48 protein-coding genes and 2 pseudogenes (2 of these 50 cut by a window edge) are annotated in these 57671 nt (G+C 51.7%); 14 read left to right on the top strand and 36 right to left on the bottom strand.

The window, feature by feature from the left end:
• Window positions 1-193, bottom strand: the start of a protein-coding gene (locus AC6RNO_RS14640; protein ID WP_474681784.1) for an outer spore coat protein CotE. 374 nt of this gene lie to the left of the window's left edge; the window shows 193 of its 567 coding nt (coding positions 1-193); it begins with the start codon at window positions 191-193; its stop codon lies beyond the left edge, outside the window.
• Window positions 194-621: 428 nt separating this feature from the next.
• Window positions 622-1380, bottom strand: a complete 759-nt coding sequence (locus AC6RNO_RS14635) for an SDR family oxidoreductase (protein WP_474681785.1) — start codon at window positions 1378-1380, stop codon at window positions 622-624.
• Window positions 1381-1602: 222 nt separating this feature from the next.
• On the opposite strand from AC6RNO_RS14635, the gene AC6RNO_RS14630 reads away from it, so the two are divergent.
• The gene (locus tag AC6RNO_RS14630) at window positions 1603-2211 is read left to right on the top strand and encodes a TetR/AcrR family transcriptional regulator C-terminal domain-containing protein (RefSeq protein WP_497105850.1); all 609 of its coding nucleotides are present in this window, start codon (window positions 1603-1605) and stop codon (window positions 2209-2211) included.
• Window positions 2212-2456: 245 nt separating this feature from the next.
• Here AC6RNO_RS14630 and AC6RNO_RS14625 read toward each other — a convergent pair whose 3' ends face one another.
• From AC6RNO_RS14625 to AC6RNO_RS14595, 7 genes are all read right to left on the bottom strand, one after another.
• A complete protein-coding gene (locus AC6RNO_RS14625; protein WP_474681787.1) occupies window positions 2457-2618 on the bottom strand; it encodes a hypothetical protein in 162 nt (53 codons plus the stop codon).
• Window positions 2608-3252 (bottom strand): AAA family ATPase, encoded by a 645-nt coding sequence (locus tag AC6RNO_RS14620; protein WP_497105917.1) that lies wholly within the window; start codon window positions 3250-3252, stop codon window positions 2608-2610. Before AC6RNO_RS14620 ends, AC6RNO_RS14625 begins: the two co-directional genes overlap by 11 nt.
• A gap of 912 nt (window positions 3253-4164) precedes the next feature.
• Window positions 4165-4797 carry a DUF4352 domain-containing protein gene (locus tag AC6RNO_RS14615; protein WP_497105916.1) on the bottom strand — a complete coding sequence of 211 codons (633 nt, stop codon included), beginning with the start codon at window positions 4795-4797 and terminating at the stop codon, window positions 4165-4167.
• Window positions 4798-4949: 152 nt separating this feature from the next.
• On the bottom strand, window positions 4950-5912 hold the full coding sequence (locus tag AC6RNO_RS14610; protein ID WP_474681791.1) for an aromatic acid exporter family protein: 963 nt from the start codon (window positions 5910-5912) through the stop codon (window positions 4950-4952).
• Window positions 5913-5978: 66 nt separating this feature from the next.
• On the bottom strand, window positions 5979-6824 hold the full coding sequence (locus AC6RNO_RS14605; RefSeq protein ID WP_474681792.1) for an ABC transporter permease: 846 nt from the start codon (window positions 6822-6824) through the stop codon (window positions 5979-5981).
• Window positions 6814-7605 (bottom strand): ATP-binding cassette domain-containing protein, encoded by a 792-nt coding sequence (locus tag AC6RNO_RS14600; protein ID WP_497105849.1) that lies wholly within the window; start codon window positions 7603-7605, stop codon window positions 6814-6816. Before AC6RNO_RS14600 ends, AC6RNO_RS14605 begins: the two co-directional genes overlap by 11 nt.
• 57 nt (window positions 7606-7662) lie before the next feature.
• Entirely contained in the window at window positions 7663-8670 is a 1008-nt protein-coding gene (locus tag AC6RNO_RS14595) for an ABC transporter substrate-binding protein (RefSeq protein ID WP_497105848.1), read from the bottom strand.
• A gap of 170 nt (window positions 8671-8840) precedes the next feature.
• Here AC6RNO_RS14595 and AC6RNO_RS14590 point away from each other — a divergent pair, with 170 nt between their 5' ends.
• The 4 genes from AC6RNO_RS14590 to AC6RNO_RS14575 are packed head-to-tail and all read left to right on the top strand — an operon-like array spanning window position 8841 to window position 12995.
• Window positions 8841-10424 (top strand): spore germination protein, encoded by a 1584-nt coding sequence (locus AC6RNO_RS14590; RefSeq protein WP_497105847.1) that lies wholly within the window; start codon window positions 8841-8843, stop codon window positions 10422-10424.
• Window positions 10421-11593 (top strand): Ger(x)C family spore germination protein, encoded by a 1173-nt coding sequence (locus AC6RNO_RS14585; RefSeq protein WP_474681796.1) that lies wholly within the window; start codon window positions 10421-10423, stop codon window positions 11591-11593. The genes AC6RNO_RS14590 and AC6RNO_RS14585 overlap by 4 nt, the downstream gene beginning before the upstream one ends.
• A gap of 2 nt (window positions 11594-11595) precedes the next feature.
• A complete protein-coding gene (locus tag AC6RNO_RS14580; protein ID WP_497105846.1) occupies window positions 11596-11838 on the top strand; it encodes a hypothetical protein in 243 nt (80 codons plus the stop codon).
• A gap of 38 nt (window positions 11839-11876) precedes the next feature.
• Window positions 11877-12995, top strand: a complete 1119-nt coding sequence (locus tag AC6RNO_RS14575) for an endospore germination permease (RefSeq protein WP_497105845.1) — start codon at window positions 11877-11879, stop codon at window positions 12993-12995.
• Between the two features lie 229 nt (window positions 12996-13224).
• Here the strand turns inward: AC6RNO_RS14575 and aspA are convergent, their stop codons facing one another.
• Both aspA and AC6RNO_RS14565 read right to left on the bottom strand, forming a co-directional pair.
• Complete coding sequence (gene aspA, locus AC6RNO_RS14570) at window positions 13225-14649, bottom strand: aspartate ammonia-lyase (RefSeq protein WP_497105844.1); 1425 nt, start codon at window positions 14647-14649, stop codon at window positions 13225-13227.
• 44 nt (window positions 14650-14693) lie between these two features.
• A complete protein-coding gene (locus AC6RNO_RS14565) occupies window positions 14694-15968 on the bottom strand; it encodes a cation:dicarboxylate symporter family transporter (protein WP_497105843.1) in 1275 nt (424 codons plus the stop codon).
• 194 nt (window positions 15969-16162) lie between these two features.
• Here AC6RNO_RS14565 and AC6RNO_RS14560 point away from each other — a divergent pair, with 194 nt between their 5' ends.
• Window positions 16163-17446, top strand: a complete 1284-nt coding sequence (locus AC6RNO_RS14560; protein WP_497105842.1) for an ATP-binding protein — start codon at window positions 16163-16165, stop codon at window positions 17444-17446.
• Between the two features lie 5 nt (window positions 17447-17451).
• Entirely contained in the window at window positions 17452-18375 is a 924-nt protein-coding gene (locus AC6RNO_RS14555; protein ID WP_497105841.1) for a DNA-binding domain-containing protein, read from the top strand.
• Between the two features lie 764 nt (window positions 18376-19139).
• Here AC6RNO_RS14555 and AC6RNO_RS14550 read toward each other — a convergent pair.
• Entirely contained in the window at window positions 19140-20660 is a 1521-nt protein-coding gene (locus tag AC6RNO_RS14550; protein ID WP_497105840.1) for a carboxypeptidase M32, read from the bottom strand.
• A 109-nt stretch (window positions 20661-20769) separates the two neighbouring features.
• On the opposite strand from AC6RNO_RS14550, the gene AC6RNO_RS14545 reads away from it, so the two are divergent.
• Both AC6RNO_RS14545 and AC6RNO_RS14540 read left to right on the top strand, forming a co-directional pair.
• Window positions 20770-21093 (top strand): iron-sulfur cluster biosynthesis family protein, encoded by a 324-nt coding sequence (locus AC6RNO_RS14545; RefSeq protein ID WP_474681807.1) that lies wholly within the window; start codon window positions 20770-20772, stop codon window positions 21091-21093.
• A 54-nt stretch (window positions 21094-21147) separates the two neighbouring features.
• Window positions 21148-21723, top strand: a complete 576-nt coding sequence (locus AC6RNO_RS14540) for a beta-class carbonic anhydrase (protein WP_474681808.1) — start codon at window positions 21148-21150, stop codon at window positions 21721-21723.
• A gap of 64 nt (window positions 21724-21787) precedes the next feature.
• Here AC6RNO_RS14540 and AC6RNO_RS14535 read toward each other — a convergent pair whose 3' ends face one another.
• The 4 genes from AC6RNO_RS14535 to AC6RNO_RS14520 all read right to left on the bottom strand — a co-directional run bounded on the left by AC6RNO_RS14535 (window position 21788) and on the right by AC6RNO_RS14520 (window position 25215).
• Window positions 21788-22363 (bottom strand): hypothetical protein, encoded by a 576-nt coding sequence (locus AC6RNO_RS14535; protein WP_497105839.1) that lies wholly within the window; start codon window positions 22361-22363, stop codon window positions 21788-21790.
• 140 nt (window positions 22364-22503) lie between these two features.
• Complete coding sequence (locus tag AC6RNO_RS14530; protein WP_497105838.1) at window positions 22504-23964, bottom strand: ATP-binding protein; 1461 nt, start codon at window positions 23962-23964, stop codon at window positions 22504-22506.
• Window positions 23957-24685, bottom strand: a complete 729-nt coding sequence (locus tag AC6RNO_RS14525; RefSeq protein ID WP_474681811.1) for a response regulator transcription factor — start codon at window positions 24683-24685, stop codon at window positions 23957-23959. The genes AC6RNO_RS14530 and AC6RNO_RS14525 overlap by 8 nt, the downstream gene beginning before the upstream one ends.
• 5 nt (window positions 24686-24690) lie before the next feature.
• Complete coding sequence (locus AC6RNO_RS14520) at window positions 24691-25215, bottom strand: DUF309 domain-containing protein (RefSeq protein WP_474681812.1); 525 nt, start codon at window positions 25213-25215, stop codon at window positions 24691-24693.
• Between the two features lie 165 nt (window positions 25216-25380).
• On the opposite strand from AC6RNO_RS14520, the gene AC6RNO_RS14515 reads away from it, so the two are divergent.
• Window positions 25381-27291 carry a glycosyl hydrolase family 18 protein gene (locus AC6RNO_RS14515; protein ID WP_497105837.1) on the top strand — a complete coding sequence of 637 codons (1911 nt, stop codon included), beginning with the start codon at window positions 25381-25383 and terminating at the stop codon, window positions 27289-27291.
• A 56-nt stretch (window positions 27292-27347) separates the two neighbouring features.
• Here the strand turns inward: AC6RNO_RS14515 and AC6RNO_RS14510 are convergent, their stop codons facing one another.
• The 5 genes from AC6RNO_RS14510 to AC6RNO_RS14490 form a co-directional block, all read right to left on the bottom strand.
• Window positions 27348-27563, bottom strand: coding sequence for a double zinc ribbon domain-containing protein (locus AC6RNO_RS14510; protein ID WP_474681814.1), 216 nt, complete (start codon window positions 27561-27563; stop codon window positions 27348-27350).
• Window positions 27564-28156: 593 nt separating this feature from the next.
• Window positions 28157-29548: a DUF4179 domain-containing protein gene (locus AC6RNO_RS14505; protein ID WP_497105836.1), complete on the bottom strand. Its 1392-nt coding sequence runs from the start codon at window positions 29546-29548 to the stop codon at window positions 28157-28159.
• A gap of 6 nt (window positions 29549-29554) precedes the next feature.
• A complete protein-coding gene (locus tag AC6RNO_RS14500) occupies window positions 29555-30076 on the bottom strand; it encodes an RNA polymerase sigma factor (RefSeq protein ID WP_488436155.1) in 522 nt (173 codons plus the stop codon).
• Between the two features lie 169 nt (window positions 30077-30245).
• A complete protein-coding gene (locus AC6RNO_RS14495) occupies window positions 30246-31487 on the bottom strand; it encodes an MFS transporter (protein WP_497105835.1) in 1242 nt (413 codons plus the stop codon).
• A 39-nt stretch (window positions 31488-31526) separates the two neighbouring features.
• A complete protein-coding gene (locus AC6RNO_RS14490) occupies window positions 31527-31982 on the bottom strand; it encodes a CBS domain-containing protein (protein WP_474681817.1) in 456 nt (151 codons plus the stop codon).
• A 194-nt stretch (window positions 31983-32176) separates the two neighbouring features.
• Here AC6RNO_RS14490 and AC6RNO_RS14485 point away from each other — a divergent pair, with 194 nt between their 5' ends.
• Window positions 32177-32590, top strand: a complete 414-nt coding sequence (locus tag AC6RNO_RS14485) for a MarR family winged helix-turn-helix transcriptional regulator (protein ID WP_474681818.1) — start codon at window positions 32177-32179, stop codon at window positions 32588-32590.
• A 242-nt stretch (window positions 32591-32832) separates the two neighbouring features.
• Here the strand turns inward: AC6RNO_RS14485 and AC6RNO_RS14480 are convergent, their stop codons facing one another.
• From AC6RNO_RS14480 to AC6RNO_RS14460, 5 genes are read right to left on the bottom strand one after another with little or no spacing between them, the layout of a single operon-like run.
• Window positions 32833-33555, bottom strand: a complete 723-nt coding sequence (locus tag AC6RNO_RS14480) for a UTRA domain-containing protein (RefSeq protein ID WP_497105834.1) — start codon at window positions 33553-33555, stop codon at window positions 32833-32835.
• Between the two features lie 10 nt (window positions 33556-33565).
• The gene (locus tag AC6RNO_RS14475; RefSeq protein WP_488436158.1) at window positions 33566-34579 is read right to left on the bottom strand and encodes a sugar kinase; all 1014 of its coding nucleotides are present in this window, start codon (window positions 34577-34579) and stop codon (window positions 33566-33568) included.
• Entirely contained in the window at window positions 34572-35327 is a 756-nt protein-coding gene (dagF, locus tag AC6RNO_RS14470; RefSeq protein WP_497105833.1) for a 2-dehydro-3-deoxy-phosphogluconate aldolase, read from the bottom strand. Before dagF ends, AC6RNO_RS14475 begins: the two co-directional genes overlap by 8 nt.
• Entirely contained in the window at window positions 35320-36432 is a 1113-nt protein-coding gene (locus tag AC6RNO_RS14465; protein WP_497105832.1) for a DgaE family pyridoxal phosphate-dependent ammonia lyase, read from the bottom strand. Before AC6RNO_RS14465 ends, dagF begins: the two co-directional genes overlap by 8 nt.
• Window positions 36410-37510 (bottom strand): amidohydrolase/deacetylase family metallohydrolase, encoded by a 1101-nt coding sequence (locus tag AC6RNO_RS14460; RefSeq protein WP_488436161.1) that lies wholly within the window; start codon window positions 37508-37510, stop codon window positions 36410-36412. Before AC6RNO_RS14460 ends, AC6RNO_RS14465 begins: the two co-directional genes overlap by 23 nt.
• Window positions 37511-37661: 151 nt before the next feature.
• On the opposite strand from AC6RNO_RS14460, the gene AC6RNO_RS14455 reads away from it, so the two are divergent.
• Window positions 37662-39995 carry a helix-turn-helix domain-containing protein gene (locus AC6RNO_RS14455; protein ID WP_497105831.1) on the top strand — a complete coding sequence of 778 codons (2334 nt, stop codon included), beginning with the start codon at window positions 37662-37664 and terminating at the stop codon, window positions 39993-39995.
• Window positions 39996-40058: 63 nt separating this feature from the next.
• On the opposite strand, the gene AC6RNO_RS14450 is transcribed toward AC6RNO_RS14455, so the two are convergent.
• The 6 genes and pseudogenes from AC6RNO_RS14450 to AC6RNO_RS14425 form a co-directional block, all read right to left on the bottom strand.
• Window positions 40059-41078 carry a glycoside hydrolase family 130 protein gene (locus AC6RNO_RS14450; protein WP_488436163.1) on the bottom strand — a complete coding sequence of 340 codons (1020 nt, stop codon included), beginning with the start codon at window positions 41076-41078 and terminating at the stop codon, window positions 40059-40061.
• A 76-nt stretch (window positions 41079-41154) separates the two neighbouring features.
• On the bottom strand, window positions 41155-44337 hold the full coding sequence (locus tag AC6RNO_RS14445) for a glycoside hydrolase family 38 N-terminal domain-containing protein (RefSeq protein ID WP_497105830.1): 3183 nt from the start codon (window positions 44335-44337) through the stop codon (window positions 41155-41157).
• Window positions 44334-46588, bottom strand: a pseudogene (locus AC6RNO_RS14440) (glycoside hydrolase family 3 N-terminal domain-containing protein). The gene AC6RNO_RS14445 and the pseudogene AC6RNO_RS14440 overlap by 4 nt, the downstream one beginning before the upstream one ends.
• 206 nt (window positions 46589-46794) lie before the next feature.
• Entirely contained in the window at window positions 46795-48384 is a 1590-nt protein-coding gene (locus AC6RNO_RS14435; RefSeq protein WP_497105829.1) for a type 2 periplasmic-binding domain-containing protein, read from the bottom strand.
• 122 nt (window positions 48385-48506) lie between these two features.
• A complete protein-coding gene (locus AC6RNO_RS14430) occupies window positions 48507-49418 on the bottom strand; it encodes an ABC transporter permease subunit (RefSeq protein WP_497105828.1) in 912 nt (303 codons plus the stop codon).
• Window positions 49419-49437: 19 nt separating this feature from the next.
• The gene (locus tag AC6RNO_RS14425) at window positions 49438-50391 is read right to left on the bottom strand and encodes an ABC transporter permease (RefSeq protein ID WP_474681829.1); all 954 of its coding nucleotides are present in this window, start codon (window positions 50389-50391) and stop codon (window positions 49438-49440) included.
• 308 nt (window positions 50392-50699) lie between these two features.
• Between AC6RNO_RS14425 and AC6RNO_RS14420 the strand changes: the two genes are divergently transcribed.
• The gene (locus tag AC6RNO_RS14420) at window positions 50700-51980 is read left to right on the top strand and encodes a glycoside hydrolase family 125 protein (RefSeq protein WP_497105827.1); all 1281 of its coding nucleotides are present in this window, start codon (window positions 50700-50702) and stop codon (window positions 51978-51980) included.
• Window positions 51981-52350: 370 nt separating this feature from the next.
• Window positions 52351-52809, top strand: a complete 459-nt coding sequence (locus AC6RNO_RS14415; protein WP_474681831.1) for a nucleoside deaminase — start codon at window positions 52351-52353, stop codon at window positions 52807-52809.
• A 205-nt stretch (window positions 52810-53014) separates the two neighbouring features.
• On the opposite strand, the pseudogene AC6RNO_RS14410 reads toward AC6RNO_RS14415, so the two are convergent.
• From AC6RNO_RS14410 to AC6RNO_RS14395, 4 genes and pseudogenes are all read right to left on the bottom strand, one after another.
• A pseudogene (locus tag AC6RNO_RS14410) lies at window positions 53015-54472 on the bottom strand (ABC transporter ATP-binding protein).
• Window positions 54453-54809 carry a hypothetical protein gene (locus tag AC6RNO_RS14405; RefSeq protein ID WP_497105915.1) on the bottom strand — a complete coding sequence of 119 codons (357 nt, stop codon included), beginning with the start codon at window positions 54807-54809 and terminating at the stop codon, window positions 54453-54455. The pseudogene AC6RNO_RS14410 and the gene AC6RNO_RS14405 overlap by 20 nt, the downstream one beginning before the upstream one ends.
• Window positions 54791-55765 carry an ABC transporter ATP-binding protein gene (locus tag AC6RNO_RS14400; protein WP_497105826.1) on the bottom strand — a complete coding sequence of 325 codons (975 nt, stop codon included), beginning with the start codon at window positions 55763-55765 and terminating at the stop codon, window positions 54791-54793. Before AC6RNO_RS14400 ends, AC6RNO_RS14405 begins: the two co-directional genes overlap by 19 nt.
• Window positions 55766-55870: 105 nt before the next feature.
• A protein-coding gene (locus tag AC6RNO_RS14395) for an amino acid adenylation domain-containing protein (RefSeq protein ID WP_497105825.1) crosses the window boundary here: on the bottom strand, window positions 55871-57671 show its final stretch. It continues 8021 nt past the right edge of the window; only the last 1801 of its 9822 coding nucleotides appear in the window; its start codon lies beyond the right edge, outside the window — the gene reads right to left on this strand; it ends in the stop codon at window positions 55871-55873.

Raw genomic sequence — 57671 nt, 5'->3', positions numbered from 1 at the left:
AAGTACCAACTACCTCTACGCCATCTCCGGATTGGATCGCTTCATATTGGTTGTTAATGATCCAAGCGCCCAATATACTGGTCGGAGAAAAGGGCGGAGTCACGGTATGACTTACGTGCGAGAATTTGCGGCCTTTGCCGCAGACAGCTTTGGTAATGATCTCTCTGCACTGCAAATCTTTATCTATTGACATCCTTTCAACCTCCTCCATACAATCATTCATTACAAGTGTATGCGGGACATAGGCAAATGTTGATTAAATGGATGCGAACAAATAAATATTATTATCGAATCGCCTATATAATGCCGATAAAAGTAAATGATTTGCAGTCAAAAAAGCGGCCGCAGCATCAAGCGCCGGCGACGCACGGCTTCTCTGTTATTCGTGTGATTTTACTACATTTTATTTCGTTTTGCGCTCGTTAATTCCACAAATTCCAAATTGCTTTCTCTATGGAAATGAACCGGCCAAATTCGCGCAGCCAAAAATTTCTCTGAATCTAGCGTTTCATTCCAAAAGTTCTTTCGCAATATAATGTGTCATCAAAATTCAGCTGCCTGAAATACGGCAAAACCGCCAGCCCCAAGACGGACTGACGGTTTAGCATAGGATCTGTAAGGTTAATAAGCAGTCCAGCCCGCATCGGCCGTTACAACCGTGCCGTTAACGAAGCTAGCATCGTCGGAAGCAAGGAACAACGCCACTTTCGCGATATCTTCCGGCTCCCCTGTGCGCGGGTTGAGGTTTATGCCGGCCATCGCTCTTTCGATACCGAACGGGTTCGGGGTCGTAAGGGATGCGCTGATGTTTGTATTGACGCCGCCCGGCGCGATGGCATTACAGCGGATGCCTTTAGGCGCATATTGGAATCCGACGTTCTTCGTCAGGCCGACGACGGCGTGCTTCGAAGCCGTATAAGCCGCGCCGGCGCGGGAACCCATCAAGCCCCCCGCGGATGCAATGTTGACTATGACTCCGCCTTGTTTCTCCAGAAAAATCGGAATCACTTTGCGGATCGTTCTCATTGGTCCTGTCGTATTGATGGCGAAGACGCGGTCCCACAGCTCGTCCGTCAAGTCTCCGGCCGGGACGAAGTTGTCCATAATGCCGGCGTTGTTGACGAGAATGTCTACGGTACCGTATTGCTCGACGGTTGTATCGATAAGCGCCTGCACGTCTTCTTCTTTTGCGACGTTAGCGGCAATAGCGAAGGCGGCGCCGCCTCTGGAGACAATCCCGTCAACAACGGCTTGCGCGGCTTCAACACGAAGGTCTGATACGGCAACTTTCGCCCCTTCCGCAGCGTACAATTCTGCGATGGCTCTTCCCATGCCCGAAGCAGCCCCAGTAACAACAGCTACTTTTCCGGATAATCTCATGACGAAATTCCTCCATTTATCTTTATTATTTTATATCTTCGAACAAACAATGCCGGCTGTCCCCAAGAAATAACGAACACATGTTCAATAGAGAACATCCGTTACTTCAAGTATAATGAGGGATATAAGTGATTACAATCAGTAAAAACAGCGCGTTTGTCAGATAACGAACAACTCGGCCGATTTTGTTCAATATGTTTAACAGGAAGGATCGCATAGACAATGACCGACAATGGCAAAAAAATAGACCGCCGCATCGTTCGCAGCCGGGCCGCGTTACGCCAAGCGCTGCTGACGCTAATGGCGGACAAGCCGTTCACGGCGGTATCCATTACGGAAATCGTGGAGCTTGCGAATTATAACCGCGGGACCTTCTATTCCAATTATGAAAGCAAGGAGGCGCTACTTGAAGATATCATTCTCGACCTAGTCGATAAATTACTACTTTCCTTCCGCGCGCCTTACGAGAAGGTGGAGTTCTTCCACATCGACCAGCTGCCGGCGCATTCCGTTATGCTTTTCGCGCACATTTACGAGCATTCCGCGATTTATACCGTTCTTATGAAAAGCGATGTACTGCCGGCGCTCCGGGAGAAAATGTTCACCGCGCTCAAGCGGATTTCTATGGAGGAGCTTGTCTCTACGAAAAACGACATCGATGAAGAACTGCTGGCCACCTATTCGATCCACGCGCTGTTAGGTCTTGTGTTCCACTGGGTGGAGAGCGGTTTCAATCATTCGCCGGCCTATATGCAGGAGCAACTGGTGAAGATCATCAACTATCGTCCGACCGTTGCGAAGACGTCGATCAAAGGATCGGCCAGGCAGTGATCTCTTTATACTCCCGGCAATCCGCAGCCCTCTGCAAGCATCATAAACAAGAAGACCAGAGAGGCGGCCCTTAACTTGAGCCGCCTTTCTGGTCTATCCTATGCTACAGCTTATTCGTATCGCTCTCTGGTCTTTCAGCTGCGGGCGGCTGCTCCCGGTCCTTAACATTACAAGCTATTTCTTAGCGGCAGAATTCCCATTATCAAAATATGAAGTGTCCAAAATTCTGGCATAAATATAAGGGTTCAAATTGGGACTTTGTTATACAGCGAAAATTCCACCTCGTGTTCTCCGGGGTCGACGACAGCGGCATCTAGAACGAGCCGCTTGAATTTGCGGTCAAGCGTAAAAGTAACGTCTCCGTATTGGTCGATCTTTAACACTTCCTGGAACTGTTTATTTTTCACCAACGTATCTGCTGAGTCCCTTGACAAAACCGCATAAACGTTGTCGATGTCCATTGGCATAGCAAAAATCGGCGTTCTTTCTCCGGACTTGTATGGGGTTTGGCTGCGGCAGGTCGGGGTATCGTTCCAACAGCTCCGGCAGCAATCGCGCCAACTCAGACAGCCAAACCGGACTGAGCTGCGGTACGGCGAGACGCCTAAGCCATACTGTTACCGGACGGTAGGACTGGGAGCTTGCTGAAGGGTAACAGCCGGCAATTGCTGTTTGTTCCCCCTGGCTTTCTACCATCGATTTAAATTCCTGCGCCAGTCTCGTTTTGCCTATGCCCGCCTCCCCTTTCAATATCAACATCGCGCTTTTGCCTGCCGCTGCCTGCTTCCAAGCTTTCAGAAGATGCCCCCATTCGGCGGATCTGCCGATCAGCTCGTTCTGCGCGGTCGACGAAGGTTCGACGCCGTTCTGCGTAAGCCTTTCAATCAGGTACACGGTTTCTTCTGCCGGGCCTATCCCCAGTTCGTCTTGCCATTTACTCAGCATTTGCCGGTAAATTCGAGTAGCGCCCGCCATATCTTTATTCAAGGCGTACAGCCGCATCAACGTGCGGTACGTTTCCTCTCTTAATGGATTCTGGATCAGCAGCTAGTTCGCGAAAACGATAGCCGGCGAGTATTCCCGCTGACCTTCCAGCATTCCCGCAGGTCGTGAAGTAGTTTCCGCAAATTGGAAAGGGCTTGTTTCTCGGTGGAACCCGGCCAGAAATCAAAGGCAATTTGTTTCCTGCTTATTGTCCTGTCAAAAGTTATTATCAAGTATGCCAGCAGTTTGACCTTGCTTCCGGAAAAAAACGTCGTTAACTCCTTGTCGTCTATAGTAATTTTTAACCTGCCTAACAGTTGAATACTGCTGTTTGTCAAACCGGCCACCCCCATCTCAAACCCGATTCTAATTAGCTTATTCTCCCATTGTAATATATGAATTTGTAATGTGAAAATGTTTTAAAGGACACAGAAAAAGTGACATTCCGCCCTTTTAAACGGCTGTCCACATAAGATGCACCCAAAACTGCAAAAGTCGGGCTATGGTGAAACCTACCGCCAGATCCGGTCACACAATTTGCCTGGTTGCACGAAAAAACCTGCAAAAGTACATTTTTTTCTCGATGGATATGCCGGCCACGAAATATTCCTGCAATTGTGCAGGTTTTTCGCCGCAAACATAGGCTCAGATTCATTTTTACAGAAAATTCCTGCACAATCGCAGGCTTTTCACCAAAATGAGCCACTTTTACGAAAAAAACCTCCCACTTTTGCAGGTTTTCCCCCTCTTCCCCGCCCTCTACCGATGTTTCGCATCGCTCGGGTCCACACCCGAAGCACCGACGAGGCGCTTCGCTCGTGCTTACTCGCGCCCGCGCGCAGTCCCAGCTTGCGGTGCTGCGCTGCATGGCGGCGGTCGGTCGACCGCACGAAGCCAGGCCGGCGCTCCGGCGCCCATGAAAAAAGGGACGAAGCCACGTCCTGTGCTTCGTCCCGAAGATTTGATCAGCTACTCTACTTTAAGCTTGATTTTTTTGCCCATCATGCCGCCTTGCGCTTGCAGATAAAATCCTTTTGCATCTTTCGGGACGTCGAAAGCGACGTAGCCGGTAAGGCTTAATCCAGGATTAAGACTTTTCAGGAAAAACGATTTGTCCATGCCAACCGCCGTCATGGCGTCCGAAGAGCTCGAAAATTCTCTTTTTTGATCGTCGATTAATTTGTAGCTGGCTTGATCGACGGTGATCTTATCTTTTTGGTTGTTGACAACCGTCAGTTTAATGATTTTGAAAACGCCTTGCGCCTTGGCCTTCAAGAATTCGTTGTCGCCGGCCTCTTCTTTTGTTTCCACGCTTTCGACGGTGATTTTCACATCGGAAGATACGCCCTCTTTGGAAAGTTCGGCCGGTGTCGGCGCTGGAGTCGGTGTTGGCGTCGATTTGGCCGTAGCCGCAGCCGCCGGCGATGCTTTTTTGGTGTCGGCCTGCTCCTGCTTTTGCTCCACTTTGACAGGGGCGCTCACTTCTTTTTTCGCCGTAGCCATTTTCAAGCTGCCGATCACATAAAGTCCGGCAATAACAGCCCAGAAGACCCCAAAAATTTTACCTGCGACCCGCAAATTTTTCCATGATACAAAGATCATGACGTAAGGCACGAAAATCCATCCCAATACTTTTAGAAATGCCACTTCAACAGCCCCCAATAAATAGTATAATTTTCCTATTTATCGATTATACATAGTATTTAAGGCTCAGTCTACTAAAATTTGTATTAAGATTCGACGGCATTCGCCTCTTATTCATTGTTTCCGGGCTTTTGCTTCTTTTGTTTCTTGGCGACGGACAAGTACTGTATCAGTTCTCTATGCAGCTGAAAAATGGCGGAACGCACCTCGAATTCCTCTCTGTTCGCCGGCAAGGGCATCTCTTTGAAGCGCTGCTCCAGCAGCTGCAATTCCCGCTCCGTATGACCTATGTAATAGTCCGCTTTGACGTGCTCGCTCAAGCCTTCGAATATAGCGGCGACAAGTTCGCCCTGCGGCAATGTCTGATATACCCGGGCGACGAGATCGGTCATTCGGTTGATCAGATCCAGCTGTTCGCCGCGCATGTAGAAATAGACCCTCCAGTAAGGATCGCCTCCGAATAGGAGCGCGTTGTCCAGCGACCGTTTGGCCAAAAGCGCGCCGCGCTCAATCGCTTCCCCGGCATCCAGCAGTTCCTTGCCGTCCCAAACGGTGGAATTGTCCCGCAGATGAGCCGCAATATGTTTGAAAATGTCGGAAAATAGCTGCTCGACCCGCTCCTTCTGTGCGGTGATCTCCCGGTCTGCCCTGGGCATGTAGGCGATGTTGATCAATGTCGCCGTGCCCAAACCGACCAGCAGCAAATACACTTCATTCAGAATCGCCGGTAGGCTCACCGTTTCGTAAGCGTACAGATGGAACATCGAGACCGCACCTGTCACGGTTCCTTCGCTGATTCGCAAGCGGTGCAAAATCGGAAAAACAGCAAGCACAAACAACCCGACGACCCACGCATGAAAACCGAACATCAGGAACAGCAAGGAGCCGAACAATAGCCCCATCAAGGAAGCTGCAAGCCGCTGCAGGGCGCTTTGCAGCCCTTTTTTCTTCGTCACCTCGACGCCGAGAATCGCGAGCAGGCCCGCTGCCGCAGGCGATTTCAGCCCCAGCAGCCCGGCGGCGCACATTGCGATTACGACGGCAATCGCCGTTTTTAGCACTCGAAAGCCCATAGCTTTCACCTCTTTCGCGGTTCGTCTATGGGCTCATTATTTCATTTCAGGCCGCATGTGGCAAGCTTACCGGTGTTTGGTCAGCCGCTTTTCGAGGTAGGCAACGGCCTGATACATCAGCGTCGCGACGAGTGCGATGACGATCAGCGTGCTCATGACCAGCGTGAAGTTGAACACCTGGAAGCCGTAAATAATTAAATAGCCGAGGCCGATTTGCGAGACGAGAAATTCGCCGACGATCACGCCGACCCACGCCAGACCGACGTTCGCTTTCAAGGTCGAAATGATCGCCGGAAAGGAGGCCGGCAAGATGACTTTTTGCAGCACTTTTCGCTTGCTGCCGCCAAAAATGTGAACGACTTTGACGTAGTTCGCATCGACTTCTTTAAAGCTGCCGTACACGACAAGCGTCGTGATGATAACGGTTATCGACAACGTTGTCGCAATGATTGCAAGCAGCCCGGGGCCGAGGCCGACGATGAACAGCGGGCCGAGCGCGACCTTCGGCATGCTGTTCAGCACGACGATGTAAGGATCGAGCACCCGGGACAAAAACGGCGACCACCAGATGATGACGGCGAGCGCCGTACCGAACAGCGTGCCGAGGGCAAAACCGGCAAACGTTTCAAAGACGGTGGCTCCCACATGCGGCAAAAGCGAGCCGTCGAGCAGCTTCTCCCAGAGCAGACCGAACACCTTGCTCGGGTAGCTGAACAGCAGCACATCGATCCATTTCATCCGGCCGGCCAGCTCCCATAGCGCGAAGAAGGCGATCAGGATGGCGAGCTGGGTTAGCCGAACGCAGACGGTTTCCTTGTTTCTTGCGGCGATATACTGCCGCCGCACTTCGTGCGTGAGCCGCCGCGCAGTAACCATGGACGGCTCGGCAGGCCGGATCTCTTCATTTTGCATCGGTATCCTCTCCTGTCTCCGGCGCTTCGAATTCCTGCCAAACGGACTTGAACAATCCGTTGAAATCGGGAAGCTCCCTCGCCAAGAACGGCAGCGCCAGGCGAATCTCCTCGGGTATAACAAACTCACGGCGAATGCGTCCGGGATTCGGCTCCAGCACGATAATCCGGTCGCTCATGGCAATCGCTTCGGAAATGTCGTGCGTGACGAGCACCGCGGTCTTGTTTTTGGCGCGCAGCGTCCCGGCGACCAAGTCTTCAAGCTGCAGCTTGGTCTGGTAATCGAGCGCGGAGAACGGTTCGTCCAACAGCATAATTTCCGGCTCCGTCGCCAAAGTGCGCACGAGCGCGACCCGCTGGCGCATCCCTCCGGAAAGCTGTGCCGGATAGTAATCCTTGTAGCGTGCAAGCCCCATTTCGTCGAGCAGGTGAAGCACGTACTCCCGCTTCTCCGCGGTCAAATTGCCCTGCAGCTCCAGTCCGATCGCCGCGTTATGAAAAATCGTGCGCCAAGGAAACAAATAATCCTGCTGCAGCATGTACCCGATCTTGGAAGACGGCCCGCTGACCGCTTCTCCCGCTACGGTGACGACGCCGGCTGTCGGCGCGATCAGCCCGGCGACGATCGACAAGACGGTCGTTTTTCCGCATCCGCTGGGACCGATGAGACTGACGAATTCGCCGCGCCGGACGGTCAAGCTTACATTTTGCAAGGCTAGCGTAGCCCGCTGCTGCGTGACATAAATTTGCGTAACTTCAGCAATGGATACAGCCGTGTCCATGTTCCTCCCCCCTCTTGCCCTCATGTGTCGCGTGCGCCGTTCCGCTGTGCTCTTTCACTATTTCACGCTGTTTTTGGCTTTCTCGGCAAACGTATTGTCGACCAGCTTGCTCCACTCCACTTTCTGCTTCAACTCGCCTGCCGTCGTCATCACGTCGAGCAGGTTGTTCCATTCCTTCTCGTCGACGATCGGGTCCGATGCATACGAGCCTTGATCTTTGTAGCGTTTGATGACGCTTTTGACGATTTCCGGGTCCGTGTCTTTAAAAAAGGGCAGAACCGCCTGCGCGATTTCGTCTACGCTTTTGGCATTGACCCAATTTTGCGCGCGCTGCACGGCATTCGTAAACTTCTGGATCGTGCCCGGATTTTTGTCGATGAAGCTTTTTTTGCTCATAAAGACAGTGTAAGGTAGGTGTCCGCTTTCCACGCCGAAAGAAGCGATGACGTAGCCTTTGCCCTCTTTTTCAACGATCGAAGCCTGGGGCTCGAAGAGCTGGACATATTCGCCGGTGCCCGAGGAATAGGCGGACGTAATGTTGGCGAAATCGATATTTTGAATCAGCTCGAGATCTTTTTTCGGGTCGATGCCGTGCTTTTTCAAAGTAAATTCTCCGGCCATTTGCGGCATGCCGCCTTTTCTTTGTCCCAGAAAGACGGAGCCCTTGAGCGAGTTCCAGTCGAACGGATCGACTTTTTTGCGGGATACGAGAAAAGTACCGTCCGTTTGCGTAAGCTGGGCAAAATTAATGACCGGGTCATCCGAGCCCTGCTGCGCAACGTAGATCGACGTTTCCGAACCGACCAGCGCCACATCGATCCCGCCTGAAAGCAGAGCGGTCATCGTCTTGTCTCCGCCCGGCGTCGTTGTCAGCTCCGCCTCGAGCCCTTCCTCTTTGAAAAATCCTTGCGACAATGCGACGTACTGCGGGGCATAAAATAAAGATCGCGTCACTTCCCCGATCCGGACTTTCGCCGTTTCCTCCGCTTTTTTGCCGCACGCCGGTAAAATGATGCCGAGCAGCAGCACCGCTGTCAGCCCACATACCAAGCCTATACGTTTCATGGATGTTCCCTCCATTGGATTGTTGTACTGTATCGTATGCAAATGCCCAGAGGTCGGTTAACGGCGGCTTGGAACATATCCTTCTGTGCGGATGCGAATATTGCCCCCATGGATGAGGAACGATAAGCCATACAGATTCCAATAGATTCCCGACAAGGAAAGTGCAGACAATGTGGAGACAGCTATTTTTCAAAAATCGCCCGCCCGCCGCAAAGCCGCCCCAGCCTGCCGAGGAACAGCCCGGGCAGACGGACCAGGGCAGCGCCTGCATTCCGGCCTGTTTGGCCGACAGTCTGGAGCGGATCCGGACGACGTTCAGCAACTGCAAAGATCTCGTCATCCTTCCCTGGAGCTATGGCCCGGAGCTCGGGCAAACGGCATTCTCCGTCTATTTCGATACGCTCGTCCAAAACAAAAAAGTGAACTATATGAAGGAAACGCTGCAGGATCTGGTGACGCACGAAATCGGACCGGCAGAGGATGTTACGCCCGAACAGATAGCCGGCTTTTTTTCCGGTAACGGGGTGTCCGCCCAGTCGGCCAAAATGTTGGACGCCTTCCCGCAAGCCGTGCAGCACATTTTGGACGGGAATCTGGTTATCTTTTTCAACCAATGGGACAAGGCGCTTGCCTACAGTGCGCTCGACGTCAAACACCGCCAGCTGAACGAGCCGATTACCGAGCCGGTCGTGCAGGGACCGCACGTCAGCATGATCGAGGATCTCGCCACCAACATCGGCATCATCCGCAGCCTGCTGAAGTCGCCAAGGCTCAAGTTCGAATTTTTGCGGGCGGGAGAGGAAAGCCAGCGCAGCATCACGTTCGGTTATTTGGACGGAACCGTCAATCCGGAGACGCTAACCGAATTCAGGCGGCGCCTTGCGGATATCGACAAGGAAGAAATTTTGGAAACTTCGTATTTGGAAGAATGGCTGGGCGAATCCTCCTTGTCGCCGTTTCCTCAGGTGCGATATACGGAACGTCCGGACACGGCGATCGCCGCGCTGCTCGACGGTAAAATTATCGTAATGGTAGACGGAACGCCGACGATCGTCATTTGTCCGGCGCATTTTCTCGAGTTTTTCTCCACCAGCGAGGATTATTATCAAAGAACGGTTTTCACTTCGTTAATCCGGCTGCTCCGAATTGGCGCATTCCTGATGGCGCTGCTGCTTCCGAGCACCTATATCGCCCTCTCGACCTTCCATTCCGAGCTGCTGCCGACCGTGCTGCTGTTGGCGATCCTGGACACGCGCGAAGGCATTCCGTTCCCGGCGTTCGTGGAAGCGCTCATTATGGAATTTTTTTTCGAATTGCTGCGCGAAGCCGGCATTCGACTGCCGCGGCCGGTCGGCTCCGCGGTCAGCATCGTCGGCGCGCTCGTCATCGGCCAGGCTGCGATCCAGGCCAAAATCGCTTCCCCGGTTATGGTCATCGTCGTTTCGCTGACCGGAATCGCCTCCTTCGCGCTGCCGCAGTACAGCATGTCCATCGCGGTGCGGATTTTGCGGTTCCCGCTAATGGTACTCGCCGCCACGTTCGGGGGTCTCGGCATCATGATCGGATGCCTGCTTGTATTCCTGCATCTCACGACATTGCGTTCGCTTGGCCAGCCGTATATGTCGCCCTTGGCCCCTCTGGACATCAAGCAATTCCGCGACGTCATCATCATTTTCGCGCGCAAAATTTTGCTTCATTCGCCCCGTAACCGGCATTTGCACAAAAAGACGGGAGAAAGGAAAAAGGTGTCATGAAACCGTTCGTTCGCATCGCCCTGGCTGCACTGGCCTTAGTCCCGCTCGCCGGCTGTTGGGATAAGGCGGAATTGACCGAATTCGGGTATGTCCAGGCGGTCGCGATCGATCAGAACGAAGAAGGAAAAATCGCGCTCACCACCCATTTTTACAATCCTTCGGGAGGAACCAGCATGGGCGAAACCGCCAAGCAGGGAAAAAAAGGGCTGAACATTAAAACCGAAGCGGATACCGTCTTCGACGCGGTGCGGGATATCACGATTCATTTGGGGCGGAAGGCAAAATGGGACCATATGCGCATCATCGTCATCGGCGAACAATTGGCCCGAAAGCAGCATATCGGGGAAGTACTCGATTTTTTCTCAAGAGATCATGAACCGAGGGGTACCGTCCTGCTCTTGATCGCGGAAGGCAAGGCGGGCGACTACCTGTACGTCAAGCCGTTCATCGAAAACACCATTGGCGAACAGCTCCGAAGCATCGAGGAAACGGCGCAAACATACACGTCCAAAACGTCCAAAGTGCCGCTGCTCGAACTCGCGATTCAGCTAAAAAGCGAAACGAACGTCGGCATTGTTCCTTTCATCTATAAAGACAAATCTTCACATGCGTTGTCCGTAGCCGGAAGCGCAGTCATCCAAAAAGGATATATGACCGACCTTGCGGTATCGCCGTCCGATACCCAGGCTTTGGCGATGCTGTACGACAAGTACGACCACGGGATCGTCGAATTTCCCTGCATCGGCTCGACATCCAAATCGAAAATGTCCAAAGAATCGTACCAAGTGACCACGCTGCAGACAAAAATGACGCCCATCATCAAGGGAAACGACATTAGCGTCGATGTCTCGACCCAAATAACCGGGAGTGTCGGCGAGCTTCGCTGTTCCATTTTGAAGACCAAGGATGAAGGGAAACAATTCGAGCGCATGATCGGCAAACAAGTCGAGCAAAATATGCGGAAAATAATTACTAAATCCCAGGCCAAAAAAATCGATATTCTCGGCATCGGAAATCGCATATACAGAAAAAACCCGGCGCTGTGGAAGCGGTTGAAGCCGGATTGGAACGAGCGTTTCGCCGATGTGCGGTTCCATATCGATGTCCAGGTCAAATTGCTCGATACCGGGCTCAACCTTGGCACGCCTTTCCGGAAAAGAGGTGAATAGCCGTGCTCGCCAAATTCGCGGTTCTCCTCCTTCTTTGTGTGGGAATGCTGGCCGGCGACGCCTCGAAATGGAAGCAGGCCGGCAGGCGGGAGCGGATCATTTATGGAATGTTTGCGATTCCGATTCTGTATCTCGGCCTCCTTTTTGTGACGAATAAGCAATGGGCGAATCTGAATGATCTCATGGAGTACTTCTTTGAGAAACCGGCAAAACGCATTGTCGAGATGATCAAGCTTCCGGACTGAAGCCGGCCGGGATCGATGCGATCGATAAAAGGATGGTTATGATGAACAAGCAAGAAAGCATCTCTTCTTTCCAAATGGCTATGCTGTTTCTTGCCGGCATGACCGGCTCGTCCATCGTATTGATTCCGTCGCCGCTCGCGGGCGCCGCCAAAAACGGGGCATGGCTTTCGCTTATCATCGCTTTTGCCATGGGGCTGCTTATACTGGCCTGCATCCTCTATTTGCACAGAGCGAATCCGGGGGCGGCTTTTTTTGAACAGAGCCGGCAGGCGCTCGGGAAATGGCTGACGATTCTGCTCACCGTGCCGTATGTTTGCGCCTTGTTCTGGCAAGTATCGGCCATTGTGATTGAAATCGGCGGCTTCTTCAAAAGCACGATGATGAAGGAAACGCCTGTCTCCGCCATTCATCTTTTATTTTTCGTTACGATTGCGCTGACGGTCCGCCAAGGCATTGAAGTCATAGCCCGGATGGCCGTTGTTCTGCTGACTTTGATGTTCGCATTTATACTTATGATTTGGGCGATGGCTTCGCCTTACTATCACGCGGAATTTTTGCTGCCGTTCATGCCGGACGGGATCAAGCCGATCCTTCACGGCGCTTACATCGCATACGGGTTCCCTTATGCCGAAGTTGCGCTGTACGCGATGATCCTCCCGTATGTCCGCAATGACGAAAAGCCCAAGCTCGGAAAAATGATGACGATTGCGATCACCGTTAACGGTATAACGCTGCTTGTGTCCATCATCTGTTCCATTATGGCTTTGGGCCCTTTGGCCGGCGAACTGAAATATTCCTTATATCAGCTTGCCCGCTTAATATTTATTCAGGAAATCATTGAAAGAATCGAATCGGTGGTCGGTTTCTCGCTGATCGTCGGCTCTTATATGAAAGCTTCCATCGTCTTGTTCATATTAATCAAAGTCTTGGCGCAACTGCTGAAATTGCCGGATTCCAACATGCTCGTTTTCCCCGTTGCCCTGGTCTGCCTGCTGTTAGCCAGCACCATGTATGCCGAGGAGCTGAAATTTACCGAAGACGGTTACATCATCTGGCCCCTCATGGATACTGCCGCATACATTGCGCCGCTCCTTCTGGTCGCCCTGGTAACCTGGCTTCGACGAAAAAAACAGCATTCCCGGGAGCCTGTCCGATGAACTCGGCAGCCGCTCTTCCCCGACCTGCGCCTCTCCTGCATAGGTTACGAAGCTGAAGTGAGGAGGCAAGGCGGCTTGGCAAGGAAAAAAACCTGCATGAGTCTATATATTTGGTGAAAAGCCTGCACTTTTGCAGGCATTGTTCGTGGACAGCGATCAAGGACGCAAATTCATGTATGTTTGCAGGTTTTCTTCGTGCTACCAAGGGAATGCGCCGTACAGGTCAGAATCATTCCCTCTCCAGCAGCGACGCTCCTGCAATGCCGGGATTCGTCATTTCATACGGATCCAGAATAAGATCCAGTTCTTCTTCGGTAAGCACGTTGTACAAAAGACATAGCTCCCGTACGGAGCGGCCGGTTTCAATCGCTTCGCGGGCGATTCTGGCGACCACCTCGTAGCCGAGATGCGGATTAAGCGCCGTAATGACCCCTACGCTCCGGTCTACGTAGGCTTTGCACTGCTCCACGTTAGCCTGGATACCCTCAAGGCAGTAGGTGCGGAACGCCTTGAACACCTGATTCATCATGCTTAACGATTGCAGCAGATTGAATACAAGCACCGGCTCCATCACGTTCAGCTCAAGCTGGCCGGCCTCCGAAGCCAGGCAAATCGTATGATCGTTGCCGATGACCTGGAAGGCGACCTGGTTGACGACCTCGCACATGACCGGATTCACTTTGCCCGGCATGATCGAGGAGCCCGGCTGCCGGGGCGGCAGGCTGATCTCGCCGAGTCCGGCGCGCGGCCCGGATGCGAGCAGCCGCAGGTCGTTGGCGATTTTGGACATGTTGATCATGCACACTTTCAAAGCGGCCGAAACTTCGGTGTAAGCGTCCGTGTTTTGCGTGGCATCGACCAGATGCTCGGCGCCTGTGAGCGGAAACCCGCTGATCGCCGCCAACCGCTCCACGACTTCGGCAATATAGCGCGGGGATGCGTTCAGCCCTGTGCCGACCGCGGTCGCGCCCATGTTCACTTCGTACAGGCAGGCGCGCGTCCCGCCGATCCGCCGGATATCCCGGGCCAGCGCCCGGCTGTACGCCTCGAATTCCTGGCCGAGGCGAATGGGCACGCCGTCCTGCAAATGCGTGCGCCCCATTTTGATCACGCCGTCGAATTCTTTTGCCTTGATTTGAAAAGCGTCATGCAGTTGGCCGAGCGTCGCCAGCAGCTGGTCAAGCAGCGAAAGAGCGGCGATATGAATGGCCGTAGGAAACGCGTCATTCGTCGATTGCGCCATGTTGACATGGCTGTTCGGACTTAGAGCGGAGTAGTCCCCCTTCGCGTTGCCGAGCAGTTCGAGCGCACGGTTGGCGATCACTTCATTCGCGTTCATATTGATTGAAGTTCCGGCTCCGCCCTGGATCGGGTCCACGATGAACTGGTCGTGCCATTGCCCGCCGATAATTTCCTCCGCGGCCTGCACGATCGCTTCGCCCAGACGCGGATTCAGCTGCCTCGCCGACATGTTGGCCTGCGCGGCCGCCTTCTTGACGATCGCCATCGCAATGATCAGTTCTTCATGAATGCGGTAGCCCGTAATCGGAAAATTTTCCATCGCCCGCAGCGTCTGAATACCGTAATATGCTTCGGCAGGGACTTCTTTCGATCCCAGAAAGTCTTTTTCCAACCGTACGTTTCCATTCGACATGTTCTCTCGCTCCAATCGCTGTTTTGTCCATCTCAAGTCATATGCTATGCCGCTTTGTTTACTTCGTCAATGGAATTCAAATATTGCTTCGCCTGCGCCTTGTCATATTGTCCCTCCAGCTTGGACATTACGATGGCCGCCAGTCCGTTGCCGAGCACGTTCACGACGGTGCGGGCCATGTCGAGAATGCGGTCGATGCCGGCAATAATCGCCAGTCCTTCTACCGGTATGCCGACCGACCCCAGCGTCGCCAGCAGCACGACGAAGGAAACGCCGGGCACGCCGGCAATGCCTTTGGACGTAACCATCAGCACGAGCACAAGCGTAAGCTGTGTCGTTATCGGCAAATGAATGCCGTACATTTGCGCAATAAACAGCGCCGCTATCGCCTGATACAGTGTAGAGCCGTCAAGATTAAACGAGTACCCGGTAGGAATGACGAAAGAGGTAATCGCTTTGGAGCATCCGAAGTTTTCCATTTTTTGCATCAATTTAGGTAAAACCGTTTCCGAGCTTGCCGTGGAATAAGCGAGCACGATTTCGTCTTTCAAAATTTTGATGATGGAAATGATGCTCGTTCCGGCCATTTTGGCGATCAGTCCGAATACTACGAAAATAAAGAATAACATGCCTCCGTAGACGGTAAAAATGAGTTTCCCAAGCGGCAAAAGCGAGGAAATGCCGAACTTCGATACTGTCACGCCGATCAGGGCGAATACGCCGAACGGAGCGAATTTCATAATTTGATTCGTAACCCAGAACATCGACTCCGAGACGCCCTGGAAGAAAGCGATGACCGGCTTGCCCTTCTCGCCAATCGCCGCGACACCCAGCGCGAACATGACGGAGAAAAAGATGACCGCCAGCATGTTGCCGCTGCCCAGCGATTCAAAAATGTTGCTCGGCACGATGTTGACGAACGTATCGGCAAAGCTGTGGCTCTGCACCTTCTCTGTCGTGGCGATGTAGCTGGCGATGTCGGTTTTGGCCAGATGCCCCATGTCGACGCCTGCGCCGGGCTGCACGATGTTCGCCGCCAGCAGGCCGACGATGATCGCGGCGGTCGTCACCAACTCGAAATAGAGCAGCGTTTTCCCGCCCAGCTTTCCGAGCTTCTTGATGTCGCCCACTCCGGCTACGCCGACAATGAGCGATGAAATGACAATAGGAACGACAATCATTTTAATCAAACGGATAAAAATATCACCAATCGGCTGCAAATAGGTGGCTACCGCCGGGTTGCCGTAAAAGACGGCCCCGACGATAATACCGATCGCCAGTCCAATGAATACCTGCAGGGCCAAACCGAATTTTTTCATTAGTTCCACCTCGATTTCAGTTTTTGAAGCGCTTTCTTTTTGTTTGATTACGCTGCAAATAGATTGTATAATCACTCCTACCGGATTCTATAAAAAACTACACAACCGCTCGAAAAAATTTTGAAAGATGTGTGAACGGCGGCAAATTGCGTTATAGTAATGAGATAAACCACAACGAGGAAGGGTTCGTTTGCTTGAAACAAAAACTATTTTTCTTAGGTTTGACGGCGATCGTCGTATCTTTGTCCGGGGAATTCAAATTTTACCCGTTTAACGATGATTTTCGCGTCAGTATGGGTACTGCGGCGTTTTTCTTCCTATTATTGTGGAACAGCCGCATTCACATGCTGGCGCTCGGCCTGACGGGGTCTCTGGCGGTCCCCTTGTTTCGCATAGCCGAGGACGTATACGTTTACCCTACCCTTCATTTTGCCGAAGCGTTCAACCAGCATTATCCCGCCTTTTTTTACTACTTCACGTACACGCTCATTTTTTATTTGCTGCGGATCGGCCGCTACGGAGACCGCCCGTACAAAATGGGTCTGCTGGCGGCGGCGGCCGACAGTGCAGCTAATACCGTAGAGCTGCTCGTCCGCTCCCCATGGACTTTGGAACATTTGTCGGCAACCTCGGTTAATGAAATTTTGCTGATCGCCTTTTTCCGCAGCTTCTCCGTCGTCGGCTTGTTCGTCTTTCTGAAACACCGGGAGCAGCAAACGGCCCAGCGGCAGCAGCGCAAACAGTACGAACAGATGCTCATTCTGGTCTCCCAGCTGTACGAGGAATCGATTCAACTGAAAAAAACGCTCCAGGACGCGGAGCGGATTACGCGGGACAGCTATGGGCTCTATCAGCGGCTGATGAACGAAGCGCCGGCACCGGACCGCAGCGAGCTTGCGCGGGCCGCCCTGCAAATCGCCGGGCAGGTGCACGAGATCAAAAAAGACAATCAGCGCATATACGCCGGCATTGCGGACATTATTTCAAGCGAAAGCGGAGCCGATTCGATGCTTGTTCAGGAGCTGTGCGAGGTCGTCGTCAAGACGAACCGGAACTATGCGCACATGCTGGGCAAAACGGTCGATTTCCGGATTCATACGGATGGATCGCATCCGCCTTATCCGGTTTATACGTTGCTGTCGCTGCTGAATAATCTGGTCGCAAATGCCGTCGAAGCGATGGCGTTCTCGGGAACCGTCGTCATTTCCGCGCAGCGCGACGAAAATTGGCTGCTGCTTGAGGTCAGCGACAACGGCCCGGGCATACCTCCGAAAATCCGCAATGCTTTGTTCGAACCCGGATTTACGACGAAATACGACGCTTCAGGCAATCCTTCGACAGGCATCGGACTGTACTATGTGAAAGCGCTCGCCGGCAGCCTGCAAGGCGAAGTCGGCTTTCGCAGCAGTGATACCGGAAAGACGGGGACGACCTTCACGCTTCGGCTCCCGATCGACAACCTAATTAGTAAAGGATGACGTGCATGCGTTTTTTTATAACGGACGACGATCCGGCCATTCGCTCCATGCTGGCGCAAATTATCGAGGACGAGGACCTGGGTGAAGTGGCCGGCGAAGCCGTGGACGGCATTTATGTGGACAGCCGGCTGCTGGCGGCCAAAGAAGTCGATATTTTGCTGATCGACCTGCTCATGCCGCTTCGCGACGGCATTGAAACGGTCCGCCAACTGGCCGGAACGTTCCGCGGCAAAACGGTGATGATCTCCCAGGTGGAATCCAAAGACATGATCGGCGGCGCCTACTCGCTCGGCATCGAGTATTACATTACGAAGCCGATCAACCGTCTGGAAGTGATCGGGGTCATTCAAAAAGTGATCGAACGGATGAAGCTGCAAAATTCGATTCACGAAATTCAGCGGTCGTTGTCCGGTCTCGGCATCCATCCGGGAAAAGAGCCGGAGCCTCCGGCGTCTGCGGCAAAAAGCATCGCCGCTTCGGGCAATTATTTATTGTCCGAGCTGGGCATGATCGGCGAGGCCGGCTGCAAGGACCTGCTGGACTTGCTGGAGGAACTGCGCGAGTTGGACTCGGCGAACGCCCTTGAGCAAGGCTTCCCCTCGCTTCAAATGCTGTTTGAGCGGGCGGCTATCAAAAAGCTCGGGACAGCCGCGCCTCCGACCGCGCTGCGCAAAGAAATGAAAGCGGCCGAGCAGCGGGTGCGCCGCGTCATTTTTCAGGCATTGAATCATTTGGCCTCGCTGGGCTTGACCGATTATTCCAACGCCAAATTTGAAAACTACGCCGCGAAGTTTTTCGATTTCACGGAAGTCCGCAAAAAAATGCGGGAAATTGAAAGCGAAACCGATCCGAGACAGTCCGCGGTTCGCCTGAATACGAAAAAGTTTATTCAGGTGCTCTATTTGGAAGCGAAGCAGTTGATGGGATGACGGACCGTCGGCTCTGGCTCTGCCGCAGCCGCATCGCGGGCCCTGAGAGCAAAAAAACAGCAGCCCGCCTGCAGTCTCAACTACGTGACGGGCTGCTGTTTTTTTGTTCCTCCCCGAGCCGGCGCGGCCGTTCATGAAGCCGCTTCGCCGGCCGAAGGCCTGCGCGAAGCATAGTGGGCACAGCCACTCCTCCCCCTCACTTCCTACACGGGTTATGGAGCTGAAGTAGGGGGCAAGATGGCTTTTCCGAAGGAAGCGGTTCGTTTTAGCGAAAAGCCTGCGAGAATCAGATTGTTGATCCGCTCTCCCCTCATTTCAGCTCCTACACGGGTTATGGAGTTGAAGTGAGCGGCAAGATGGCTAGGCAGGGAAAAAGCCTGCAAAAGTGCAGGCTTTTCCGAAGGAAACGGTTTGTTTTGGCGAAAAGCCTGCGATTGTGCAGGAATTTTCGATGATATTCAATCGTAGCCCATGTTCGCAGCGAAATTCCTGCACAATTGCAGGAATTTTTCATTTCCAGCGCATCAACGAGCAAAAAGCTGCACTTTTGCAGGTTTTTCTTCACTCACCGAGGCAAATTGTGCGACCGGCTTCTGTTTGTGGGATTCCCGGGCAGTCCAACGTCTTATAGACTCGCGCGCTGCCAAAAACATGCGATCAACCAGCTCTGACGCATGGGGTTCCGGGCACGCGGGAGAAACACCGCAAAGCATCGCTTAAGCGCCGCCGGTGTTCAGCAGCAAGCGGCACAAGCGCCGCCGCTTTTAGATTCCGTACACGGCCCGGTATTTCTCTTGCAAATATTGCACCAAATAATCGGGGTTCAGCTCTTCCCCGGTTACTTGCTTGACGATTTCGTTCGGCGTAAGCGATTTGCCGTAGCGGTAAATGCGCTCCGACAGCCACTCTTTGATCGGCGCCAAATTGCCCGCTTCGATGAGCTCGTCGAAGTTCGGCAACTCCTTGCGGAGCGTATGGGCGAACTGGGCCGCGTACATGTTACCGAGCGAGTACGACGGGAAGTAGCCGAACGCCCCTCCGGCCCAATGCACGTCCTGCAGCACGCCTTCGCCGTTGTTGGCCGGCTCGATGCCCAGGTATTCCTTGTATTTGGCGTTCCACGCTTCAGGCAAATCGGCCACTTGAATAGTGCCGTTGATCAGTTCTTTTTCCAACTCGTAGCGCACCATAATGTGCAGGTTGTATGTCAGTTCGTCCGCTTCGATCCGGATCAGAGACGGCTCAATATGATTGATGGCCTTGTAAAACGTATGTACGTCCACATCGTCGATTTGACCGGCAAACGCGGCTTGAAGCTCACCGTAGTAGCGGTTCCAGAACGGCTTGCTGCGGCCGATCACATTTTCCCAGAAACGGGATTGCGATTCGTGAATTCCCATGGAAGTGCCGGTGCAAAGATTGGTGCCGACCAAATCCTTGGAAATATTTTGCTCATAAAGGGCGTGGCCGCCTTCATGAATCGTGCCGAACAGCGCCGAAACGATATCATTCGGCAGGTAGCGCGTCGTGATCCGTACATCCCCCGGGTTAAGCGCAGTGGCGAACGGGTGCACCGTTTCGTCCAAGCGGCCGGCTTCGAAGTCGTACTGCATCTGCTTCAAAATCATCAGGCTGAACTGCTTCTGCTTGGCAATATCGAACTGCTGATCGAGGAACGAGCGATCCGGCTGGTTCGGGGACGCCTGTATCCGCTGCAGCAGCGGGACCAATTTGCTCCGCAGCGCGCTGAACACTTCATCGAGCTTGTCGACGGTCATCCCCGGCTCATACATATCGAGCAGCGTATTATATTTGTTCCCTTCGTAGCCCCAAAGCTCGACGAACTCTTTGGTCGTGCCGACGATTTTTTCCAAATAGGGCTGGAACATGGTGAAATCGGATTTAGGCTTAGCTTCTTCCCATACGGTTTCGGCCTGCGACGTCAGCACGACATACGCCTGATACTTATCCGCAGGAATTTTTTTGCTGCGGTCGTAATCTTTTTTGCTTTCCAGCACCATTTTCCGGCTGATTTCATCCAGCTTTTCCAGCTGTCCGGACTGTGTCAAATCGTCCAAATAACCGGCCATCTCGTCCGATGTCGACATGCGGAAAACTTCCGTGGAAAGCTCCCCGACGACTTCGGAACGGGTTTCAATTCCTTTCTTCGGAGCACCTGTCCGCATGTCCCAGTAAATCAAGGCAATGGCCTCCTCATACCGCTTCATTTTGCGCACGTATGCCTTGAATGCTTCCAGCTTTGTCAATGTCTCTTGTTCGCTCATGCTCAGATCTCCTTCCAAAGGTTACTTCGTTTATCATACTGCTCCCCTTGCCCAGAATCAAATTTATGCGGAACTATGGTAGAATAGAGATAAAGGAGCTGATTTACCTATGAAAATCTTATTTACTCAGACAGCGATCGATCAACTCACTCCGTCAGCCGGCGGCAGCCAGGCGCAATTGAGGCTCGTATACGACACGGAAGGCTGCGGCTGCGCGGTGAACGGCGTCCCCTCTTTGTGGCTCGTCTCGGAAGCGCCGGAAAGCGATATTTACGCGGAAGCGGATCCCTTCAAAGTCAGCTACAGCGTCAAAGATGAAATCTTTTTCGAAGATGTTTTGAAAATCGACTACCAGCCGGAAAAAAAATCTTATATACTTAAAAGCAACGGTCAAATTTACAATGCGGGTATGGACTTGGTCGACAAAAGATAAAGCTGCGCAAAATCCCTGCAGCAGCTAGCACACTATACACTTGGAGGGATAACCATGTCTTTGCTCTCAGAAATAATCGAACACAACCAAAATTTCGTCGAAACCCAGAAGTATAAGGAGTTTCTGACAACCAAGTTTCCGGATAAAAGAATGGTCGTGCTCACCTGCATGGACACCAGACTCGTCGAGCTGCTGCCGAAAGCGATGAATTTGCACAACGGAGACGCCAAAATCATTAAAAACGCGGGCGCCATCGTGTCCCACCCGTTCGGCAGTATTATGCGGAGTATCGTTGTCGCCGTGTATGAATTGAAAGCGGACGAAGTGTACGTCATCGGCCACTACGATTGCGGCATGACGGGCCTGAATTCGCAGAGCGTCATCTCCAAGGCAAAGGAGCGCGGAGTATCCGACGACGTCGTTCAAACTTTGGAAAATTCGGGAATTAATTTGTCGCGCTGGCTGACCGGCTTCGAACATGTCAAGGACGGTATCGTCAAAAGCGTCAGCATCATCCGCAAGCACCCGCTGCTGCCCAAAGGCTTGCCCGTTCACGGGCTGATCATGGACCCGGAAACCGGCAGACTCGACCTGATCGAAGACGGCTACGCGGCCGTGGAAAACGAATAAAAACAAAAGGTGCTCTTCCCGCAGGGGGAAAGCACCTTTTTCACGTTCATGCCGGCAAGTCCGGTCAGCGCTTCGCTTCCAGCATGTCGATCAGCTGCTGCTCGACGCTTTTGCTCATGCCGCTGTCGTCCGTCGGGCCGTGATCCCCGCCGCCGGTACCGCCCTCGCCGGCATCCTCGTCCCGGTCGGTATTTCTTTGCTGCTCGAATTGTTCGATCATCTTTTGCCGCTGCTCGGGAGTAAGCCCCTCCTGCGAGCCGGAACGGTGCCGGTTCGCCCGGGCATCCGTTTTATTCGTCTGCTCTTCCAGGTATTGCCGCTGCACATCGCTAAGCACGTTCATCATTTGCTTGCGCGCGGCTTCATTCAAGCTGCCGGCATCTTTGCTTTTTTGGACGAAAGGAAGCAGCGCCTCGGCCTGCTGCCTGCTGATCGCAAGCTGAGGCTGGCGGTCCATGCTCAGAAGTCCCCGAAACAGTATGACGAGCTGCCGCTCGTTGCGGTTTTGCACATCCATACCGCTTTGCCGCTGCACGGAATTCGGATCGTCGCCGCTTTGCGCCGGCTTCGCTTCACAACCATACAAGACCGCGGCCAGCAATACGGCGCCAAGACCAAGCATCAGCGCGCGTCCCGTCATACAAGCACCTCCGTGCGAAACAATTGTTGTGCCGGATCGATAAGTCCGTCTGCAAAAAGCAAAAAAACCTGTCCACAAGGAACAGGATAATCGGTAATCATGAACAATGTTTGCTTCAGTTGTAAAAAAATTGTGAAAAACTACTTCATCCGCGGAAAAGCAACGCGAAATTCCGCCCCCTCGCCGATCCGGCTGCGAACCTGAATCGCTCCCTTCATCCCGCTCACCAGATGCTTGACGATCGTCAGGCCAAGCCCGGTGCCGCTCGTGCCGTCGGCGCGGTGGCTTCTGGCCTCGTCCGCCTTGTAAAAGCGGTCCCAGATCCGCTCCAGATCCGCTTCGGACATCCCCTCGCCCGTATCCCGGACATACAGGACAACTTCTTCCCCGGAATATTCCAGGGCGACTGTCAACGTCCCTCCGGCCGGCGTAAATTTCAATGCATTGTAAATCAGATTTTGAATCACTTGGGCAAAGCGGTCCGGGTCCAAATAAGCTTGCACAGGCGGCACTTCGGCAGAAAGCGGCGGCAGCAAGACTTCCAGCGCCAGCTGCTTGTGGGCGATCGGCTCTTTCAGCAGCTCCAGCACCTCGTCGAGCTTTTCGCGGACGCCCACAGGCCGCAACCGAAACACGTCGACGCCGTTCTGAATCCGCGCCAGGTCCAGCAAATCGTTCACAAGCCGCTGCAAGCGCTGAACTTCCTGGTCGCAAATGCTGAGGTAATGCGAATATTTCTCCTCCGGTATAATTCTGTCATTCATCGCCACGATAAAGCCGCGCAGCGTCGTTAACGGCGATCTCAGCTCATGGGACACGTTCGTCAAAAACTCCTGCCGGGTGTCTTCCCACTCTTCCAATTGCTCGACCATGAAGTTGAAGCTCGCAGCCAACTGCCCAACTTCGTCGTGGGACTTGATCGGCACGCGGGTTGTAAAGTCGCCTCCGGCCAGTTCCAGCGCGGCCCGGTTCATCTGCTGCAGCGGTCTGGCCAGCTTGCGGGAAATGACGTACAAGATAACACCGACGGCAATCAGCGAAAATACCAGGGGCACCAGTATGTTCAACCGGACTGCGGAAACGGCTTCACTAATATCTTCAAGCGGAATTTGCAAAATGACCACGATCGCCTTGTTGTTCAACTGATAAGGGGCGTAGTAAGTGAAAAGATTGACCGTTCGTCCGCTATGGGTTGTGAAATTGACCATTTCAGACCCGCTGCGCCCATGGAGACCTTCGATAAACAACGGATCCATCGCCCTGGGCAAATTCCCGCCCTCGTTATCCGAGGAGCCGTTCACAATCATGCCTTTGTCGTCGACAAGCCATACCTGCCCGTTAATGCTTCTCGCTACGATGCGGATCGTATATTTCAGCTCGCGCGTAGAGATCGTCCCATCCTGATACGAAGCGAGCAGTCTTGTCACTTCGATGAAGCGCTCGCTGAGAAGCTCCTTTTTATCCTTATAAAACAAGTCGGTAAAATAATAGTTCCAAAAGACGAACAGCCCGACGAAAAAAAGCACGCAGGTTGCCAGAAAAGATAAAAATATTTTCAAATACAAGCTGCGGAACCGGTTGCCGATCCACTTTTTAAACATGCTGAACGACCTCAAAGGAATAGCCGATCCCCCAAAGCGTCTGAATGTTCCAAGTGTCGTGCTGTCCGAGCTTTTTGCGCAAATTTTTCACATGGGCGTCCACCGTGCGGGTTCCGCCGGCAAAGTCGAAATCCCAAATATACCCAAGCAAATCTTCACGGGTAAATACCCGGCCCGGATGGCTCGCCAAAAAATAAAGCAGCTCCATCTCCTTCGGCGTCAATTCAACCCGTTTGCCGTCTACATTGACGCGGAACTGTTCCAAATCTACCATTATATTGCCGACCTGCAGCACTCTTCGGGGAGCGGTTTCCTCCTTCGCCGATTCCGACCGTCTCTGCGTGGTTCTGCGCAGCACCGCTTTGACCCGCGCAATCAGCTCGTTGGGATCGAACGGCTTCACCAAATAATCGTCTACACCCAGATTGAATCCTCGCAGCTTGTCGATCGGCTCCCCTCTGGCCGACAGAAAAATAATCGGCGTCTGGTCGTAAGGAGGCTCCAATTTGCGAATGCTCTCGCAAAGCTCGTAGCCGGAAATATCCGGCAGCATAATATCCAAAATGATGAGCTGCGGATTTTCCTGCAGAACCGTCCGGATCACCTCTTGCCCGCGCATCAGCAGAACCGCCTCAAAATCGGAATGCTCCAAATAAAGCCTTACGACTTCGGCAATATTCGGCTCATCGTCCACGACTAATATTTTTCCTTCCGTATTCATGGCCGTCACCCTTTTCCTTTGCGTCTTAGCTTCTGCAGCTCTCTCTCCCGAATGACGCCGGAGCGGTCTCTCAGCGTATGCTTATGGATCAGCGATTCATTGTCAAGCGCGCTCGCTCCCTGCCAGGTCAAGCCGCGGCGAAAGCTTTCGTTCTCGCAATAAGCAGCCAGCTGCGGGTCCGCAATCGGCAGATTGATATCCTCGTACACAGGATGCCCCTGCCGGACTCGTTCGAGCCTGCCGCGAATCATTTGCAGCAGCTCGTCGTACTGCAGCCCCAGCGCAGCCGTATGAGCCGGGTCCAGGTTGACTGCCGCGCTTTGCAGCATTTTCACGGCGCCCGCGGCGTTTCCCCTCCGCTCATGATAGAGGCCGACGGCAATCTGAATCAATCCCACGTACGTTCGGCCGTTCTCATCGCCGGGATGTTCCTTCCAATATTCTTCCATGACTTCATGGCATTCAAAATAATCACGCTCAGCGTGGAAAAAAATCAAATAATCCGTATATGCTTCCGGGTACTTTTGCATCGTTAGCGCCACCTTGCCTAACTTGAATTGAAAAGTTCTCTTATTCATGTTACCTGAAAAGGCTGCGAACGTCCAACGTCCGGCTTTTGCAACCTTTTACCAACGCAACCAATCCGGCAGATGGCGCGTCCAATAGAGTAGATCATATAGAAAGAGGCGTGATCGATGAAAAAAGGTAAATGGATGCTGACCGGAGCGCTCCTTTTGTGTATGACATTGCCCGCTCCCGCTTCTGCAGCCAATACGACAGACAAAACGACGAAATACCGGGTTTACCAGAACAATCAAATTTTAATGGAATTTGCGGATTACAAGCAGGCGCTGGCCTATGCCAAAGGCTACGGCAACAGCCACGTAGAGGAAATCGGAACGCGCAAATGGCTGTGGAACAATTTTCACCGCTACCAGGTTTCCCAGTTGGACATTTCGCCTCCCGAATGGCAGTTCGATACGCTGCAGGAAGCGATCGACGAAGCCAAAAAATGGAGCTATGCGAGCGTTCGCGATCTCCAGTCAGCCGGCTGGGTGTGGAACAACTATCCCCACTACCGGGTTTATCAGGGTGACATCACGATCGACGCCTGGACCTTCACGACGCTGCAGCAGGCGACGGACGAAGCCAAAAAATGGGGCGGCGCGCACATTATCGATCTGAACACGAACCGGTGGGTTTGGGACAACCTGTCCGCCGCCGACAAAACGGCGCTGCGCGCAGGCGAGCCGGCGTACAAAGTGTATCAGGGGTCCTACTCGGCGGACAATTGGCAGTTCGCTTACCTTGAGGACGCCGCAGCCGAAGCGCTGAAATGGGGCGGTTCGAATGTCGTCAACATCAAGACAGGCCAAACCGTATACAGCAACGTCAAGCCGTACAAGGTGTACCAGAACGATACGTTTTTGCAGGACTTCGTCAATCTGGACGAGGCCTCGGATTATGCGCGGCTGTGGGGGCACAGCGCGATCTTTTACGAAGGGCGCAAAATCTGGAACAACTTCCCTTACTATCAGGTGTTCCAGAATTCCAATCTGATCGGCGAGTTTCAGACGATTGCCGACGCGCTGAGCTACGGCGCGCAGTACGGCAACGCCTCCATCCAAACGCTGAATCGGACGACTCTGTGGGACAATATTAAAAAATTGCAGGTGTGGGGCTGGAACGGCGTTTCCGGCGCCGACACGATCAAAACACAGGTCAGCGGAACGCTCGGACTCGATGTCGTGTCGCCCAGCTTTTTCGAACTGGCCGACAGCAGCGGCAAGCTGAAAGACAGCTCCAACGCGGACACCGTCAAATGGCTGCAGCAGCAGGGCCATACCGTGTATCCGTTGGTCAGCAATCAGTTCAACGCTTCACTGACGACATCTTTTCTGGCCGACGCAGGCGCCCAGGACACTTTCATCCAGGCGCTCGTAAACAAGGCTGCCGCGCTTGGAGTGCCGGGCATCAATGTCGACTTTGAAAGCCTCGCCGGTTCGAACCGCAATGCGTTCAGCGCTTTCATGCAAAAGCTGACGGACGCCGCGCACGCGCAGCGTCTGACGATTTCGCTGGATTTGCCCCGAGGCAGCGTCAAATGGAACCATTTGTCCGCCTTCGATCATGAGAAGCTGGGCGGCATCGTCGACTACATCGTCATCATGGCTTACGATCAATTTTACAAAGGCAGCGACTCCCCCGGCTCCGTGTCAGGCCTCCCTTGGGCCGACGGCGGCATTCAGGAATACTTGTCCTACGGAATTCCGCGGGACAAAATCATTTTGGGCATTCCGTACTACGTAAGGGAATGGCAGCTTGACGCCGGCGGCAAGCTCGTCAGCAACCGCGCGGTTTTGCTGAAGGACATTCCGAAGCTGATCGCCTCCAAGCAAGCGACGCAAACGTGGGACAAGACGTTCGAGCAATTCAAGGTCGAGTATCAGGAGAACGGATCGACATATGTATTTTGGCTCGAAGACGAGTCCACCGTGAAGGCGCGGCTGGATTTGGCCAAAAAGTACGATCTGGCCGGAGTCGCCGCATGGCGTCTGGGCTACGATCAACCGGACTTATGGAAAATCATTTTGCAAAATAAATAAAACAAGAGACCGTCCCTTCTCCGTATGCCGCAGAGATCGGACGGTCTTCTGTGTTCTTATAGCAGGCCCCACTCGGAGAACAACGTTTCCGTGCCGCAGGCCGAGCAATATTTGGCGTCAGGTTTGTTCACCTTGGAGCAGCCTTTGTGCAGCACCGTTTTTTTCTTCGTGCACGTATTTTTCAGCGGCGCGCCGCAGGCAGTGCAGTATTTGTCGTCTTTATCCGCCACATACATGCACCTGGCGCACGTTTGATGCTCTTTTTCCGCCATGCCCGCCACACTCCCGAAGCTATGCTGCTATATGTATATGCCGCGGCGCGCCGGGATGACTCACCTTCCTGCGCCCGATGGGCGGGAACATTCAACCCGTGCGGCCGCCATCCTGGACGACAAATTGCTGCAGCGCCAGCTGCAATTCTTCGGCAAGGTCAGCCAGCGCTTTGGCGGAGTTCTCGATCTCCAGCGTCATGGCCTACTGCTGCTGGCCAGCGGCCGCATCCTCCTGGCTGACGCCAATGCCTTGGCCTATTGCCTGCGAAGGAGCCTATGAATCTGTTCCACCAGAACTCGTGAACCCGACTGCCGAAGCTGGCGAATCTGGTCCGCCACACGCAGAAAACCTGCGAAAGTGCAGGCTTTTTCTGTACATGGGGTTCATTTTGAGGAAAAGCCTGCAATTGTACAGGAATTCCCGACAAAAATGGACCTGGGCCCGCTCAGCAGCTAAAAAAACTGTACTTTTGCAGGAATTCTGTGCCTATAGGGGTATTTACGAGCAAAAACCTGCACAATTGCAGGAATTTTTCGCAGCCCCAGCCCCCCTCCTCCCAAAAAATGAGAAACCCTCTATACGAGACTTAAAATTATGGAAGAGAAATGAACATTTCAAGATCTTTTAGCGGTGTTCTCGGGATCGGGTCTTGGACAATCAGGCTAATTGTCTGCTCCGGCTTTAAAGCCGGGAATTCCCGGACAAACGTATACTCCCCTTTATCGATGGCACGTTCGCCGAGCATCCGCCATTCCTTCCCGTCCTCCCCCTGCAAGCGTAAAGCAGAATCGTCGTGATCGGACCGCCGCTCACCCGAGCTTCGGTAAAAGACGAGCGTTTTTTCGGGAAAATACTCTATACTCGTCAGTTCCAAAGCGGCAAGCGGCCCGCGCTGAACAATGATGGGAGCTTCCTTTGTCGGAATGCGGTCCATCGGCACCACTCGCGTTCTGACGCCAGTATCTTTCGGAATCAAGTAAGAGCGGATTGCCAACGATTTTGGAAATTTACCGGTGGGTCTATAGCTCATTTTCCACTTGAAGATTTCGGTCTGCCCTTCCTGGCTGTTAATAGTCGCACCGCTTTGAATAAAATCGAGAACTTCTCCGTTTTCGTCTGTAATTTCCAGCAACGGGAAGGATTCCGCTATTGTCGCTTTTTCATCGCTCGGTGTGATTCTCGTTTCTCCGATGAGGTCGATGAACGTTTCGGAATAGTTTACTTTTTTTACGGTAATCTGCAAATGATTTTGGCCGGCGGTTTTCATCATATCCAGAGTGTGCACTCCCGCACGGAGCATATCCATGCTAACAGGGAAAGATAAATTCCATTTCCCCGCTTTGTTTATCGTATCTCCGTTTGCTGCCGAATAACCGATACGGCCTATCGATACGTTCATTTCAAACCGTTCCGGCAGCCTTTTCAGCAATGTGTCGTCCGCATCCGTTTCTATGACTCCGGCAAACTGATGATCGTTTACCAACACGCCTCTTCTTGCTGCAGCCCGAAATGTTTGACCGTTAACATTAAACTCGATATCGTATGGGGTTACACTTTCATTTTTAAAAGCATCCGCCGTCTCCAGCGTATAGCTGGCAGTAAGATTGTAATTGTCATAGTAGACCTCCGAAATTGTGATCGTAATGCCCTGATCCGTAACCGATTGCTGCACTTCGGAGATCTGTCCGCCTTGATCGGGATGTTTTTCTGAAAAATAACTTATAAATGAGAAGACGGATTTGATAAAAGCAGATTGCGCCAAAGTTGGCGTCATGGAGGCCGAAATAAGCAGCATTCCTAGCGAAACGAAAGCGATGGCTGCAGTCCAACAGCTATATTTTAGCGCATTTCGAAACCGGGGCCGGGGTACAATCGATGGGTTGCGGATTGACCGATTCCAGATGCTATCGAAGGATGCAGCAGGAAACTCATGATCAAATTGTTCGCCCAACATTTTGCTAATACGAGAATTGCGCTCATCCATGTCCAATCAACCTCCGAATTCTTTATATGTTTGAATGTTAAAATCGCCATTCGGCATTTTTCTTCGCAACGATTTTAACGCGGTATGTAATCTTGATTTACAAGTTCCGATCGGGATATTCAAAATTTCAGCAATTTCCGTCAGCTTCAATTCCAGATAATAGTGTAAAAAAATAATTTCTTTGCTTTTGAATGGAAGATGATTGACTTCGTCCCACAATTCTTGATGCTGTTCTTCTTTTACCACAAGCTCTTCAACCGTTTCAGCCTTGGGCTGTCCATTCCACAATTGCGACCATTGCCGCTTGCGCAGCGCCTTTCTCACCGTATTTAACGTGATTTGGTAGATCCACGGTTGAATGGGCCTCGCCGTATCATATTGGGAATAGTTTTGAAATACTTGAATAAAAGTGTCCTGAACGATATCTTCAGACAACATCCGCGATTTAGTCAGGAATAAAGCTAGTCTGAAAACGTAGGCCGACTGTTCCTCATAAATGCGCTGCGCCTCTTCCCGGGAAATATTCAAATCAATCACCCCCTCTACTTCTTAATGTATATATCCAAAAATGTTAGAAAAGGTTCGGTCCCCCCTTTCGACTTGGCCGGAGTGCCGTGAAAAAACAAAAAAATCGCCCCCCACCCGGGACAAAGCCCAAAGCAGAGAGCGATTTTTTTAAGCGTACGCGGCCGAATGCTCAATGACCCGATCCGGCTTGATCGACATGCTTCACATGCTTTTGGTTCACTAAGATGAACAGCACGGAAGCAAGAACAAATACCGCGCCTACGAGAAACGGAACTTGCGGATTGTACCACTCCGCCAATTTGCCGGCCAGATAAGGAGCAATCGCCCCGCCGATGAAGCGAAGAAAGCTGTACGCGGCCGACGCCGTCGACCGTTCGACCGGAGCCGCGTTCATGACAGCCGTCGTAATGAGCGTGTTATTGTTCCCGAGCAATGCCCCGGCAAAAATGACAGCCGCGATAATAATCCATTGCGTCGACGTCCAAATGCCCATAACAGCAAGCACCAGAGCAAACGTGGTCAGCATCGCGCACATCGATTTGACGGTTCCGAACCGTTCCTGCAGCTTCGGCGCCATAAATACGGAAGTCAACGCCAGCAAAATGCCCCAGCCGAGAAATACGAAGCCTAGACCGTGCTCATCCAGACCCATGACAAAAGGCGCGTAAGCAAGCAAAGTGAAAAAGCCGAAATTGTACAGCCCCGCGGCGATGCCGAAAATCAAAAGTGAGCGGTGCTTCAAGGCGCGGAACGGGTCCAGCAGCGATGTTCTCGAGGCCGTGGCTTTGGGCGCGCCGGATTTCGGCATCAGCGTAACGAGGCCGATGAAAGCGACTACCATTAGCGTTGCGACGCCAAGAAAAGGGCCTCTCCACGAGATGCCCCCCAGCCAGCCGCCGAGCAGCGGGCCGACCGAAATGCCCAGCCCAATCGCCGCTTCATATAAAATGATCGCTTTGGCGGTGCCGCTTTTCGAAAGGGATACGATCGCGGCCAGCGAGGTCGCGACAAACAGCGCGTTGCCCAACCCCCAGCCGCCCCGCAGCCCGACAAGCGTCGAGATATCGCCCGATAAACCGCCGAGCGCCGAAAATAAAGCAATCAGCACAATGCCGGCAAGGAGTGTCCATTTGATGCCGAGCCTTGACGATACCATGCCGGTAATCAGCATCGCCACCGCCATTACAGCGTTATAGCTGGTGAACAGCAGAGTAACCTGGCTTTGCGAAGCTTGCAAATTTTTGGCGATGGCAGGCAAAATCGGATCGACAAGACCAAGCCCCATGAAGGCGATGATACAGGCAAAAAAGACAGCCCATACGGCTCTGGGCTGCTTTAAAATACTTGTTTCTTGCAAGGGTGATGCGGTTCTTGCCGCTTTTGATTCCATGGAGTGCGTTGTAGATGACATGCTTTTTTTCTCCTTTTACCATTGAGAGTTTCCGAAATTTTACAAGATCGTTTTGAAGGAATGCCTGATGACGTCGCCGCGGCTGACGATGCCGACCAAAACTCCGTTACGCTCAACGGGCAGCTTTTTGATATGTCTTTTTCCCAAAATCGCGGCGATATTTTCAATCTCCTCGTCCCATGCAACTTTGAAAACTTTTCGTTGGGCAACATCCATCACGTTCAAGTTCAGCAGCGTTTCCACACGTTCTTCGAATTTTTGATCATCGCCGTTGACGACAAAAACATAATAAAAAGAACCGATCACCCGATTCTCATGCTTGCCGATATACCGCATCACATCCCCGTCGCTGATGTAAGCGACAATTTCATTTCTATCATTGACCACCGGCAGGCCGCTGATCCGATGCTCGATAAACTTTTCGATGACAGACCTTACCGTGTCGGTTTCCTTCACTTTGTACACCTGGCTAATCATGATATCATGGGCTTGCATAGACAATCCTCCCTTCGCAGATTGCTTTCTCCCAAAACAAGTTGTATGATGAAACTATATTATAATTGTATTATACAACTATATAGAATGATGTCAATACGATCATTTTTACAGGAGTGATTGTAGTTCAAAACCGAATGCGCGTATGATACTATAGCTTTTAGAAAATATTATAATTATGAGGTCGAACAGCAATGAATGAAAACCCTCTGGAAACCATTTCTTTGGAAATGGCCATCCTCGTCCGCCGAATCACATCGATTAAACCGTATAAAAATCTCGACCGGGCCGCTTATTTGTTGCTGCATCAAATCGCTTCTCACGGATCGGCCGGAGTAAAGGCATTGGCGGATGAATTCCACCTGGACATTTCCACCGTCAGCCGGCAAACGACGGCCCTTGAGGAAAAGGGGTATGTCTACCGAATCCCCGACCCCTTGGATAAAAGAGCGTATTCGCTGCAGATTACGGAGCTCGGCATGAAAGAATTGACCGAGAGCAAAGAAGCAAAAGTAGCCAGAGTCAGCGAGCTGCTGGAACATTGGTCCGAGGAAGAACGCCGCATGTTCGGCCAGCTTTTGAAAAAGTTTAACCGCACGTTTTTATAAAACCGGGTCGCCATCGCACCGGCATCTGCAAAAAGGCTGCCCTTCAAAGTAGTGCATCTACTTCGGGGGCAGCCTGTTCGGCGTTCTGGCATTTTACGAGAAAGCAAGGTTATACTGAATCTGACCTGAATACAAAAAAGAAGAGTTCTCTCGCAAAGCAAATGTGCTCTATGATAGCTCTTCCTTGCGCAGCCAGCTTGCTGCTACACGTATGGAATATGTGGGCTTGCTCCCTATTCTGCTCAAGCATCGTAGCTGACCAAATAAGGGTGCAGCTGCGTGTTGTAAATTCCGATGCTGTATTCAATAAGATTGCCTTCGCTATCCTGAGAGCGTCGCAGCCGTTTGAGCACAGGCGCTCCCGGCTCCAGCCCTAGAATGACGGCGGTCTCCGCCGCTGCCGTCTCTACCAGAAAGCGATCGTGGAAGCTTTCCAGCGTGATTTTCTTCTCCTCCAGCCATTCATACAAGGAGGAGAATAAGGCGCCTTCATCGTTCTCAGCCTGTACGAGTGCCACGTCCGGCGTAATGTAATGCTGAAAATGAATATAGGGCTGCTCATCCAGCAAATACAGCCGCTCAATGCGTTGGCAGCTCTCGCCGAACAGCTCCAGCAGTTCAGCGTCTGCCTTCGTATTCACCATCTCTGCTCCGAGCAGCCGTTTCTCCATCCGATGCCCCTGTTCCACCAGCAGCTCTGTGAAGCGCTTGCCCTTGGACAGTTTGGAGGAGGACGTATTGCGCAGCACGATTGTGCCTACCCCGCTCTTTTTCTCGACGTAGCCTTCAGTGGACAGCTCACGGATGGCATTGCGCACCGTCATCTTGCTTACCTGAAACTCCTGCTCCAGCAGCGGCTCCGCCGGGATGTTAGTCCCCAGCGGGTACACTCCGTGCATGATCCGATCCTTGATAATTTTTTTGATTTGCAAATAGAGCGGACCCTTTTTTCGCGAAATGGACACCGGATGTCCCCTACCTTTCCACATCTCCTGTTTCGTTATGGATAGCCTTCTCTATATCCTCGCGCGTCGACAGCGGCGTATCTCCCGGAATCGTATGTGCCAACCTTGCAGCTGCCGCTGCAAATTCAACCACCTGCTCCACAGGAAACCCGCGCAGCAGGCCGTCTATAATACCGCTGGCATAAGCATCGCCCGCTCCTACGCGATCGTGGACAGAGAAGCTATGCTCCTTGCCCATAACGAGACGCTCATTGCTGAATATAAAGCCCTTTAGCGAATGAGTATTGTCTCCATTAATGCGGCGATGAGTGCCCGCGATCGTCTGGATATCATATTGTTTCGCCACTGCCGGAAGCAACTCCTTCAACTGCTGCTCCCGCTCAAGCGCAGCTGTCGGCATCCCCAGCACAAGCATGGCATCTTTTTCGTTCATCATGACTATATCCGCAAGCTGCAGCATCTGCTCATAATGACCTTTTGCGCGCTCATAGCCATCTTTTCCCCACAGCGTCGGCCGATAATTGCAATCAAATACAATCTTCCGTCCCTGTCGCTTGGCTTCCCGGGCAAGACGAAGCATGCTGCTGCGCACCTGATCGTTCATTGCCAGCGAAATGCCGCAAAAGTGGAGCACCTCCACCTCTGCGACGGCTGCCGCCAGCCGCTGATCGCCGAACGTTGCCGTATTGAAGCTGCTGCCTAAGCGGTCGTTGTACGTTACCTTGCTTGCCCTTGCGCCAAATCCCTTCTCCAAGAAGTACATGCCCAGATACTGCCCCGAGCGCATAATATGACGGATGGACAATCCCAGCTTGCGCAAATTCGCTACGGCCGCCTCGCCCAACGCATTGTCCGGCAGCGCAGAAATGAGATAAGTCTCATGACCATACCGGGACAAAGCTGAAAGTACATTGACACCGCTGCCCGAGAAGGAATATTTAAGCTGATTCTCCTGCGCAAGCGTACTGTAGCCAGGTGTTTCAAGCCTCATCATGACCTCGCCGAACGCAGCAATTTTACTCATATTTATCCACCAATTGCTTGAGAGAATCCAGCAGTTGCCTTACCTGCTCAGGTCTTGTTTCACCAGTAGCCGAGTCAATAATCGAAGTGTACACGTGTGGAATAACTTGAGGCACACCGGCCTTCAGTGCAATCTCCAATATATCGGAAAAATTGTCCAGATCAATGCCGCCAGTAGGCTCCAGCGCAAATCCCGCCTCGGCGCAGGCCGCAGCCACAGCACGGTACTCCTCCTCGTAACGCAGCCCATGCATCGGATAATACTTCAGGGCATTTCCGCCCATATCACGAACCAGCGCAATAGCCGCTTCTACAGGCACAATCGCCTTCTGCTCCAGTGGCGCACTGTGGACGCCGGTTGAAATATTCACATAGCCTGCCTTGCCGCATGGAGATACGAGCGCATTGATCCAGCCCGCACGCTCCTTAAGGTTAGCTCTGGTAGCTCCTACAGCAGGGAAAATCTGATTGATGTGCGCGCCCTCATATTCCCGGACGATCTCCGCCACAACCGCCGCCTGGCGGTTGTCGCCTGCGCCCAGTCCAATCGATACCGCGTCCTCAATGTGCGCTCCATGGGCACGCATGGCCTCCACAGCCGCTTCGACGGTGCTATAGCTTTTGGACAAAATCCCAACGACGACATGTCCTTCTGCCGCAGTGAAAACCTGCTTGGTATTTTCCAATGATCCTGTCAGCACATTAAGTGCCGCCCTGTTTTTGTATAGACGCTTCTCCAGCTTAGACATGTGTTGCCCCTCCTACAATTTGTTGTATCCGCTCAATGATAACTTCAAGATCATCTCCCTGAAGGGAGCGCGGGTCCAGATCAAAGTAACCTTGGCGCACGCCATAATCCCGTGTATACACCGCAATGTCCCCATCACGAAGCTGATCGTTCGCCTCAGCTGCGCTAATACCTGCGACAGATGCATCCAGCCGAATCCTGCCTCTGACGATAGAACGTCCAGCCTCATCCTGAACGATAGTCACATCCACTCCCGGCAAATCCGACAGCACCTTCAGCTGCTCCAGAGTCTGCTTCTCCTGCTCGCTTTTATCCTCCTTGACCACATATTCGTCAAGCGCGGCCAGCAGTCCAAACACAACCTCCTTGCCCACCTTCATGCTGCGACCGATTCCGTGAAGCTGCATGCGTACCCAATCCACATACAGCCTGCGACCTGCCACAATCCCCGAGGTTGGTCCTTCTATAGCCTTGGAGCCGCTGTAGATGACCAAATCCGCAAGCTTGACGTAGCTATACAGATCCTCCTCCGCCGCTGCATCCACAATGAGCGGTACCCCATGACGCTTGGCTACTTGCTGCGCTTCCGCCAGGCTGATCATATTTTTTTGCACGCAATGATGTGATCTGACAAACAGGATAGCCGCGGTGCGCTCGCCAATCGCCTGCTCAAGATGGTCCGCTCGTCCTTCGTTTGCGTAGCCAACCTCGACCAGCCGCCCCCCGCCTAAATAAATCATCGTTTCCACCGGCACCCCGTATTGGACATTATGTCCCTTGAACATAATGATTTCATTTTTCAATATGGAATCCTGATGAAGCCGAAGGGAGGCACGCTCCGCCCCTCTTGTCACAACAGCCGCAACAGACAACGCGATGCCGCTAGACGCCGAATTAACAACGACCGCTCCCTCTGCCCCCATAACCGAAGCGACATGCTCGCCGGAACGCTTTACCAGCTCAGCGATTTCAACATAGCTCTGACCGCCTTGCTTCATCGCCTCCATCACGTTATCCGTCGGTGCGGATACGCCAAGAATGCTCATGCGCCCACTGGCATTCACCACTCGCTTGAGGCCATATTTAGATTGCAATGTAATTGCCATTTACAACTACCCCTTCCGGTCTGATATGCTGCATCCCCAGACGAGTTTCTCCCTCTGAGTCTGTCAGCGGCACCTGTTCTTCTTGCACGGTAAATATCGTTAAATTGGCTATGTCACCCTTCTGTATCCGCCCGAGCTCCGGACGCTTCAGCCAGCTTGCGGGCCTGCTTGTCACCCGTGCAATCGTATCTTCAAGCGAATAACCAAGGAGAAGAAATTTGTCAAGCGTATGCGCCATGCTGTACACAGGCCCATGCAGCCTATTGCCGCGATAGATATCCGTACTGATCGTATCTGGTGCAAACCCTGCCGCGCGCGCGCGCTCCGCCACTTTGAACGAGAAGCTTGCCGTGCCATGGCCGACATCCAGCAGCACTCCGCGCTCCATTGCGGCGACAAGCTCGGGAATCGCTCTCCCCTGCTCGTCAAACAAGCCGTTAGCCTTGCCGTTGAAAGCATGCGTAATGACATCATTGCCGCGCAAATAAGGCAGAATCTCTGTGATAGAAGGCGGCCCCGAGCCGATGTGCAGCATTAGAGGCAAGTCCAGCCGATCAGCAAAGCCGCGAACCAGACGCAGCGGTTCAATTCCCTGTTCTTTGACTACGCTGCTGCTGACTCTCGCCTTCAAGCCCACAATAAACTCGCCATACCGCTCGGCCGCTTCACGCAGCAGCTGCTCGTTTAACCAGGCCAACTGCGAGAGCTCATCCGTCCGTGTCAGGCCGATATGCGATACATTCAGCAGGGCAAGCACATGGGTCTGCGCTTTCTGGCTTGCTGCATGCAGACCGCCGATGCGATCGGCTCCGCAGCTGCCCGCATCCACAATGGTGGCAACGCCCTGTGCTATGCCAATCTCGTCGATTTCATCTCCGTACGGCTCCAGGGCGGCATCCGCGTGAACGTGCAAATCAATCCAGCCGCTGGAAACGTAGGCCTCCCTGCCATCCATTCTGCAACCTGCCGCATCTGCCGGGAGCTGTGGCGCTATATCGATAATCCGCCCTCCGCTGACTACAATCGCCGCCTTCTCGCCTGACAATAGCCTGATATTGTGCAAAATAAAATCCTTCACTTCATCTCTGCCCCTCTCTGGCTCATTAACCCTATGCCCATTCGAAAAGCTGCTGCCTAACTATTTTTCAAAAAACAGCTTAACACAATCTAGCATTAAAATAAATATAACGTTATAATGTTTAAATGGATGAAGAAAAAGGAGCGTTCTTGTGCATCATTTCAAAATAAAAGCAAATACACTGACTCAGTACATCAGCAAATATTGGAGCCAATACAAGTCGCGCCTGTTGTTCAAATATGCGGCTTCATACATTGTCATGTTTCTGGTTCCGCTTACAGTCGTAACGATCTTTATTTATGAAAATGCAGCCTACAATTTGCGCTCTGAAATTGAACGGGCCAATCTTAACCAATTGACGCAAGTCAAGCTGACGATTGATGGCCATATGTCTGATCTCTACGAAATCGCCAGCCGCATATCCTATGACGAGCATTTGACTCCCTATATGATGAGCGATCCCTATCGCAGTCGAGAAGGCATCAACACGCTCGCGAGCTACACGGCCAACAGCAGCATTGTGGAGCAGCTCTTTCTCTATTACCATGACAGGAATGAAATCTATTCCTACGAAGGCATGACCAGTCCTACAACCCTCTTCAACCGGGTGTACAAATATCATAATTGGAGCAGCGCAAGCTTGGTGAAAGCGCTTAACGAATCCGTTGTTCCACTTATTCGTCCCGCCGAGCCTGTCTCCATTTATTCGCGGGAGGAAGCTCTGCTTACACTGCTCATCCCGATCAAGCCCAATGATCCCTACCCGTACGGAGCGGTCATGTTTCTGCTCAAGGAAGCCAAGCTTACCGGTCTTATGGACACCATACTCAACCAGTACAAGGGCAACAGCTACATTCTGTCCCCCACCGGCGAGGTGCTGACGTCCAATACGAACGGCACATCGCTCTCTAGGGAGGCGCTGACTGACATTGCAGAGCTTGCGACAGGCATTTACAGTATCCGTCTGGACGGAGAAGCGCAATCCGTCGTTGCTGTCAAATCCACCGAGAACGGCTGGAGCTATGCGACCACTATGCCGACCTACCAGTTTTTTGAGAGTGTGGTTCACATCCAAACCCTGATCATGCTTGTATTTGCTATCGCGGCTCTGACCGGCATTGTGGCGGCCATTATTTTGGCGAGACGCCAGTATCATCCGATCAAAAATCTAATCGACTTTGCCAGGCTGCAAACGGGCGGCCGTGATGAAGCGCTCAAGGTGCGCAACGAATGGGAATGGATCACCCAGACCTTTCGCGACTATAAGGCGCGTATTCACTGGCAGACGCCGTTCGTCCGCAATCAATGCCTGCTGCTGCTGCTGCTGAAGCACGGCAAACCAAACGATCCCGAGATTGAACGGATGATCATGGAAACGGGTCTTGAGCCGCCTGATGCCGGAGGAGCTTATTTCTCGGCTGTGCTCTCATGGGATTCTCCGCAGGAAGATGAGCCTGGGCAGCCGGATCATATGCTGCAGCTGGAGTTGCTTAGCCAGCTGTCATTTCCAGAGCTGGGGATTCAAGTATACGGCGTCGAATTTTCCGTCCGTGACCGTTTTGCGCTTATGGTGCTGCTGCCGGACCAAAGCCCCGAACTGCAGGAGGCTGCGATTAACCGCCTTTTTGAGGACATTCGGGCGATGCTGCTGGAGCAGACGGATACGCTGCCGCATATAGGCGTGGGCACGATTTATCCCAGCTTGTCAAAGATCAACCAATCCTTTATTGAGGCTTCCACCGCTCTTGATTATCGGAAGCCGGGAGAGCCGGGCATCACCTTCTTTGATCATCTCCAGAATAAGCAGGCCGTGTCGCAGGAAACGTTCTGGCTGTCCAAAAAAACGATCCTTAAGCTGGAGCAAAGCCTAAAGCAAGGAAACGAACCGCTAGCGCAGTCCATGCTGTCCGGCATGGTGCAGGAAATCAAGCAGGAGTCGCTTTCGGTCCCAATATTGCGTCTTATGTGCTTCGACATACTCAACACGATTTTACGAACCGCAGCCGATTTGGGCATGGGCGATGTGTTTGGCCGTGTGCCTGCGCTCGCTTCCTTTGACACGCTCGAGGAATTCGAGAACAAGCTGGCCGTACTGGCCGGCGAGGTTTGCAGGCAGGTCAACCATCAGACGGAAACGAGCCAGCCCTCATTGATTGATGATTTAGTTGCCTACGTCGACCAGAACTATGCTGATTATACGCTGAGCCTTGAGCATATTGCCCTGCGCTTTTCGGTATCCACTTCTTATCTTAGCCGTAGCTTCAAAGAAAAAACGGGTATGAATTTCACACATTATATTTGGCTGCTGCGCATGAACGAGGTGAAACGACTGCTTATCGCTACCAACGATCCGCTCCAAATTATTATCGAGCAGGTGGGCTATCTGGACGCTCCGAACTTTATCCGCAAGTTCAAGAAGGACAGCGGGTTGACCCCGGGGCAATTCCGCAAGCAGCATTGTCAGAGCAATACCCCTTCCTATTAGCAGCCCAAACAGACCAGGGGCAAGTGAATGGCCGCAGCCGGATCACTTGCCCCTACTATGCTGTTATTGCGCCGGCTCGTTCAGAATGTACTCTACCAATTCATCCAGCGGCACTGTGGCCAGTGCAATCGCCGTATCGGTCACGCCATAATAAATGTATAACAGCCCATCCTTGACGACATTGCCTGTCGGAAAGATGACATTAGGAATTTGAAAGCCGAACTTCTCATAATAAGCCTCAGGCTCCATAATGAAATGACGGGTACGCGCGATCACCTTCTCCGGGTTTTCCAGATCAAGCAATACAGCGCCAACACGGTACACGATCTCCTCGTCCACGCCATGATACAGCACAAGCCAGCCCTTGTCAGTCTTGATTGGAGGTGTGGAGCCACCGATTTTGCGGGATTCCCACTCCGGATTTTCCCCCTTGATAAGCAGCTTTGGCTCCTCCCAATGGATCAGATCCTCGGAATAGGTAATCCACATAGCCGCTTTTTCTGTCCCGTACTGCTCGCCTACATATTCCTCCGGACGGCGAAACAGGACGAACTTGCCGTTAATTTTCTCAGGGAACAAAATATTGTCGCGATCGTTAATATCCAGCGGCGTAGTGTCAGCAACAAACTCCCAATCCAGCAAATTCTGCGATTTAAGAATGGAAGAGCGAGTCAGCCAATGCCCCTCCTGCTCCCCCCATCCATCCGGGTACTCGGGAATGGATCTGGCAGGTACGCCAGCGCCTGTCGGATAATAGCTCATCGCACACGGACGCAGCGCATAGTTCAGATAGAAGGTACCGTCAATCTTGACCAGACGCGGGTCTTGTACGCTTCCATAAGGAAAACCGAGCATATCCGGCGTTACAATCGGCTCGTCCTTCACATGGGTGAAGTTCACGCCATCCTCGCTTTCCAGCAAGCCTAAAAAGTTTTTGCAAGGCGTCAGCGACTCCGCGGTTCTTTCAATCATATAAAATTTATCGTTATCAATGATAACCGCCGGGTTAAAAACCGTTACCTTCCGCCAGTCATATCCTCCCGGCACAACAATCGGGTTGTTCGGATGCCTCGTAATTTGCATGGTCGTTCTCCTCCTGCCAAGGCGCTCTCCCTCTCAGTTGCCTATATGAACCACTGTTTTCCGAGAGGACGCCGAGTTATAATGATGTCGTTATTTTAATCGTTTTGATCTCAAAGGGCTTGAAGCTTAGCCGGAGTCCGTCGCCGCTCATCGTCAAGTCCGCGAGTCGATCCTCCAGTATATTGACTTCCGTGACAGCAAACCGCTCACCGGCGGCAAGCAGTTTTCCGCTTAAGCCGATAATAGCTTCCGAACGGCCGCCAGCTGCTTCATACAGCCGCAATACGATTCCTGTGCCGTCCTCCGCCGGCTTCACCGTATCCAGAATGACCTGATCGCTTGCAAGATCAATCCATGAATGCTCGAAGCCTAGGCTTTCCTTGACGGTAGCGGAAGTAGAATCAGCCTTAATCGCCCGCAATGGCTCATTGAGCCCGGCTGCGACACGAACTGTCTGGGCCTGCTGCCAGCTGCCTTCATGCGGATATAGCGCATAAGTGAACACATGCTCGCCCCGATCGGCTCCCGCATCCGGCCAGCCCGGTGCGCGGAGCAGCGACAGCCGCAGGACGGCGTCCTTAACGTCATAGCCGTACTTGCAGTCATTCAGCAGGCTTACGCCATATCCATGCTCGGACAAATCCGCCCAGCGGTGGCCGCATACCTCATATTGCGCCTGCTCCCAGCTTGTGTTGCGATGGGTCGTGCGCTCCAATGCGCCAAACGGAATTTCATAGGTCGCTTTGCCGCTTACCAGCCCAAGCGGGAAGGCAGCCTTAAGCAGCTTATGATTCTCCCGCCAATCGACGTAAGTACGGAATTCGATGCAGCGATCATGAATCGGGATGATCATCTTCTGTCTGATCCACGACTGGCTCAGCTGCCAATTCAGCTCGATTACGATACGGTCCGTGTTATGCTCCAGTATCCGCCAGCCCGTCAGCTGTTGCGCGTCTGCGCGCTTGCTCTCGTAATCATGTGCAATGTCCCATGCATCCCACAGCAGCGGCGTATCATGGAAAAGCTGCAATTCGTTGCCGCGCCGCCCTGCCTGCAGCAGCTCGCGATCGCAAGACTTGTCGTACAAACGACTGATAAGCCCTTGCTCATCCAGTTCAATCGTAAAATAATCGGTTTCAAATACGCCGATGCCAATAGATTTATCAGCTTCCGCAGCCTGTTGCTGTTCCGCATCAGAGCGCATATCCTGAGGATCGCTATTCACCGGGCGCAGCCAGAACGTTTTGCAGCCGAATGCAGGAATCGTTCCCGTCCGCACAGCTAGCTGTGCAGCTTCTCCCGGCTGCAATGGGGCTTCTATACGACACAACAGCTCGCCATCCGCATCATAAGCCGCCAGCTGTTCCATTACTGACTGAAGCGGAATGTACACCATTCCATCCCTTGCCCAGCCAAGGCTATTAAAAGCAACGTAGGCAACTCCCTCGTTCTCCGCTTGCATACGGCCGGCCAGCATCCCCATTGCTTCCTCCAGAGCAGCATTGCCCAGTCTCATAATCTCCTCATACTGCTTGGATGAGGTTTCGTACACTTCCGGAATGGAGGTGCCTGGAATAATATCATGAAACTGATTGAGCAGCAGCAGCTTCCAGCCTTCTTCCAGCCGCTTCCCGGCTTGACTTTGGCGCTGCGGGTCAAGCAGGCCGGAGAGGCTTAGCCACACTTCGGCAGCGCGATACAGCTGCTCGGCCTGACGGTTGCTTCGCTTGTTCTTGGCATGTGTCGTATAGGTGCCACGATGCAGCTCCAAATACAAGTCGCCATGCCAATCCGGCAGCTTGACCCCCCTGCTGCTTATACCGTCAAAAAACTCGCGCGCAGTCGAATACATGGCCTGTGGCTGGCCAGGGATACAGGCGGAGCGCTCGATGTACTCCAGCATTTCATGCGTGACTCCACCGCCCCCGTCACCATGGCCATACAGCAGCATCAGCTCGTCGTGCCGGTCCCTCTCTTTATAGGCCTGCCAATGCTCTTGCACATCCTGCGGACGAGTATGCTCGTTCAAGCCGTGATTCTGATAAGCCACAATGCCGGTGCCGTCAATGCCAACCCAGTTGAACAGCGTATGCGGGAACTCATTCGTATCATTCCAGCCAAGCTTGGTCGTCATGAAATAATCGATCCCGGCCTGCTTAAGCAGCTGCGGCAGCGACGCGCAGTAACCGAAGGTATCGGGAAGCCACTCAATAGTGGAGCGCCGACCGAACTCTTCCTCATAGAATCTTTGGCCGATCAGGATTTGACGAACAAGCGACTCTCCGCTTGGTATATTCAAATCCGGCTCAACCCACATGCCGCCTACGAGCTCCCAACGTCCTTCAGCAATCCGTCGCTTGATGTTTTCATACAGCTCCGGGTAGTTTTGCTTAACGAACGCATACAGAATGGGCTGGCTTTGCGAATAATAAAAATCCGGATAACGATCCATCAGCGCGCAGACGGTGGAGAAGGTGCGGCTTGCCTTGCGGACGGTTTCCTTTATCGGCCATAGCCAGGCAATATCGATATGCGATTGGCCAACCATATGCATCAGACCGTTATTGCCGCATGCTTGCCGCGCAGCCTCCGCTGCCTTTCTCAGCTCAGCGTCCGCCTGCTGGCAAGCGGACAGATCAATGGAACTATCTCCGCCCGGCTCATACAGACTGGCGATAGCTTCCTCCAACGCCAATAATAGCTGGGTACGCTGCAAGTTTCCTTCTGGCAGCAATGCTGCCGATTCTTGTACCGCACGTACGGTATGAAGCAGCTGGTAGACTGGCCAATTGACCTGTACCAGCGAGACCGAAACGCCGTTGATCGGCGGCTTTTGTCTGGATTGCCGGTTAAGCGGATCTACCGGCTCAGGGATTGGATCATACAGCTCGATCTCCAGATCAAGCTCGTCGCCTGCTTGACAAGATTTCGGTAGCGGCACAAACCAATGATTATTATCCAGACCGTGATAGGGCGCTCCGCCCAGTCGCAGCAGGCCTTCGCCGCCGCCATAATACAGAAGGGCGGCCTCTCCTGCCTGCCAGCCTTCAGGCAATGCAGCCTGATGACGCAGCATATAGGTTGTGCCATGCCCGTCATTAAGCTGGGCAAGCTCGGTCAAAGCCCAGCCTTCCGAGATAGGCTCATAGACTCCAGGCTCGATATAACGCAGCTTATTTAATTGCCAATGGGTTAGCTGTATGTGCTCCAGCCATTGCCGCTGCTCCAGCCAGCGGACAAAACGATGAATGGATTTCAAGATAATCTCCCCTCCGAACTGACGCTCAGCGGCGCCTCCAAATAATGTAAGCTGCTTGACCCGATCATAATCGTGAAATCGCCGTCCTCGACTACTCGATGCAACTGCTGGCCGACAAACTCCAGCTGTTCCCTTCCAATGACGAAGCGCACCTGCTTGCTCTCTCTCCCGGCTCCAGCCAAATTTTTCGGAAGCCCTTGAGCATTTTTTGCGGGCGCGTAACCGTGGCTGCATGATCTGTAACATACAGCTGCACAACTTCTTGCCCCGCCATTTGGCCGCTATTTCGCACGTTTACAACCGCCGCCGCATAACCGTCTTCGTCTGCTGCAGCATCCTCGATTCGCAGCTCTGCATATTCAAAGCTTGTATAGCTAAGCCCGTAGCCAAACGGATATTGCGCTTCGAAGTCCATTTCCAGATAACGTTTACCCCGTGTACGGCGCTTGTAATAGTAGACTGGCAATTGTCCAACATGTCTAGGAATGCTCACTGTCAGTTTGCCGGATGGATTAACGTCACCGAACAGAATATCGGCGAGAGCATGCCCGCCCTCTTGTCCCGGGTACCAGGCCTCAACAATCGCATCGGCCTGTTCCACGATCCACGGCTCGACAATCGGACGGCCGTTTATATAAACAACGATAAGCGGCTTGTCCAGCTTGCGTAATTCCTTCACCAGCTCCAGCTGTGAGCCGAGCAAGTTTAACGTCATTCTGTCAATGCCTTCTCCGCACTCCATATCGCTCTGAGCGTTGTCGGTCACTACAGACGCGCCCGTCCCCAAATCGATGGTTCCCTCGCCAAAGTCCCGGGCGCTTGAGCCTCCGATTGCCACAATAATGGCATCAGCCTGCTGTGCACAGTCGCTCGCAGTTGCGAAACCTTCCCGTGCCTCTTCCTTAATGCGGCAGCCGGGAGCATACAGAACACGTTCCCGTTCCCCGTCGAGCGCAGCTCGCACACCGTCCAGAAGGGTGGAGATTTGGCCTTCCTCCTGAGGCGAAGTATAGTCTCCCAATTGATTATATGGAGCATTGGCGTTGGGACCAATTACAGCAACCTTGCCTATATTCTTGTTCAGTGGCAAGGTTTGACGCTCATTCTTCAACAGTACAATACCTTCAACCGCCATTTTGCGAGCCAGCTGCTTGTGCTCCAAACTGCCGATGACCTGCGCTGCCTTCGCGGGATCGACCGTAGGACGGTCAAACAATCCCAGCTCAAACTTCAAGCGCAGCACTCTCAGAACCGCTTTATTCAGCGTCTCCTCGCTGAGCAGCCCCTGTTCAATCGCGGCCAGCAGATGCTTGCTGAACATCTCTCCGGACATCTCCATATCCGTTCCGGACTCCAGCGCCAGCTTGACCGCTTCCTCGCCGCTGGCTGCGACATTATGCCCGTTCACAAGCATCCCCAGCGCACCGCAATCCGTAATGACAAAACCGTCAAATCCCCACTCCTGCCGCAGTACCTCGTTAAGCAGATAAGGACTGCTCGTGCATGGAATGCCGTCAATTTCATTGTAAGCCGTCATAATGGAGCGTGCTCCGGCCTCAACCGCCTTGCGGAAAGGCAGCAAATCGACCTCATGCAGCTCGCGCAGCCCCATATGCGCGGGCTGTGCGTTGCGTCCGCCTTCTGTGCTGCCATAACCTGCAAAATGCTTGAGCGTTGCAAGCAGACTGTTCTCGTCAGCAAGATCCTCGCCTTGCAGACCTTCAACTGCCGCAACTGCAAACTCGGAGATGAGATAAGGGTCCTCGCCAAAGCACTCCTCTGTTCGGCCCCACCGTGGATCGCGGACAACATCAAGCACCGGCGAGTAAGTCACGGCGCCTCCCTGACTGCGAGTTTCCAGAGCAACCGCACGGCACATCTCTTTGTACAGCTCTACATTCCAGGAGCTGCCCAGCAGAATCGGTACAGGGAATACCGTCGCTCCGATCGCCATATGTCCATGTGAGCATTCCTCGCCGAACAGCACGGGAATCCCGAGGCGGGAATGCTGCATCGCATATTCCTGAATGTCATTGATAGCCTTGGCCCCCTGCTCGGGAGACAGTCCTGTTGCAAGCGTAACTTCTGTCCAGGGATCTGCCCGCAGCACGCCGTACAGCGAACCAACCGCTCCTTGCCGCAGCTGCTCCTTGAACTCGTCTGTCAGGCGGATGCTTCCATCCTCCTGCTTCTCATAGCATTTCCAGCCAAAGGGCTGTATCAATTGTCCGATTTTTTCGGGGATCGTCATGCGAGCGAGCAGCCTCCTGCGCCTTCCTCCCCGCTTCAGCCTGCCTGTTGTCTTTGTCCACCTGGAAGCACACCTCTCCTAACCATCGGATTTCATGCCATATGCCGTTTGCGGATGAAGCCGCAGCCGGCGAATGCAATCCATCTTGATTGTCTTTTTATCTGATAGCCTTGGTTCGCTTGGAATAGCTGTTTAAGCTCTAATCGTTAGCTTTGCTTCCATCTGTCATAAGCGGCTTGATAGATTTGGCTCATGCGATTGCCGCCCATTTTGGTTACAGTCGCAATATATTTATCCCATTTGTCAAACGTATCAGCGCCCGTAATGAATTTGGCTTCCATTTGACGTACATACGTAGTCAGATCCGAGGTCAGCGTTGTTACCTCCGCTTGCTCCTCTGCAGTGAGGAACAAAGTAGGGTATGGAATCCGTGAGCCATTATCCAATAGCTTGGTCTTGGATTCATTCGCAACCCACTCATCAAATTTGGTGGTCAGTCCCCGTTGAATTTCAGGAATCGAAATCGTCGGTGCTGGAATACCGTAGTTCGGCGTTAGCGTTGCACGATAATCTTCACGGTCTCCGCCGCCAGGAACCGGCAAATATTTCTTGCTCAAGCTGTCGCGATCCGTGTACTCCCACAGAACGCCCTCAGGCCCTTTGTTGAATAGCATTGCGCCCTCATATCCATAAATGTAGTCCACCCAACGCATCGAAGCTTCCGGATAAGCGTTGGTTTTGGAGATGGCAAAAGCTCCAGTCGTTACGCCTTTGCTCTTGGCGATGACAGCCTTGTCCACCATCTTACTCTTGACCGGCAGGAACATTGGATCATCCGTGCTCGGCTCGCCGCCCAAGGTCATGTAGGCATTCCAATCGGAGAACAGCGCGACCCGATTGTTTTGGGCCTTGGCTTTTTTCTGCTCTGCAGTCTGCGAGAACGTCTCGTGATCCAGCAGATCCTCCGTCCACAGACGGTTCAGGAAGATCAAATACTCCTTATAGCCATCCTCAATTGGCGTGTAATGAACGACGTCTCTATCGTCGACATAGATTTCTTCCTCGTAAATACCGTAGGCTCCAAGCAGCCATGTGCGAATATCACGCAGATTGACGGATGTCAGCGGCACCTCGTCGGCAGCCCCGTTTTTGTTCGGGTCTTCTTCCTTTACACGCTTGAGGAACGTGTACAGCTCCTCCGTTGTCTCCGGCAGCTTATCATAGCCAAGCGCCTTCAGAAAATCGCCGTTGTACCACATCGGATTGCGGTACCATGGCTGATTGAACTCGATAACCGGCAAGGAGTAAATATGACCGTCCGGAGCCGTAATGGACTTGCGCACCTCTGGATAATCCTTCAGTACCTTTTTGACGTTTGGAGCGTAGTTTTCAATCAGATCCTCAAGCGGAATCAGAATTCCCTGCTTGCCGTAATTCATTTGCTCAGCAGGAGTAAGCCCCGCTGCGTAGAATACATCCGGATATTCACCGCTGGAGAAAATAAGGTTTTTCCTCGTATTAAAGCTTTCCTTCGGTGCATTATTAAATACCATCTTGATGTTCGTAAGCTTCTCCATCTCCTGCAGGACTTTCATATCCTTCCAATTCTGAATGCCGACATCAGGCGCTGTCAGCGTTAACGAAATCTGCTCGTTTACAATCGGAAAGCCTTCCTTCGCTACCTTTACCTCAACCTCTGCCTTTTGCTTGTCATTCGACGTTTCGCAGCCCGCCAGCAAGCCTGCCGCTAGAGCAGCAGACAACAGCGCTGCCGCGCCTTTTTTCTTGTTCTGCATCGTAAATCCTCCCTTTTTATATAATCATAACGCTATAACAAATGATTGCGAAATAACTGGCCTCACCAAGCAAGGCAAAGCCCGTACTCGTATGCATCTATTACCATCTTGTGACGGTGATTCTAGCCTTTGACAGAACCGATCATGACCCCTTGAACAAAATATCGCTGCAAAAACGGGTACAAAACGACAACCGGCAGGGTCGATACGATAATAACGGCATATTTGACCAATGAGGCAATTTCAGCCTTGTTGTTCATAGCCTGAGCAATGTCGCCACTGATGGCCGCCCCCGTCGTTTCCGCCGACATCTCCTGCAGCACCAATATTTGGCGCAGCACCATTTGCAGAGGATATTTCATTTCATCATTCAGGTATATAAGCGCCGGAAAATAGCTGTTCCAGTGGCTGACGCCATAGAACAAGGCCATAACGGCAATAATCGGACCGGACAACGGCAGCACGATTTGGAAGAACAACCGCAGATTCGTACAGCCATCCATATGCGCAGCCTCCTGCAGCTCCTTCGGAATCGTGGAGTGGAAGAAGGTTCTGGCCACAATAATATTCCATACGGATGCCGCAACAGGGAGAATCAACGCTCCCATCGAATTGATCAGCCCCAGATTTTTGACTGTCAGATAGAGGGGGATCAAGCCGCCATTAAAAAACATCGTGACGAGAAACATCGCCATAAAAAAGTTGCGTCCCACAAAATCGGAGCGACTGAGGGCATAGGCTGCCGGCAAAGTGATGGCCAGGTTCAGCAATGTCCCAACTACGGTGTAGAGGATTGTGTTGCCATAGCCGTTCCATATTTTAGGATTCGAAAAAACAAGCTTATAGCCATCCAGCGTCAGACCTTTGGGCAGCAGCCACATTTCCCCCGAATTGACGAACTTTGGCGCACTGATCGAAGCGCTGACGATATAGATAAGCGGATATAGCACAACAATGAGCGCAAGGGCCAAATAAACATAGTTTGCTGCCAGAAACAGCTTGTCCGAGGTGGATCTTCTCATCGACTTCACCATTTTAAACCTCTCCTTTCCTTTACCATAAGCTTGTTGCACTTGTACGTTTGGCAATTTGGTTCACCGTAATCAACATGAGAGCATTAACAATCGAATTGAACAACCCTACGGCAGTTGAGAAGCTGTATTGTGCGCTTACGAGACCTGATCGGTAGACGAAGGTCGAAATGACATCTGAGCTTTCCAGATTCAACGAGTTTTGCAGCAGTAAAATTTTCTCGTAGCCAACACCCAAGATATTGCCTGTGTTCAAAATCAGCAGGATTGTAATGGTCGGTATAATGGTTGGCAGGTTAATATGAAGCAGCCGTTTGAATCTGCTTGCTCCATCTACAATGGCCGCCTCGTGCAACTGCGGATCAACCGCTGATAGCGCAGCCAAATAAATGATCGTTCCCCAGCCTGTATTCTGCCATACGCCAGAAATAACATAGACCGTCTTAAACCAAGCAGGATCATTAAGAAACTGCGGTGCATCGATGCCAAGTGCCTCAAGCCCGCGAATAAGCATCCCGCTCGACGGAGAAAGGAATGAAATAATCATCCCGGTCATGACCACGATAGAAATGAAATGCGGTGCATAAGTAATCGTTTGCACGCTTTTCTTGAAATAACCGTTGCGGATTTCATTAAATGCCAATGCCAGAATGATTGGCAGCGGAAAGCCTAGGGCCAGCTCATAGAAACTGATACTCAGCGTATTCCAGAGCAAATCCCAAAAATAATGCGAATTAAAAAACCGTTCAAAGTGCTGAAAGCCGACCCACTCACTGCCAAAAATACCTTTGGACGGAACGAAATTTTTGAATGCAATTTGAATTCCGTACATCGGTCCATAGTGAAATACCGCAAAATATACAAACGCGGGAAGCATAAATAAGTACAATTCCCAGTTTTGCTTCATTCGCTTGGCGATCCCGCCTGATGCTCGCAGCGGAGGCGTCCGTAAAGCCTGCTGTCCTCTACCGTTCATTTTCTGATGCCCCTTTCCTGTTCCTGTACCACTCTGCTACACATTATAGGCAGGTACCTGAGCAGGATAAAATATGTGGTATTTGCAGCAAACGGCAAAAAAAGGCCAAACCCTTTATGTTACTGGGTTTGACCGCTGTACCATAGCAAATTTAACACGCTTACAGCAAAGCGTTGTAAGCGCTTTTGTGTTGTTTTTGAACCCATTTCCTGGCCTGCAAATTATACATATTGCCGTTCTGATGACCTTGTGCCATCCTGTTGGGTAAGTCAAGTTAGGACATGACCAACTTTCAGGAGGCTAATAAAATGACATTGCCAAAATCGATTACAACTTTTCTGGAGGAAGCCGACAAGCGTCTGGCCCATCGTCCCAAGCTGCAGCAATTATTTCGAAATACGTTCCCTAACACACTAGAAACAACAACCAAATTATTGGATGACGGTACGACGTTTGTATTCACTGGAGACATACCAGCCATGTGGCTGCGTGATTCAACCGAGCAGGTTCGCCATTACATTCCGTTTGCCAAAAACGACGAGCAGCTGCAGCGCATCATCGGCGGTCTGATTGCCAGACAAATCTTCTATATTAATATGGATCCGTACACCAATGCTTTTAATGAAACGGCCAACGATCGCCACTATCGCGACACCGACGATTGCAATTTGAATCCATGGATGTGGGAGCGCAAATACGAGCTGGACTCGCTTTGTTTTCCCGTTCAGCTTATATACTCCTATTGGAAGGAAGCGGGACAAAGCGATATATTCACCCATGAATGTTATCAAGCCCTCACCTCCATCGTCGAAGTCATGATCACTGAGCAGCGTCATCAAAAGCGTTCCAACTATCATTTCATCAGGCAGACCAAACAAGAAACAGAAACTCTGCCGAACGATGGACACGGCATGCCTGCTAACTACACGGGGATGACATGGTCGGGCTTTCGCCCTAGTGATGATGCCAATGTGTTTGGCTATAACATCCCTTCGAATATGTTCGCTGTCGTTGTGCTGGGCCATATTATCGAAATTGCCACCGAGATTTATAAGGATGAGCGTCTTGCAGAGCGGGCAGACAAGCTGCGTAGAGAGATCGATTTTGGCATCCGCCATTACGGTATCGTGAATCACCCGACTCATGGTCAAATCTACGCTTATGAAACGGATGGCTTCGGCAATTATTGCCTGATGGATGATGCGGGGACACCTGGGCTTATCTCCATCCCTTATATCGGTTATGTAGGCACGGACGATCCGATTTATCAGAATACGCGCCGCTTCGCCCTAAGCTTCGATAATCCGTTCTACTTTGAGGGCAAGCACGCCAAAGGCATAGGCAGTCCCCATACCCCTGGCGGCTATGTATGGCATATGGCACTCTCCATGCAGGCACTGACCTCTGATAATGAAGAGGAGATCAAAGAGCTGATTCAAGTGTTAATCGATACGGACGCAGATACCGGCTTTATGCACGAGGGCTTCCACCCGGATAATCCGGCAGATTTCTCCCGTGAATGGTTTGCCTGGTCCAACAGCTTGTTTGCGACCTTGATTGTCAAGGCGATGGACAAAAATTTCATTTAATCTTTAAAGACGAACGCAGCCTCTTGGTGTAGACCGCCTGCTGCATATTTATGAAGACCCTATATCTTCTTATAACGTGCAGCAGATCCCAAAATCACAGCCTATTCATGCATCGAACCCGCCTCGGAGCTTCTTAATAAAGATCGATTATAGATCTCTAAAATTTTTGGTGTGAAGTATCCCTCAATCATTATTTTTTCTCATTAACGCTGCATTAATATTCTCGAAATCTTCACAAGATTCTGTTTAGTTTGGTTTTGCACGTAAAAAAAATCCTTTACAATGGAATGGAGAGGTAGACCTGTCCATAAATTCGACCTTTTCCATTTCAACCCGAAAGTTAATTTTCTGAAATAAAGGAGAGTAATACATGATAAAAACTGATGAACACTTTATGGCAGAAGCAATCAAACTTGCAGAGCAAGCTAGAGATAATGGAAATGAACCATTTGGAGCATTACTTGTAAAAGACAACGAAATTGTTATGGTTGGCGAAAACCAAATCAATAGTCACTGTGACCCAACACATCATGCAGAACTAGGACTTATCAGAAAGTTCTGTATCGAACAGAATATTTCCGATCTTAAATCCTACACTTTATACACCAGTTGCGAACCATGTGTGATGTGTTCAGGAGCAATGGTATGGTCTAATTTAGGAAAAATTGTTTATAGTGTATCGCATGATCAGTTAGCCGAAATTGCTGGCAGCAATATTATGATATCTTGTAAAGAGGTTTTTCAAAAGAGCCCTAACAAACCACTAGTCATAGAAAATGTTTTAAATAAAGAGGGATTACAAGTCTTTGAAGGCTACCAGTTTAAATAACTCTTCTAAGAATAATCTCTTATCCAAACCTCTAGCGGTCCTTTTTCGATGAGTAGCATTCTACAATGCCCGTAAAGTGCACACGCCAAAACAAACAATTCATTTACGTTCATTTTCTTATACAAATCTTAGTACTTGATCTGCAAATTGTACACGTGTTGCAACAAGTACGGTGACTTTTCCTTGGCTAATCCATCCTCTTCCTTTATTTGACCTGCCATCCGTAGGAATCTTGCTGCAAACGCCATAAATTTGCATAGAGTCCCTCTTTTGCACATAATTCGCTGTGAGTGCCTGCTTCAGCGAGTTGGCCCTGGTCAAGCACAAGGATTTTGTCCGCATGTTGGATCGTCTTCAGGCGATGCGCAATGATGATGACCGTTTTATTGGCCACCAGCTCGTTGATGGCCCGCTGCACTGCGGTCTCATTTTCCGGATCGAGCGAGGCGGTCGCTTCGTCGAGCAGCACAATCGACGCATCTTTCAACAATGCGCGGGCTATGGAAATCCGCTGCTTCTCTCCGCCGGACAATGTCGAACCGCCCTCTCCTACCGGCGTATCATAGCCTTGCGGCAATCGGGAGATGAACTCATGGCAGCAAGCGCGCTTGGCCGCTTCTTCAATTTCTTGTGGCGCAGCGTCCACCCGGTCAAAAACAATCGTCCCATGAGGTTCGATGCTTGCAGTCCCCTGCATCGGCTGCTCCTGCTGCACGTCCATGATGCGCTGCGCGCTATAAGCGGAATACCGCATTTCGCCATAGTTCATCAACACCACGGTCAAAGGTTCGAATACTCGCGTCCCCACCAGCAGGAACAGGAGAAAGACGGGAAGCGAGAGCGTTCCGCCAACGAGCAGTTAGCTGCCGACGTAAATCATGATCGTCATCCCGGAACGGGTCAGCAGCATCGCCCCCATAATCAAAGGACCTATGACGCCTTCCAAGCGGATGGACGCACACATCAACCGGTCAAAGGAAAGACGCAATCGCTCAAACCGTTTGCCTCCCATATTGTGGGCTTTGATCTCCCGTATTCCGGCCAAATATTCCTGAAGCCGGCTGGCAGCTTCATTCTTGGCTTTGACATGGCTCTCGCTTAAACGCGCTTGGAGCGCATCCGTCAGCCAAAGCAGCAGTACGCCGGACGGAACCGCGACGAACATAGCCAATGCCATTTTCCAATCCAAAAAGACGAGTCCTGCCAATGCAAGAACGGGCAGCACAATCGCGCTAACGAGCTGAGGCACATTGTGCGAAATCGTATGTTCGACTTGCCCGTAGTCGCCGAGCAGCAAGTTGGTCATATCCCCCGGATCGCGTTTGCCGAAATAACCTAACGAAAGATGGCGCAAATGCTCGGCCAGTTTCAACCGCCCGGACGCCGCCAGACGATATGCCGCTTTAAATGATTTGTCGTAGAGCAAGGCATAGGTCGTATACGAAACGATCAGCCAGGCGAACAAAATCGCACAGACCGCCCAAAGCCGTCCGGCATTCAAACCCGCTTCCGGTTCAGCGAAGGAACGATAAATCGTACTGAAAATGTCGACCAGGAGCGCTGCGGGAATAACCTTGGCGATTCCGTCCAACAAAGCCGCAAAAGCGGAAGGACATAAGCTTCTGACATTTCCTCCCGAAATATTAGTAAAGTAATGATTCATTTCCCGATCCCTCCTTCGCGGCGGCGGACGCGTTGCCTTTTGCTCCCAGTTTCCAGGAAGCCGCACTGATATGAGCTTGCCACATCTGTTCATACAACCCGTTTAATGCCCGCAGCTCGTCATGTGTTCCCCTCTCTGCAATTTCGCCTTGTCTCACGACCAGAATTTGCTCCGCCGCGCGTATAGTAGACAGGCGGTGAGCGATCATGAGGACGGTTTTCCCCTTCACTAATTCGGCCAGGCCCTGCTGAATGTTCTTTTCGTTCTCCGCATCCGCATATGCGGTCGCTTCGTCGAGCACCAGAATGGGCGCATTTTTCAAGAGCGCCCGGGCAATGGCAATCCGCTGCGCTTCTCCGCCGGATAAATAGTCCCTCCCTCGCCGATTTTAGTGTCATATCCGTCCGCGAGCTTCTCGATGAATTCATGGCAGCAGGCCGTCTTCGCGGCCGCAATGACCGCTTCTTTGGAAGCTGCCGTATTCCCCATCCGAATATTCGCTTCAATCGTATCGTAGAAAAGATGCACATCCTGAAACACGAAGGAGACCATATCCATCAACTTTTCCGTACCGATTTCGCGAATCGGAACGCCGCCGATTGCGGTCATTCCACCCGCTTTTGCGACAAAATGGATATCTGTAAGCACCGGCTTAAAATTCTTGCTCTCTTTCTTTTCATAGGCGAAGCAAACATGATGAAAGGCGATATCGTACATGAGAGGAACTCGGGGAGAAGCAGGCTCCGTCACAATCGGTTCGGCAAAAACAGCTTCAATCCGCTTGTTGCCTTCCACAATTTCTCTCATTCCGCTCCCTATGTACATAAGTTTCATTAACGGCACCGATAAGCTTGGTGTAATGATCAGAAACAAAATAAGCGTAACGGCAAAGGATTGACTTCCGGAATGACCGCTTGCCAGCAAGATGCCGATGGGCACAACAAAAGTAAACAAAGAGCTCACAAGAACAAAAAAGAGACTATACGGTGTCTTGCCCAAATCCGTAATGCGGAGGGTAATATCGCGATATTTGACAACGGCTTGCTTGAACGTTAAAAAGGAATCCGCCCTAATGCCAAATATTTTTACTGCGGGCATTCCCCGGATATACTCCACGCCGGTTGCATTCATTTCTTCCACCGCGTACTGAAATTCCCGATAGGCTTGTTGTCCGCTTTCACTGCTGAACATACGAGCCTGCAGCCACAAGCCGACGACGATCGGAATAATCAGCACCGCTGCCAGGCGCCAATCCAGCCAAAATAAATAACCGATCAATAGAATCGGGATCAACGTAAGCTGTCGCCTGCCCGCCAAGCGCCAGCTTGTCAGAGGCCAACGGGATAAGCCGGCGCATTGCTTCGCCGCTCGCACCCGACGGGTGAAGAATGAGCGGCGCTAAAAACTACTCGACGTAATCAATCCAAGTTCGTTTATTTGAACTTCCGGGTTCGTTACCACCTGTTTAATCATGGAAACAAAATGTTTTTGAATCTGTTCTACGGTGGATAAGTCATAAACATTTGCATTGTACATCAATATGATCTTCATCTTCTCATGGGGCTTTACGATCAAAGTAAAATCAAAGCTATTGTGTTCTGTACCCTCAACATTCATAATTTCAAGCGGTCTTTCCCCTTTTTTGCCCAAATTCTCCATTTGCTCTTCTACAGGAAAATTCTGATATACAACAACATGGTTGATCAAAGATTGTTTTTGCTTGGTTAGATTTTGAATATCATACAAGGAATACGTATCGTATGCATGTGACTCAACGGCTTGTGCCTGATTCCTTTTCATGACTGATATAAAAGAATCCTCTCCCTTAGAATGGATACGAACAGGGATTGCATTGATAAATAATCCAATCATACTTTCGATACCAGGAATGACAGGCGGTCTGCCCGATACAACACTTCCGAATACAACATCGTTGCTTTCATTATATTGCTGCAGCAAAACACCCCAAGCCGTCTGCACGAACGTATGAATCGTAACCTGATGCTGCTCCGCTGCCTGTTTCATTTGCTGGATCAGTGCATCTTCCAAATAACAGCTTAGCGTTCTGGAATCTTGTCTTTCATGCTTCAGTTTGATTTTTTCTCCGGGTAATTTCGTTTGCCCTTCATAGCCTTCCAAGTAATGACTCCAATACGTTACTCCTTCATTGTCTTGCTGTTCCAACCACTCAATGAATTGACTATACGGTGTTAATAAAGTCATTTCGGGTTTTCTGTTCTCCCGAATCGCAAAGTAATTTTCAAAAATTTCTTTGCTTACAAGAGACATACACCAGCCGTCCATTAAAATATGGTGAAAACTCCATATGACGCGGTATTCTTCATTCTTTGTTCGTAAGACAGACATGCGTATTAAAGAATCTTGTTGTAAATCAAATCCTCTTTCCTTGTCCAGTTGGATATAATCGTCAGCATACGCCTTTCGTTGCAACTCATTCATATCCATTAAATCTTCAACATTAAATTCAAATTTTTTCTCTTGATAAACGATTTGCAACGGGATGTCCACGAAATCACGATAAAAATTAGTTCTTAATATCGCATGTCTTTGCATCAAATGATCCAAGCTCTGTGCAAAAGAGGCAGCATCGAAATCTCCACGCATGTCAAACATGATTTGCACAAAATAAGCTCCCGAAATTGGATTTCGTACACTTTCGTACAGCATTTCCTTCTGCAACGGTGTTAGTGGATACACATTTTCGATATGACCGATGTGCTGAGTTTGTTCCACTAATTGATCCAGTTGATCAATGGTTAATGACTTGCATGAAATATCACTTGGTGTAAGTTCGGTTCGTTCTTTCGTAACACAATGTTCAATGACTTCTTTAAGACTTTCCTTATAGAAACAAGCCAACTGCTCCATCGTTTCCCGTTGATATTGTCTTCGACTATAGTTAATGGTGAGCGACAGCCTTCCCTCTATAACGATCCCATTGATATTAAGTACAAACGGTCTCTTGTTGTTTTCACTTACGGATGGTCCGCTGGAATAAGTTGAAAATTTAATTCCACCATTGTCTGAACCTTGATTCACCTGGCCCATATAGTTGAAACTAATTTCGGGATTTTTCTCAAAAGTGAATCCTTCACGCACATGTGACAAATACCTTAAAATCCCGTAGCCAATACCCTTGTTCGGTATCCGGCGCAGTTCTTCCTTAACCGTCTTAATT

This window comes from Paenibacillus sp. sgz302190, assembly GCF_059820445.1.
Note: the sequence above shows the minus strand (reverse complement) of the source record. Positions and strands in the feature narration are given on the sequence as shown.

Coding starts and splice junctions, on each gene's coding strand:
- AC6RNO_RS14635 (WP_474681785.1), bottom strand. CDS start 1,380: ATGAGATTATCCGGAAAAGTAGCTGTTGTTACTGGGGCTGCTTCGGGC.
- AC6RNO_RS14630 (WP_497105850.1), top strand. CDS start 1,603: ATGACCGACAATGGCAAAAAAATAGACCGCCGCATCGTTCGCAGCCGG.
- AC6RNO_RS14615 (WP_497105916.1), bottom strand. CDS start 4,797: ATGATCTTTGTATCATGGAAAAATTTGCGGGTCGCAGGTAAAATTTTT.
- AC6RNO_RS14610 (WP_474681791.1), bottom strand. CDS start 5,912: ATGGGCTTTCGAGTGCTAAAAACGGCGATTGCCGTCGTAATCGCAATG.
- AC6RNO_RS14605 (WP_474681792.1), bottom strand. CDS start 6,824: ATGCAAAATGAAGAGATCCGGCCTGCCGAGCCGTCCATGGTTACTGCG.
- AC6RNO_RS14600 (WP_497105849.1), bottom strand. CDS start 7,605: ATGGACACGGCTGTATCCATTGCTGAAGTTACGCAAATTTATGTCACG.
- AC6RNO_RS14595 (WP_497105848.1), bottom strand. CDS start 8,670: ATGAAACGTATAGGCTTGGTATGTGGGCTGACAGCGGTGCTGCTGCTC.
- AC6RNO_RS14590 (WP_497105847.1), top strand. CDS start 8,841: ATGTGGAGACAGCTATTTTTCAAAAATCGCCCGCCCGCCGCAAAGCCG.
- AC6RNO_RS14585 (WP_474681796.1), top strand. CDS start 10,421: ATGAAACCGTTCGTTCGCATCGCCCTGGCTGCACTGGCCTTAGTCCCG.
- AC6RNO_RS14575 (WP_497105845.1), top strand. CDS start 11,877: ATGATGAACAAGCAAGAAAGCATCTCTTCTTTCCAAATGGCTATGCTG.
- aspA (WP_497105844.1), bottom strand. CDS start 14,649: ATGTCGAATGGAAACGTACGGTTGGAAAAAGACTTTCTGGGATCGAAA.
- AC6RNO_RS14565 (WP_497105843.1), bottom strand. CDS start 15,968: ATGAAAAAATTCGGTTTGGCCCTGCAGGTATTCATTGGACTGGCGATC.
- AC6RNO_RS14555 (WP_497105841.1), top strand. CDS start 17,452: ATGCGTTTTTTTATAACGGACGACGATCCGGCCATTCGCTCCATGCTG.
- AC6RNO_RS14550 (WP_497105840.1), bottom strand. CDS start 20,660: ATGAGCGAACAAGAGACATTGACAAAGCTGGAAGCATTCAAGGCATAC.
- AC6RNO_RS14545 (WP_474681807.1), top strand. CDS start 20,770: ATGAAAATCTTATTTACTCAGACAGCGATCGATCAACTCACTCCGTCA.
- AC6RNO_RS14540 (WP_474681808.1), top strand. CDS start 21,148: ATGTCTTTGCTCTCAGAAATAATCGAACACAACCAAAATTTCGTCGAA.
- AC6RNO_RS14535 (WP_497105839.1), bottom strand. CDS start 22,363: ATGACGGGACGCGCGCTGATGCTTGGTCTTGGCGCCGTATTGCTGGCC.
- AC6RNO_RS14530 (WP_497105838.1), bottom strand. CDS start 23,964: ATGTTTAAAAAGTGGATCGGCAACCGGTTCCGCAGCTTGTATTTGAAA.
- AC6RNO_RS14525 (WP_474681811.1), bottom strand. CDS start 24,685: ATGAATACGGAAGGAAAAATATTAGTCGTGGACGATGAGCCGAATATT.
- AC6RNO_RS14520 (WP_474681812.1), bottom strand. CDS start 25,215: ATGCAAAAGTACCCGGAAGCATATACGGATTATTTGATTTTTTTCCAC.
- AC6RNO_RS14515 (WP_497105837.1), top strand. CDS start 25,381: ATGAAAAAAGGTAAATGGATGCTGACCGGAGCGCTCCTTTTGTGTATG.
- AC6RNO_RS14510 (WP_474681814.1), bottom strand. CDS start 27,563: ATGGCGGAAAAAGAGCATCAAACGTGCGCCAGGTGCATGTATGTGGCG.
- AC6RNO_RS14505 (WP_497105836.1), bottom strand. CDS start 29,548: ATGGATGAGCGCAATTCTCGTATTAGCAAAATGTTGGGCGAACAATTT.
- AC6RNO_RS14495 (WP_497105835.1), bottom strand. CDS start 31,487: ATGTCATCTACAACGCACTCCATGGAATCAAAAGCGGCAAGAACCGCA.
- AC6RNO_RS14490 (WP_474681817.1), bottom strand. CDS start 31,982: ATGCAAGCCCATGATATCATGATTAGCCAGGTGTACAAAGTGAAGGAA.
- AC6RNO_RS14485 (WP_474681818.1), top strand. CDS start 32,177: ATGAATGAAAACCCTCTGGAAACCATTTCTTTGGAAATGGCCATCCTC.
- AC6RNO_RS14475 (WP_488436158.1), bottom strand. CDS start 34,579: ATGAGTAAAATTGCTGCGTTCGGCGAGGTCATGATGAGGCTTGAAACA.
- dagF (WP_497105833.1), bottom strand. CDS start 35,327: ATGTCTAAGCTGGAGAAGCGTCTATACAAAAACAGGGCGGCACTTAAT.
- AC6RNO_RS14465 (WP_497105832.1), bottom strand. CDS start 36,432: ATGGCAATTACATTGCAATCTAAATATGGCCTCAAGCGAGTGGTGAAT.
- AC6RNO_RS14450 (WP_488436163.1), bottom strand. CDS start 41,078: ATGCAAATTACGAGGCATCCGAACAACCCGATTGTTGTGCCGGGAGGA.
- AC6RNO_RS14435 (WP_497105829.1), bottom strand. CDS start 48,384: ATGCAGAACAAGAAAAAAGGCGCGGCAGCGCTGTTGTCTGCTGCTCTA.
- AC6RNO_RS14430 (WP_497105828.1), bottom strand. CDS start 49,418: ATGGTGAAGTCGATGAGAAGATCCACCTCGGACAAGCTGTTTCTGGCA.
- AC6RNO_RS14425 (WP_474681829.1), bottom strand. CDS start 50,391: ATGAACGGTAGAGGACAGCAGGCTTTACGGACGCCTCCGCTGCGAGCA.
- AC6RNO_RS14420 (WP_497105827.1), top strand. CDS start 50,700: ATGACATTGCCAAAATCGATTACAACTTTTCTGGAGGAAGCCGACAAG.
- AC6RNO_RS14415 (WP_474681831.1), top strand. CDS start 52,351: ATGATAAAAACTGATGAACACTTTATGGCAGAAGCAATCAAACTTGCA.